We start from the raw sequence: 44934 nt of genomic DNA on the forward strand, positions 1-44934 counted from the left end.
GCCGCTGCCGGGCCTGCTGGCGCACAAATATGGCTGTCGCCAGATATGAAGCTTGTGCGAAGCTCTTTCATGCGCCAGCAGGCCCGGCAGCGGCCGACCGCCTTTAGGGCTGGGGCCAAGGGCAAAAAACTACTTAAAATACGCTTTTAGTTTCTCAACAGCCTCGCGGGTGGCGGGATTTTCGTTGATGAGGTCGTTTATGGCCTGGATGGCGTGAATGACCGTACTGTGGTCACGGCCGCCGAAATGATAGCCGATGGACTTTAGCGGCAGGCCCGTCTTCTCCTTGGCCAGGAACATACCGACCTGACGCGGGTAAACCAGCTCACGCTTGCGGCTCTTCGATTTCAGGTCTGCCACGGTTACGCCAAAGAAGTCAGCCGTTACCTCCTGCACCGTATCGATGTTGATCTCTTTATCGGAATCAACCACAATGTTTCGGAGGGTCAACTTGGCCAGTTCCAGATCAATTTCCCGCCGATTCAGGGATGCCTGCGCCATGAGCGAGACGATAACGCCTTCCAGTTCCCTTACGTTTGTGTTGATGCTATGGGCCAGGTATTCGATCACGTTATCGTCAATGTAGACGCCTTCGGCCTGGAGTTTTTTCTGGATAATGGCAATGCGGGTTTCCAGATCCGGCTGCTGCAAATCAGTAGTAAGTCCCCATTTAAAACGAGACAGCAGACGGTCCTCCAGACCACCCAGTTCTCTGGGCGAGCGATCGGAGGTCATGATGATCTGCTTACCCGACTGGTGCAGGTGGTTGAAGATGTGGAAGAAGATTTCCTGGGTTTTCTCCTTCTTCTGCAGAAACTGCACATCGTCAATAACGAGCACATCTACCTGCATATAGAACTGCGTAAAGTCGCGCAGCGAGTCGGTTTTGATCGCGTTCAGGAACTGATTCGTAAACTTCTCCGACGTCACGTACAGCACAAACTTATCCAGGTTATTATTCTTGATGTAGTTGCCAATGGCCTGTACCAGGTGCGTTTTACCCAGCCCTACCCCACCGTAAATCATCAGCGGGTTGAAGGAGGTCACCCCCGGTCGGGTCGCTACGGCGTAGCCGGCGTTGCGGGCCAGGCGGTTACAGTCGCCTTCTACGTAATTATCAAAGGTATAGGTCGGATTCAGGTAGGAGTCGAGCGTCAGTGAATCCAGATCCTTCAGCTCAAAGGGGCTGCGCAGCAGGTCGGGGCTTACGTTGTCGGGCTTGGATGTCTGCGGTGATTTGGTGGTTGGCACATTGACCGTCAGCGGGCGGTTTTGTTCGTTGCCCTTGTCTACAATGATGGAGTACTCCAGCATACCGTCCCGGCCGATGGCCTGGTCGAGCGCCTTCCGCAGGATATGCACAAAGTTATCTTCCAGCCACTCAAAGAAGAATTGGCTGGGCACCTGGATCGTAAGCACCTTACCGTTCAGCCGCAGGGGAACGATGGGTTCAAACCAGGTTTTGTAACTTTGCTCGGGAATACTCTCCCGGATGACGTGCAGACAATGATTCCACACCGTCCGAACTTCACGCTGCATTACGGTTTGTGCGGGTACATTCACGGTAAAACTCGCTTATGCGATTTCGCAAAAGGGAGACAAAAGTAGTCAAAAATCCTGCACCGCAAGCAGTGCCTTCTTCTCCCTATGGTTAAAAGTAGGTGTAAATTCTGAACCAGTCAACGCACTTTAGCAATCCCTTAAAATAATCCAAGGTCCTTTATCGAACGGCAGAAACAGGCCCCGGTTGGAAGCGGAAAAGAGAAAGCGTAATTTTACCTGCCAGATTAGCACCGCGACGTATGAGCCAACTTTTTGCCGATATATTTCCACCCGCTGATAAGGCCCAATGGCTGGCGCAGGTACAGAAAGACCTGAAGGACCCCACCCGCTCCGCCGAAGCCGTGTATGAAAGTCTGCGCTGGCAAACCCCTGAAGGCTTCAGCGTGGAACCATACTATACGGCCGAAGACCTGGAGCATCTGCCGCTGGAAACGTTGCAGGCCGCCCAGAAAAAGCAGCCCGGCTGGCTGACTACGCCGGAGCTTCGCGTTCAGGACCCTAAAGAAGATAATGCTACCTTACGGGACTGGCTTAGCCGGGGTGCCGATGCGCTGCTGCTGGATGGAACCAATACCGCAGGGACTGAAGCAGACCTGACCCGACTGCTGAACGGTATCAAACTTAGCGAAACCCCGGTCTTTTTCCGCTTCACCGGCCCCGCTACCGAATGGCTGACGACTCTGCAGCGCGTTGCTCCGTACCAGCTCAAAGGTGGTTTTCTGAACGATCAGCTTGCCCGGTGGACTACCGCCGGTGACCCGTATACCGCCGGTTTGGCTTCCGTAGCCGAAGCCACCCGGTTGTCGGCCAGTTCTCCGCAGTTCCGCACCATTACCGTCAGCAGCCACGCCGTTCATAACGCCGGAGCCAATGCTACGCAGGAGCTGGCGTTTCTGCTGGCCTCCCTCACCGACATCTACGACCACCTGACCAATGCCGGTCTGGCGGTTGACCAGCTGGCCCCCAAAACTGTGCTGTCGGTATCCGTCGGCACCAGTTACTTTATGGAGATTGCCAAGCTGTGGGCGCTACGTATCCTGTACCAGCGTCTTCTGGCCGCCTACTCGCCCCATGCCTCACACCCCATGCCGGAACGCCGGAACGCCCACGGCCCATGCTATATTCATGCCCAGACCTCTACCTTTTACGACGCCACGGCTACCCCATACACCAACCTGCTCCGGGCCACTACCGAAGCCATGGCGGCTGTGATTGGCGGTTGCGATGCCCTGACGGTGCATCCGTACGATACGACGTTCCGCCAGCCTGACGAGTTCTCGCACCGAATTGCCCGCAACCTGTCTATCCTGCTGAAGGAAGAATCGCACCTGGACAAAGTAGCCGACCCGGCTGCCGGTACGTATTACCTCGAAAACCTGACAAATCAACTCGTCGAGGCCGCCTGGCAGTTGTTCCTGGCGGTAGAAGAACGGGGGGGCTTCACCAAAGCCTTTGAACAGGGTTTTATTCAGGAGCAGATTCAGCAGGCGTACCAGGCCAAAGTTGATGCGGTACAAAACGGCCGGGTGCTGGTGGGTGTGACCAAATTTCGCTTTGATGAAGAGTCCGTTGCCAAACCGGACCAGCCACTGCGTCCCCTTCAGGCAAATGGCATCCCGCTCCTCCCCGACCGCCGACTAGCCACTGCGTTTGAATAGCGCCAACCATCGGGCGCCCCCGCTGAAACCTGAAACAAAATGCGACCTGACTTCATCCATATACAAACTAACCGAACGACGCCGTCCGAAGCGCCGGCCCAGTTTACACCTTACCGCACAGCCGAGGGCATAAGGCTAAAGCCCCACTACGACGCGGCCGATCTGGCCGGCGCCGACCATCTGCGCTTTGCGGCCGGTATACCCCCGTACCTGCGGGGACCGTATGCGTCGATGTATGTCCGCCAGCCGTGGACCATCCGGCAATACGCGGGTTTTTCGACCGCCGAGGAATCAAACGCTTTTTACCGGCGCAATCTGGCCGCCGGGCAGAAAGGACTCTCGGTGGCCTTTGACCTGGCAACCCACCGGGGCTACGATTCCGACCACCCGCGTGTGGTGGGCGATGTGGGTAAAGCCGGAGTAGCTATTGATACGGTTGAAGACATGAAGCTGCTGTTCGACCAGATCCCGCTCGACCAAATGTCAGTATCGATGACCATGAACGGGGCCGTGATTCCCATTATGGCGTTTTACATTGTGGCGGCCGAGGAGCAGGGTGTACCGCCCGAAAAGCTCTCCGGCACCATCCAGAACGATATTCTGAAGGAGTTCATGGTGCGCAATACCTACATCTACCCACCCGAACCGTCTATGCGGATCGTTGGCGACATCTTTGCGTACACCAGCCGCTACATGCCGAAGTTCAACTCCATCAGCATCAGCGGGTACCACATGCACGAAGCGGGTGCCCCCGCCCATATCGAACTGGCATACACGCTGGCCGATGGCCTGGAGTACATCCGGACCGGGCTGCGGGCGGGTATGAGCATCGACGAGTTTGCGCCCCGGCTGTCGTTTTTCTGGGGTATCGGCATGAACCACTTTATGGAAATTGCCAAGATGAGGGCGGGCCGGTTGCTCTGGTCAAAGATTGTGAAGCAGTTTGAGCCGAAAAATAGTAAATCGCTGGCACTGCGGACCCACTCCCAGACCTCCGGCTACAGTCTGACCGAGCAGGACCCGTTCAACAACATCACCCGCACGTGCGTTGAAGCGCTGGCGGCCGCGCTGGGCCACACTCAGAGCCTGCATACCAACTCACTGGATGAAGCCATTGCCCTGCCCACCGACTTTTCGGCCCGCATCGCCCGCAATACGCAGTTGTACCTCCAGCACGAAACAGACATTACCAGGGTAGTCGATCCCTGGGGTGGTTCGTATTACGTAGAAGCGCTGACTAAAGAGCTAGTAGAAAAAGCGTGGGCCCTGATTGACGAAGTTGAGCAGCTGGGCGGCATGACCAAAGCCATTGAAACCGGTTTGCCCAAGCTGCGCATCGAAGAAGCAGCCGCCCGTAAGCAGGCGCGAATTGATGGCGGCAAAGACATCATTGTAGGCGTCAACCGCTACCGGCCCCTGTCGGAGCGAGCCATTGACCTGCTGGAAGTCGACAATCAGGCTGTTCGTGAAGCGCAGATCCGGCGGATTAAGGATGTGAAAGAGAAAAGAAGCCAGGAAAAAGTGGAGCAGGCATTAGCCGCCCTTACCGAAGCAGCTACCACTTCGACCTCAAATTTATTAGCCCTCGCCATTGAAGCAGCCCGTAGCCGCGCTACGCTGGGTGAAATTTCAGACGCTATGGAAAAGGCATTCGGCCGCCACAAGGCCATGATCCGCGCCGTGTCCGGCATCTACTCCGCCGAGGTATCCGACGACGAAAACTTCCGCGTTGCCCGCCAGCTAACCAACCGCTTTGCCGAACTGGAGGGCCGTCGCCCGCGCATGCTGGTCGCCAAAATGGGCCAGGATGGTCACGACCGGGGGGCCAAGGTCATTGCCACCAGTTTTGCCGATCTGGGATTTGATGTCGATATGGGGCCGCTGTTCCAGACGCCGGAAGAAGTAGCCCGGCAGGCGGCCGAAAACGACGTGCATATCGTCGGCGTCTCCAGCCTGGCGGCTGGTCACAAAACGCTGGTACCACAACTCATTGATGAACTCCGCAGGATTGGCCGCGACGATATTATGGTCATTGCCGGGGGTGTCATACCAGCGCAGGATTACCAGTACCTCTACGATGCTGGTGTCAAAGGTGTTTTTGGTCCAGGCACGGTGATCGCGGTGGCGGCTCAGAAGATTCTGAAGGAGCTGATGCCGGAACTGAACGAGGGAACGGCACTGGCTAGCCAGCCATGAGCAGGAATGAATTTGGACAGGGGGCGGCTTTTTTGTAGATTTAGTTTATTTGCCAATCATGACGAATTTCATTGGAAACCGGGTTGCTGATTTGCTTGATGCTCCCGACGCGAAGCTGGTAATCGAACGGGCACAGGCCATTCTGAACGACGAGGCACTCCGCCGTAAAGAATTTCGGGAGTGGCTGCGTGACGATGTGAAAGCCGAATTTATTAACGGTGAGGTAATTATGCATTCCCCGGCGAAAGAAAAGCATTTGGAGGCCACAGAGAATCTTTCTACTCTTCTTCGCATGTACGTCAACCTAAACAGTCTCGGCACTGTACATAGCGAGAAAGCGCTTGTTGCCTTGACCCGCAACGACTACGAACCGGACATTTGTTATTGGTCAGCCGACAAGGCGAATGATTTTTTTAGTGATCAGATGAAATATCCGGCCCCAGACCTGGTTGTCGAAGTATTGTCGAAAAGTACCGCTGAACGGGATAAAGGTGTCAAGTTTGAAGATTATGCTGCCCATGGCGTCTGCGAGTACTGGATTATTGACCCAACCCGACAAACAGTTGAGCAGTACCAGTTGGACGAAGAGTTTATGGCGTTCGAAACAGTCGCTACGCTGACCATTAAAGACACACTTAGCAGTAAGACCGTATCAGGCTTCCAGATACCGGTACGGTCCATTTTCGACAGAAAAGTAAACCTGACGGTGCTGCAGGAGATGCTGAAACAATAGCCTCTTTCATTTTCTATAAATGGCGGAGCGCCACCGGTGAAAACCGGTGGCGCTCCGCCATTTATAGAGTATGTTAATTCTTAGTCAGGACGCTATCCGGCAGCATTTTAACATCCAGACCAGTGGCCTGCTTCAAAGCAGCCCAGTTGTTGCGACCGTCGGCGTAGGCGGGATTTACCGCCATCGACTGGTTGTAATAGTACGAAGCCAGCTGGTACTTGCCCTCGCCCTGATAGATTACTCCCAGGTTGTTATAGGCCGGTGCGTAGTTATTGGCCGCCCGGATGGTCTGCTTATAGTAGTAAACGGCCGAATCACGGTTCGGCGTGATCTTCTGAAAAACATACGCCATGGAGAAATACGACTCCCCAAAGCTCGGGTAGATCCGGCACGACTCCTGCAGGTGGTTGAGGGCGAGCCGGGCGTATTTACCTGCATCCTTATCAAAAACGGTGTAAGCCGCCTGCGCTTTCTGAATCGAATCCTGCCTGGTCCGCGTCCGCAGCACCATAACCGTGGAGTCCGCTTTAGCGCGTGACTTTACCCCTTTATCAATCCACTCATTGGCTACGTGCCGCTGCACCTGGCAGCTATTCGGAGCGTTCTTCAGGTCGGTGTTGAACAGGGTAAAGTTATCCTTCCAGGCATTGTTACGGTCTACTGTCTTAAACGAGTACAGGCCAGACACCACCACAACCAGAGCAAGCATTGGCGCATACCGCACCAGCACCGGCCGGGGTGAGTCGGTTTGCGTATGCTGCCAGCGGTCAAACAGCTTATTCAGACCCCAGACAAAAATAATGGCAAAGGCCAGGGCAGGCGCGTACAGAAAGCGCTCAGCCAGGATGCCGCCCCGCGAGAAGATAAAGCCCAGCGCCGGCACCATCGTGACAAAGAACCAGTACAGGCCGAAGCCCCATAGCGTGCGCCGACGGAAGCCGATCCAGGCCAGCCACACCAGGCCCAGAAAGACCAGAAAGCCCGCAAGCACCATTCCTCCCGTTTTTTCGGGGGGAATCACGTTATAAGAGTAGTCGTATACCAGCGGGTGAGGTAATACCAGCAGGCGGATGTAATACAACAGGAACTTAAAGGTGGTAGGCACCTGCGTTTTGGTCATGGCGTACGGATAGTTCGCCCAGTCCATGGGTGGATTTCCGCTAAGCGTGCCAATCATCATTTTTTTCTGAAAAAAGAATACAGCCGCCACCAGCAGGAACGGCCATAAGCTCAGCAGCGACCGCCAGACACTCCGTTTGGCAAAATAATACTGCATGGCGGGCAGCAGGGCCAGGCTTACAATGGAGGTTTCTTTGGAAAGGAACGCCAGGTACAACGTAGCCGAAGCAGCCGTAATCCAGATGGGTTTATCCGTCTCCAGATACCGCCAGTACATCAGCAGCATAGAGATGATAAACAGGAAACTCATAATCTCGTCGCGGCTCTTGATGTTGGCTACCACCTCGGTATGAATCGGATGGGCGATGAACAGCAAACCAATCAGGAATGCCATAATGACCTTACCCGGCAACCATTTCTGCAGTAGAACGCCCAAAACCAGCCCCGTCAACCCATACAGTAAAGCATTGACCATGTGGCTGACCGAAGGGTCATTTTTAAAATACTCCTGTTCAATGGCAAACGTAATCAGCGAGAGGGGGCGGTAATACCCAAGGGAGATATTGCTGAAGTGCCAGAACTCCACCTTCAGAAGTTGAGGTATGCCTTTAAGACCCTCCTGCACAAACAGGTTTTGACTGATAGCGGCAATATCGTCCAACACATAGCCGTGACCGAACGTATTGATGTATAAAGCAAAGGCAACGACAGCCAGAATGGCCGAAGGCCACCAGGTTACCGGCCGGGTTTCTATGGGCAGATCAGGCTCGGTGGAGGTAGCAGCCGTTTTAGTGGTGACCGGCTGCGGCCGTACCGGAACAGCACGAACGGGGCCGGGCCGGGAGGCCGCCGGCGCACCTGTGGGGTATACGTTGGGAGCTGGTTTTGCCGGTTTGGAGGGTTGCTTCTTCTTAGACATAAAAAACAGTACGGTACGTTATTTCTGTAAGATTTGTGAACCCTTCAGCATAATCCGAGTTCAGAAGTTTATCGTTCTGTTAAATTTTTGACTATGGTAACGAGAGCCATCAACAAATTTACACATTCTTACGCAATTGTCAGCGTACTTGTGCTTTCCGGCTGGTTATATAGCTGCCTGCCTGGCCCACCCAGCCGCCCCTCCGGTACCGGCACGGGCACTTCTTCGACCCAGCCAACCCGCGATGACAACCTGGCCCTGGGGAACCCAAGCCGGGCATCCACCAGTGATCCCGACAATTACCTGATGGTGAAGCCGGGGTATGTGGTCTCGTATAGCCGCAGCCGGGGTATTGCCAATTGGGTAAGCTGGCACCTGAGCGAGGCCTGGAAAGGTACAGGTACCCGCAGCAACGACTTTCGTGCCGACCCCGCCATCCCCTCGGGCTGGTTTGCCGCTAAAACATCGGATTATACCAACACCGGCTTCGACCGGGGTCACCTCTGCCCTTCTGATGACCGCGATGGCTCTCAGGAAGACAACAGCGCTACCTTTCTGATGACGAATATTGTGCCACAGGCCCCCCGGCACAACCGTGAAGTCTGGAAAAACCTGGAGGACTATACGCGAACCTTGCTGTCCGGCAATAATGAGGTATATGTATTGGCCGGAACCATAGGCGCAGGCGGAACCGGGTCTAACGGCCAGCAAACAGCTATTGCCAGCGGAAAAATAACCGTACCGGCTTCGCTCTGGAAGATCATTATTGTTTTACCCACCGGGTCTGACGATGCCCAGCGGGTCTCAACCAATACCCGCATCATCGCCGTGAACATCCCCAATACCCAATCGGCCGCCGACAAACCCTGGCGCAGCTACCTGGTCAGCATTGATGAACTGGAGCGGCTAACCAGCTACGATTTCCTGGCCAACGTACCCGTGGAGGTGCAGCGGATTATCGAAGCGAGAGTGGATAGTAATAGTTAAAACAGAAGCGGGATGCCAGATGGCATCCCGCTTCTGTTTTAACCTACAACTGTGGTATCCGCAGGACCTGACCGGGATAGATCAGGTCAGGATTTTTTAGCATCGGTTTGTTGGCTTCAAAGATGACGCCGTACTTCATGGGGTCCCCGTAGTATTTCTTGGAAATCTTCGACAAGGTATCACCACTCTCTACCGTGTGCATTTGAGCCTGAGGTTGCTGCGGCTCGGCCACCGTCATTCGGTTATCTACCGTTTCTACGCCTTCGACATTACCAACGGCCAGGGCAATTTTTTCGGCATCTTCGTGAGATTGAACCTCTCCTTCCAGGACCACCGTATCACCGGCCGTTTTCACGGTCAGCTTATTATAGCGCAGTCCTAATTGTTTTACGTGACTGAGTAAAGCACCAGCCCGCAGTGGTTCTACCTCCGCGCTTTTGGCCGGGTCATTGGCAGGCGCCTGCTGCTCTTTGTTCATTACTTTCTCACCAACACCTTTTAGAAACTTAAGAAGACCCATAACAAATTTGGTTTAGAGATACATGAAGAAACTGGATAGCAATCTGGATGCTACAACTGACAGATACAACTTACAAGTCTCCGTATTGTTAGATGACCTTATCTGGTAAGCGGTATCAGTACGTAGTCTTCGTCCATTTTCTGAAGCCGGTAGCGGAAGGTTTGGCTGCCTCCGGTAGGTTCAGCATTGCTGTCGCCGGGGCGGTATAGGGGAAATTTGCGGCAGATAAATGGTTTTTGGACCCAGATGCTGTCGTGCCCCATGTATCCGTCGACCGCGATGCTCTCCCAGTTGACAGGGAAGATATCACCTTTATTACTGGCCAGAAACTGCCAGCCGTACACGCTGCCGAAGGAGCCGCTGCCATAACTGGTGGCGTATACGTATAGCTCAGGAAAGCGGTTATTGTCCAGATCGGCCACCTCGGCATCGACAACAATGCCGTTGGTTTCGATCCAGATGTTGGTGAGCAACACACTGCCCCGGTAAGCTCTGACGTTCAGGTCACGGATAGGCCCGGTGCCACCTGCGGTTACAATAAAGCGATAGGTACTGAAGCGTAACGTATCCTGATAATCAATCGGCCGGTAGGTAAACCCAGTTTGTTCCTGGTTAGGACCCAGGAGCCATATAAGAAATACCACCCCACCTAAATACGCTGTTAGCGGCATTGCATCGCTTATAATGGTTTGCCAAATATATGAATATGAAACAAATACCGGACGGACAAGGAAAATTTATATCCATCCGGGCTAAAGGCTTTGTTTAACTTTGCGGCCTGAACCTGACTGATATGGCGAAAACCCTGCTGGTTGTTGCCGGCCCCACGGCCGTGGGTAAAACAGCCCTGTGCGTCCGTCTGGCAAAAGCCTTACAGACCGATGTAGTCTCGGCCGATTCCCGGCAATTTTATCGTGAATTAACCATCGGCACGGCTAAGCCCACGCCAGCCGAGATGGCGGGTGTGGTACACCATTTCATTAACTCACATACCATTACGGAGCAGGTCAGCGCCGGGCAGTACGAGCGGGAAGCCCTACTGTTGCTGGAACAGCTTTTTGCCGAAAAAGATCTGGTGATTTTATCAGGTGGTACGGGATTGTACATCCAGGCCCTGTGCTTTGGTCTGGACGATATCCCACCAATAGAACCAGCGTTCCGCGAGTCCTTGGAGCAACGGGTAGCAACCGAAGGATTGGCACCGCTTCAGAAAGAATTGCGCCGGCTCGACCCCGTTTATGTTCAAACTGCCGACCTGCAGAACACGCAGCGTGTCATTCGTGCCCTTGAAGTGTGTCTGGCAACAGGCCAGCCGTACTCATCCTTCCGGCGGCAGCAAACCACTCCGCGGCCGTTCCAATGCCGCCTGATAGCCCTGGACCGCCCCCGCGCCGAGCTATATGCCCGCATTGATCAGCGCATGGATGCCATGCTGGAGGCCGGTCTCGTCGACGAAGCCCGCACCCTCCTGCCCTACCGCCACCACAATACGCTGCAAACGGTAGGCTATAAAGAAGTTTTTGGCTATCTCGACGGCGAATACAACTACGAGGAAATGGTTCGCCTGCTCAAACGCAACTCCCGGCGCTACGCCAAACGCCAGCTTACCTGGTTTCGCCACCAGGCCAATTACCAGTGGTTCAGCGCAGAGGATTTTGAAGGAGTATTGCAGTTCTCAGTGGGCAGATTACAGTAGGCTGTACCTAGTTGGCAATACTCAGTTGGCAGAAAAAAGAGCGCCCAGCCGACATCGTAAGTCTAAGTACTGAGAACAGAAATCTGCCCACTAAATTACAACTTCCGGTACGCCAGGATGCCGCCAACGAGGTTGCGAACGTTGTTGAAGCCGTTTTCTTCGAGAATCCGCTGGGCCGTAGCACTCCGGGCCCCCGAACGGCACTGTACAATGATTTCTTCGTCCTGAAGGCCATCCAGCTCATCCATACGGTGCTGAATTTCACCCAACGGAATGAGTTGACCACCCAGATTATCCTCCGTGTATTCGTACGGCTCGCGCACGTCGATCAGGTTTACTTTTTCGCCCTTGTCGAGCCGCTCTTTCAACTCCTGTACGGTAATATCCATTGTTTTAAGTTATTTCTGAATAACTAATTTCTGCACTACAGTTCGTTTGCCGTCCGAAAGCCGGAGCAGGTAGAAGCCGCTCGTGAGGTGACTCAAATCTGCGGTCCGGCGGCCGGAAACGCCCGGGAGGCTGTAGAGCAGACGACCACTCAGATCCAGTACCTCCATCCTGCTAATGGCTTCGTTATCCCAGCGAATGTCGCCCGCCGTTGGGTTCGGGTATACCTGCATGGGCAGCAACGGCTCTTCGCGACCGGTAACTACCAAACTGGCGGTTCCGCCCATGACCGGCCGGATCATTGGAACACCCCGAATGTCTGTATAGGCTTCCCAGCGATTACTCAGGTTCACCAGCAACTGATTACTAAAGGGGCTGTTTCGATCAAAGCCAATCGGAATGGGCGTCTCATTGACCTGCGTAAAGGTAATGTAGAACGTGTCTTTAACGGCTACCGGATTATCAAATTTAAACTCCACAAAGCCGTTCCGAACAGACGGATAGCGCACTGTAAAAGACTTCTGGTACAATGCCCGGCTACCGGGTACCCCTCGCTCATTTGCATAAACGCTGAGGGCAAAAAGCTGCCCCGTCTGGTTGGTCTGGTAAGGCAGGAAGCAAATCCGGACGCCCGTTACCGCATCCGGTTCATTGGCAATAAACCGCATAGCCGCCCTTGACTGCCGCTGGTTGATCTGGATGCCGATTTCGGCCGATCCGTCATCGTAGGCGTAGTAGTCGTCAAGCACGGTATGGCCGGAAATGGTATCGTTCCGGCGTAAGTTAATGGTTGGAATCGAGGGATTCTGATCGTCGGTCGTTAACACATCAAAGGTATACCGCAGCACGGCCCGACCGGCCGGCGAAACCCCGGTTAGTGGCGTTGGGCGAATCCGCTTTCCCTGCGAACTCAGCGACGGAATCAGCACCGACAGCGTTTGCTGTTCGTCCTGAATGGTGCGGCCGCTGACCAGTTCCTGCACCCGGAAGCTGAAGGTTGTAAAGTTGAAGTTGTTGAACAGGTTATTAACATCCGTGGTGACAGAATCGGCGGTTTCGGCATCCGGATTGGCCAGGTACTGCCGCAGCGGCATTGCGGTGTAGCGTTTTAGGTAGGGGCTCACCGCCTGCCGGGTTGCCACATCCTTAATAACCCGGTCGAACTGCGACCGGCCCCTGTTCATATACACGTAATCGAGATGCCAGGAATCAAAGGCCCCCGCCTGCCGGTCGAATGATTGAATCCGGAATTGAAAACCCGCGTGCAGAAAGCGCGGATCGGTAACGGCCACAAAGGACTGGGTAAAGTTGTTGTTCAGGATACCCCCGGCCTCTTTCCACACTGTCCGCCACTGTCCGTCGTTACCCAGAAACTGTAGCCGGAGCGAATCTTCGACGTCGGGTAGTTCGCCCAGGCCTTTGCGCTGCCAGTAAAAACTTAGGTATACCGAGTCGGCCGGGTTGTAACCAGCCAGATTAATGGGCTGGGAAGTCAGCGTATCGGTTGGGCCGTTGATAGCCGTTTGTACCCCGTTGAAATTATACGGCCGGCCGCTGGCGTTGAGTCCATCGAAGGTAGCTACGTTGACCGACGGGTGGTTGATCGGCATGCTATTGTTGATGTACACGCCACTGCCGGGTACCCACCGCGCCGGATCAAGCCGGCCGGGCGAAAGAGAAAAATCGTCAAAAAATGGCAGACTCAGCGGCTGCTGGCCTAATGCCGGATGGACCAGCAGGGTAGCTGTCAGCAATACAATCGGAAGACTCCAAATAAAGAAACCTTGCCGGACAAAACGCCCGGCAAGGTTTTTACTATATTGACACAACGTAAAAAGTAAAAACATATGTGACGGTGGCCTGCTTATTGTTAGTTATCAAGTGGCCCGACAACCCAGAGATCAACGGTCTCGCCCACCCGGATACGTTCACCCGGGCGGGGCTCCGGCTTCTGCCGAACCACCGTACCTACTTCTTTCTCAGGGTCTTCTACGGAGATGACCGTACCTACCTGAAGATTAGATCCCTTAATAATCAGTCTCGCTTCATCGAGCGGTTTACCTATAACGTCCGGCACATCGAAGGTAGTATTCCCGAGACCATCGCCAAGCACCAGGTCAATCTTGGCACCTTTCGGCACCGGCATTCCGGCTTTAACCTCCTGTCCGTTATATAATTGCTGTAAAACTGAGTTTTTAGCAAGGTCGGGTTTATAGCTGATAGTGCCCAGATCGAGACCATTCGAGCGCAGTGTCAGTTCCGCGCTGCGTTTGGTCAGATCAACCAGTTTGGGCATCGGTACCATCGGCGCCGTCAGCTTGGTAATGGTGACGTAGATCTTCCGGCCTTCTTTCACTTTCGCCCCGGGACGGGGGTATTGGATATACACCGTCAGGGGTTCCACACCAGCTACATAGGTACAGTCACTGACTTCGTACCGCAGATCACGGTCGTTTAGCAGCGTCTTCAATTCATCCGTACTCAGGCCCGACAGTTCCGGAACCGTAATGGACTGCCCATGGTTGGTCGTGAACGGGAGATAAACAAAGAAAAACCCTAAGAAAAGTACGGCCAGCAGTGCCAGAACGATACCCACATGGATCAGCAGGTCGGTAGCTCTGCGGGTGCTAATTTTCGCCATTCAAAAGAAACGTCTCCGGTTAAACCTGTAATATTAACGCATTCAGCCGTCTTAGCGGTATTGCTCCAGCATTTTTTTGATGTACTTGCCTACGATGTCAAACTCAAGATTGACCACCTGGCCGGCCCGCAGATCGCGGAATGTCGTGTGCTCATAGGTGTAGGGAATGATGGTAACGCGGAAGCCCATCGGCCGGGAGTCAAACACCGTCAGGCTCACTCCGTTGATGCAGATGGACCCTTTCTCGACGGTAATATTGCCTACCTGCGGATCGTACTCAAAATCAAACAGCCAGCTCCCGTGCTGATCCTGAACATGAGTGCAAATACCCGTCTGATCAACATGCCCCTGCACAATATGGCCATCAAAACGGCCGTTGGCGGGCATACAACGCTCCAGGTTAACGCGGCTGCCGGTTTGTAACTGTCCCAGATTGGTTTTCTTCAACGTCTCGTCTACCGCCGTTACGGTATAGGTATCGCCGTCCACGGACGTAACGGTTAGACAAACTCCATTGTGGCTGACACTCTGATCAATTTTCAGCTCGTGCGTAATGGGCGACGCAAGATGAAACGTCAGATTGGTACCTGCTGCCTCTATTTTCTGCACCACACCCGTGGCTTCAACAATTCCTGTAAACATAGTTGTACTGATTGGGGGTAAAGGCCCGGCCTTTTCAAAACAACAGTAGACCCTCTCCTACCGTTCAGACGGTTTATCGAAGATTGTCTACTGCCTACTGAGGGCTGCCTACTGAGGACTGCCTGACCACTTCATGTTTCACCACATACGGTGGCAATCCGCTTTGCTGCATAAACAGTTTACCGAGGTACTCGCTGACCACCCCTAGAAAGAGAAGTTGCAGACCGGCCAGCAAAAATACAGCCCAGGTGACAATATACCAGCCCTGCACCGGAAACCAGTCCGCCAGCCCACCAATCAGCAAGCCCATTCCCACCAGTGCGCTAACCAGAAACAAACCAACTCCCACCAGGGTAAAAACCCGCAAGGGCCAGACCGAATAGCCGATCAGGACATTCAGAAACAGGGAGACTAGTTTTTTGAGCGTATAGTTGGATTGCCCCTCCTGCCGGGGATGATGTGGTACCTCTACGCTGCCAACGTGGCGGGTAGCCCGGAAAATAAGGCCGTCGATGTACGGATAAGGCCCTTTGTAACGGATAATCTCCTGCACCACCTCGTACCGGATCAATTTGAAACTGGACAGGTAGAGCTCCTCCGGCTTGTCGATCAGGTAGGTAGCCAGTTTGTTGAGCAGCCGGCTGCCGGCATTCCTGAACCAGGCGTGCTGCTTGCGGGCGTAGCGGCTGTACACCACATCATACCCTTCGGCATCGGCTGCGTTTACCAGTGTCAGAATAGCCTCGGGCGGGTTCTGAAAGTCATCGTCAATGATTACAGCATACTGGCCGCGTACGTAGTTCAACCCGCACAGCACGGCGTTGAACTCGCCAAAATTCCGGCGCAGACCAATAAACTGGACATTGGCGTATTGTTCGGTCAGGGCAAAACATACGGCTTCGGAGCGATCACGGCTGCCGTCATTGACCAGCACAATCTCGAAGTCGTGCCCATCCAGACACGCCTGCAACCGGGCAACCAGCGGGGCCAGTGTCTTTTCGCTATTGTACACCGGAATGACAATGCTTAGTTTCATAGCCTTAGCCGGGGTAACCGTTGATGGTGTCGACTATATACTGAATCTGAGTATCGGTTAAAGCGCTATTGAGCGGCAAACTAACAATCTCCCGGTGCAACTGCTCCGCAACTGGTAACGATAGATGACCATACTCTGCGTAGGCCGGCTGCTGGTGTGGGGGTATCGGGTAATGCACATCGGTACCAATGCCCCGCTCGCGCAGGTAATTTCTGACCCCATCGCGCTGCGGATGCCGGACCACAAACAAATGCCAGCTATCATCGCTTACCCGATCAGAGGGCGGTAAGGTAATGTCGGAATGGGTAATCCCTGCCAGGTACTGGCCGGCCAGTTGTCGCCGTCGGGCGTTCTCTTCATCCAGCAGGGGGAGTTTTTCGGTCAAAATAGCGGCCTGAATTTCATCGAGCCGGCTATTGTAGCCGGTATAATCATTTCGGTATTTATGGCCCGATCCGTAGTTACGAAGGTAGCGGAGCCGGTCGGCCAACACACTATCGTTGGTGGTAATGGCTCCGGCATCGCCCAGAGCCCCTAAATTTTTGCTGGGGTAAAAGCTGAACCCGGCGGCATCGCCCAGGTTTCCAGCCTGGCGGCCCTGATAAACGGCACCGTGCGCCTGAGCGGCATCTTCCAGTACCTTTAATCCGTATTGCCTGGACAGGGCGTTGATGGCCTCCATGTCGCAACACCGACCGTAGAGATGCACCGGTAAAATGGCCTTTGTCCGGGAAGTAATGGCGGCTTCAAGTTTAGTAGGGTCAAGCAGATAAGAGGTCAGATCCGGCTCTGCAAAAACGGGGACCAGACCGGCATGGGTGACCGCCAGCACAGTAGCGATGTAGGTATTTGACGGAACGATTACTTCACTGCCAGCCGGAAAATCCCAGGCTTTCAGCACCAGCGTCAAGGCCTCCAGCCCATTGGCCACCCCGATGCAGTGGCGGGTGCCACAGTATTCCGCAAAAGCGGCTTCAAAGGAAGTTACCTCATTTCCCAGAATATACCATCCCGACCGGATAACCCGTTGCACGGCCCGGCTGATTCGTTCGGCATGAGGTGCATTGACGGCTCCCAGATCCAGAAAGGGGATCATACGGAAGCGGCTAGTTGCGTATTCGGATAAGGCTCGTAGATGTAATCGGCCTTATCGTAACGTTCGTTGGAGAGAACCAGCAGGATAGCGTCTTCGGTAAAATTATCCATTACATGCCAGTCTTTGGGCTCCAGAACCAGGCAGGTACTGGGACTGTCCAGCACGTAGGTTTGCTCCGTTTCGCCGTCGTTGGAATAAACCCGGCAACTGCCGGCCACACACATCAGCGCATTCCAGGCCTTCAGATGACGGTGCCCGGCGCGGGGTGCCTGACCAGCCCCGTAAATGTAAAATGCCCGTTGTATATTACCCGGAATAGTGTTTTCAAATACAGTTAACGACCCGGTTTCAGACGAGAATGTTTTTAATTCGAGCAGTCGAGCCATACAAAATTAGTAAAGGAAGTCTCAAAGGTTAGGTTAATTAGGTGAACATTTGTCACCCTTCTATTATTATTGAACTGCTAATCACAGGACAGACAAACAAAAAAAAGGATTTTTTCGCAAAGGTTCTGTCTCATTATAAGTTTTTTACCAGGACCTTTAAGAATCTACGAGCCATATTACCCAGTATACCCTATGTTTCGCAACCGATTTTTACAATTTGGTTTACTAATAACCGTATTAGGCGTACTCTACTTCATCTTTTTTGACAACGACTCAGCCTCATCCGCGGGTGCGTCGGAGAACATTCCGCCTGAGACATACCGCCGGCAGGTCGGTGATGAACGGCAGAAAAAAGACGACTTTTTCCGGACGAGCTCAGACTCCCCCGTTTCCGATAAAACGGCGTTCCGGGGGCTCCTGTATTTTCCGCCCGATCTTACCTATCGGGTGTCGGCGCGGGTAGAGCCATTCGCCGACAAATCACAAAAGCTGATTGTCCGGATGTCGGATGGCAGCGAAGAGGTGTATACCAAGTATGCCCACGCAGCCTTTAGTCTGGAGGGGCAGGTTCACCGGCTGCTGATGCTGCAACACGATGGCAACCTCTCGATCCTGTTCCGCGATGCTACCTCCGGCAAGGAAACCTACGGTGGGGGGCGCTATATAGATATTGAAGCCGATGCGATAGAAAATAACCGGGTGGTGCTGGATTTCAATGCAGCCTATAATCCTTACTGCGCCTATAACCCGGAATATGCCTGCCCGCTTCCACCTGCCGAGAATACCTTACCGGTGGCGATCCGGGCCGGAGAGAAATATGTGGATAGTCATTAGTGGGTAATCGGCTAACGACTTATTACCTTTGCATTTTATTTGCTTTGCCGCCGTATGGAAATTTCTTATAAATGGCTTTCTCAGTTTATTGAATTACCCGAATCACCGGACGAAGTAGGCAAACGACTGACGGCAACGGGTCTGGAAGTAGAAGGAATTGAAAAAATAGAATCAGTACCGGGTGGTTTGGAAGGTGTCGTCATTGGTGAGGTGCTCACCTGCGAGCGCCATCCTGACGCCGATAAGCTCAGTCTGACTACCGTTGATGCCGGCACTAGCCAGCCCCTCAGCATCGTCTGCGGAGCACCTAATGTGGCCGCCGGTCAGAAAGTAGTGGTGGCGCTGGTAGGTGCTACGCTGCACCCGACCCATGGCGAACCGTTTGTCATTAAAAAGGCCAAAATTCGCGGAGCCGCGTCGGAAGGTATGATCTGCGCCGAAGACGAAATTGGGCTGGGGACCTCCCACGCGGGCGTGATGGTGCTGACGACCGACCTGCCCAACGGAACCCCGGCTGCCCGCTACTTCAACCTCGAACCCGATTACCGGATCACCATTGGACTCACGCCCAACCGGGCCGATGCGGCCTCGCACCTGGGTGTAGCCCGCGACCTGAAAGCTGCCCTGAACCGGCCCCTCACCTGGCCGTCTGTCGATGCCTTTCAGGTGCAGAACGCCGATCTGACGCTGGATGTCCGGGTAGAGGCCCCCGAAGCCTGCCCCCGGTACTGCGGCCTCACCATCACTGGCCTGTCCGTTGGCGAATCGCCCGACTGGCTGAAACAGCGGCTGCTGGCTATTGGCCTGACGCCGATCAACAATGTAGTGGATGTGACCAACTATGTCAACCATGAACTGGGCCAGCCGCTGCACGCCTTTGATGCGGACCAGATTAAGGGAGGAGCCGTAATTGTGAAGACACTGCCGGCCAGCACCACTTTTGTTACCCTGGACGGGGTTGAGCGGAAGCTGTCGGAAACCGACCTGATGATCTGCCATGCCGACGGACCGATGTGCATCGCCGGCGTATTTGGCGGACAGCAATCGGGCGTTACCGATACCACAACGAAGATCTTCCTGGAGTCGGCGTATTTCTCGCCGGCTTCGGTTCGGAAGACCTCGCAGTTTCATGGCCTGAAGACCGATGCGTCATTCCGGTTTGAGCGGGGTACCGATCCCAACATGCCACCCTTTGCGCTAAGACGGGCTGCGCTGCTGATTCAGGAGGTAGCTGGTGGCGTAATCAGTTCCGACATTGTCGATCTATACCCCCAGCCAATCTCAGATTTTACCATTCCGGTGCGCTACCGAAACGTCGACCGGTTGATCGGTATTCGCATCGACCGGGCCGAGATACATCGGATTCTGGCATCGCTGGACATCCGGCTCAGTGAGCTTACCGAAGAAGGCTTTACGGCGCTGGTACCTCCCTACCGGGTAGATGTTACCCGCGAGGCCGATGTGATTGAAGAAATCCTGCGGATTTACGGGGTAGATAATGTGCCACTATCTGCGCACCTGGGTGCCGATTCCCTGTCGGAGTTTCCGGAGACGGACTCCGATCAGTTGCAGTTCCGCATCGGGCAGTTGCTGGCGGCTAATGGCTTCTACGAAACCATTACGAATTCCATGACCCGACCGGCGTATCACGAAGCGATCCGAAGCGGACTACCGGGTGAGGATGTGGTGCTGCTCAACCCGCTGAGTGAGGAACTGTCGGTGATGCGGCAAACCCTGCTGTTCTCCACCCTGGAGACGCTGGTCTACAACCTGAACCGCCGGCAGAAAGACCTGAAAATTTTTGAGTTTGGCAAAGTGTATCACAAGCGGGAAGGTAAGTACATCGAACAAATGCGCTTTAGTCTGGCCCTTACCGGCAATGCTCAGGCCGAAAGCTGGCAGCAGCAAGGCATGGCCGTAACCTACCACGACCTGGCTGCCGCCGTGCAGCGGGTGCTGCGTACCCTCCGTATCCGTACCTACGACACGCAGCCGGCCGATACCACGCTGTTCCAGTACGGGCTGACCTACCTGGTTAATAAAAAGCCGGTTGTCAGTCTGGGTTTGGTGCATCCAAAGCTCACAAAACTGGTCGACCTGAAGCAACCCGTGTTCTACGCCGACTTTGACTGGAAGGCGCTGGTGCGGATGTATAGCAGTAAGGCCGTTTTTGAAGAGGTACCGCGCTTCCCGGAAGTGCGCCGTGACCTGTCGCTGGTGCTCGACAAAGCCGTTACGTTTGAGCAGATCAGTCGGCTGGCTAATCAGACGGAGCGAAAACTCCTGCGGTCGGTCAATATCTTCGACGTGTACGAAGGCGAAAACCTGGGCGCGGAAAAGAAATCCTATTCCGTCAGCTTCATCCTGCAGGACCCGGCGCAGACGCTCAACGACACCGTCATCGACAAAACCATGCAGCGATTGATGACCGCTTTTGAGCGGGATTTAGGCGCGGTCATTCGGAAATAGGTTTACTTGTTTCATGTTCCATGTTTCAGTGGGGCAGCCCGGCGGTTGCAATGGAAATACCCGGCGGTTGCTTCTCCGATGTTTCAACCTGAAACTTGAAACAAGTAAAACCTGAAACAGAATTAAAGTTCTCCTTCACCTGCCGTTAATTATGCTTAGTGAGTTTCAGTTGTTTGCGTTAATGGACGACCTGGAGCGGAAGGTCAACCTGCTGGCGGGTATTAACGCCGACGCCCGGCGACGTATTGAGCAACTGGAACTGGAGAAGTCAGCCCTGGAGGAGAAGATTCAGGAGCAACAAACGCAACTTAGACAGTTACAAAAAAAAGCAGTAGAATCACCACAAATCTTTTTAAAACCAAAAGATTTTGGTAAGATTGTACAAAACAATCTGACTGATACAGTCAACAGTACCGAGATTAAACGAAAGCTCGACGAGTATATACGGGAGATAGACCGGTGTATTGCTCATTTGAGTAGCTTGTCATAAACCAAATAAGGCTCCGTGACAATTGTCAGCGAAGCCGGCTGAAGCGATGGAGAAACTTTCTATCCGCATCAAAGTTGCCGACAGAGAGTACGGAATAAAGACGCTTCCCGACGAAGAGATTTTTCTGCGGGAAGCCGGTAAGCTCATTCGGGAGCAGATACAGAAATATCGGGATCTGGGCGTTAAAGATACCCAGGATATTCTGGCTATGATTGCTCTCGACTGTCTGGTGGCCCGGCTTAAAGGAGACGAACAAACACGACGATTACAAAAAATGGTGTTTGACAAAATGACTCAACTGGACCAAACGATAACACCTACCCTATCGGCCTAACCCGCATCTGCCACGAGCGCCGGCTCTCGAGCCGCGCATTCATCTTTTTCGTCCCGGTTCTTCTCACACACGCTGTATCGGCAGGTTGTACAAGGTTTATTGTTCAACCCAAACGATATATGTTACATGGACAACACATTCTGGCTGATGCTGCTAACGGACCTTCTGGCCCTGGGCGTCGGCATTTACGTAGGCAGAAAATTACTATATAAAGCGTTTGGCAAACGCGAGAGGGAAGCCGAAGAGAAAGCGGCCACCATCCTTAAAAACGCTGAAATACAGGCAGAATCGATTAAGAAAGATCGGATTCTGGAAGCTAAGGAAAAGTATCTGCACCTGAAAAGTGAATTTGAAAAAGACTCGAATCAGAAGAAAAATATACTCCTCCAGAACGAAAACAAACTGAAACAGCGCGAACAGCAGCTGAATCAGATGCTGGAGCAGAACAAGCGCCGGGAGACTGAACTGGAGCAGCAGCGCAACACCCTGAATCAGCAGATTGAAGCGGCCAACAAACGCAAAGAGGAAGCCGACAAACGGCGTGAAGAAGCCGAACGGATGCGCACTCAACAGGTTGAACAGCTGGAAAAAATAGCCAACCTGACCGCCGAACAGGCCCGCGAACAACTTATCGACGCGCTGAAAGCGGAAGCGGAATCCAGAGCGTCTTCGTACGTAAAGAACATCGTCGAAGAAGCTAAACTGACCGCTACCAAAGAAGCCAAGAAAGTCGTAATCGAGACCATTCAGCGAACGGCTACCGAACACGCCATTGAAAACTGCGTGTCGGTCTTTAACATCGAATCCGACGATATCAAAGGCAAAGTAATTGGTCGCGAAGGCCGCAACATCCGGGCACTGGAAGCCGCAACCGGCGTTGAAATCATTGTAGACGATACCCCCGAAGCCATCATTATTTCCGGATTTGATCCGGTGCGCCGGGAAATAGCCCGGTTGTCGCTGCACCGGTTGGTGCAGGACGGCCGTATTCATCCCGCCCGCATTGAGGAGGTGGTCGCTAAAACCCGCAAGAATATCGAAGACGAGATTGTCGAGATTGGCGAGCGGACGGTGATTGACCTCGGTATCCACGGTCTCCACCCTGAACTGATCAAGATGGTAGGCCGGATGCGTTTCCGGTCATCGTATGGTCAGAACCTGCTCCAGCACTCCCGCGAAGTGGCCAAACTCTGCGCGACCATGGCCGCCGAATTGGGACTAAACGCCAAACTCGCCAAGCGGGCCGGTCTGCTGCACGATATTGGTAAAGTATGGCATGAAGAGGCCGAACTCCCCCACGCGATTCTGGGTATGGAGATGGCCAAAAAATACAAGGAGCATCCGGAAGTCTGTAACGCCATCGGTGCCCACCACGACGAGATCGAAATGACCACCATGATTTCCCCCATCGTTCAGGTATGCGACGCCATTTCAGGCTCACGGCCGGGCGCCCGTCGGGAAATGATGGAATCGTACATCAAGCGGTTGAAGGAACTGGAAGAACTGGCCATGAACTTCAACGGCGTCACCAAGTGCTACGCCATTCAGGCCGGTCGCGAACTGCGCGTCATGGTTGATGCCGATCATGTAACGGATGATCGCGCCAATGCGTTGTCGTTTGAAATTTCGCAGAAAATTGAGAAGGAAATGCAGTACCCCGGCCAGATCAAAGTAACGGTGATCCGGGAGATGCGATCTGTCGCCTACGCGAAATAAGTTGTTTCAAGTGCCAGGTTCCAGGTTTCATGCTGGGCTAGTCGTTTTCAACATGAAACCTGGAACCTGACACCTGAAACAACATTTCACAATTCTAACAATTCCCGCAGGTTGTCATGAAAGGTATTACCGGTGATGATCTGGGCGCTTTTTCTGTCCCGCAGCACAATCAGGTACTTGCCACCCATGTACCGCTGAATCTCTTTAATACAACGGGTATTCAGGACAACGGACCGGCTCACGCGCACAAAGGTATCGGGTAACTTCTCCTCCAGCGATGTAATGGTATAGTTCGTCAGGTACTGCTGGCTGTCAACGGTATTTAACAACACATACTTACCCTCCGCTTCAAAATAGCTGACATCTGTCAGCGCAATCAGTAGAATACGTTCTCCGCTTTTGACCGAGATCGAATGCAATTCTTTTTTGGGCTTGAGCAGGTCAAGCATGTACCGCAAATCGGGAGCGGTGGCCGTAGGAGACTGTTGCGCGTTTCGAATTCGCTGGACGGTTTTTTCCAGCCGCTCGGGTTCAACCGGTTTGAGCAGATAATCGATGGAGTTTTCCTCAAAGGCCCGAACGGCGTATTCATCAAAGGCTGTAGCAAACACGACCTGCGGCATGTGGCTTAACCGCGCCAGCATCTCGAAACCATTCAGGCCCGGCATCTCAATGTCCAGGAAAACAAGATCCGGGCGCAGTTCCTCAACCGCCCTAAGTCCTTCAGCCCCATTGGCTGCGTCCCCCACAATGTCAAATGTTTCAGCGTAGGCTTTTAGCAGGCGCCGGAGCCGGTTGATAGCCAGCGGCTCATCGTCAACCAGCAAGGTACGTAACGGGAAAGTCGGCATGGCTAAGATAGGTTTGGTAATTGAACCGTATCGGTTTTTAGGTCTGGAACCGGGTTACCGGCCGAAGCCAGATCTGCCAGTCCAACCGATGTCAGGCGGTCTGTTTTTAATTGAATTATTATCTCCTTCAAGGGTTGGTTATGAACCAGCATATGGCCGTCGTTGCCGTATAACAGGCGCAGTTTGTCCTGAACACTCTGCAAGCCATAGCCTGACACCAACTGCTCGGGAAACGGCGGCCCGGTGTCGTGAATGCGCAGGGTAAGCCACCCATCTTCGGCATGGATCCGGATGATGATGCCGCCCGGCCCGGCCACCTTTGCGATCCCGTGCTTAATGGCATTCTCGACCAGCGGCTGCAGCAGAAACTGCGGGATGGGTAGTTCGGTCAGGGACTGATCGGCTATGTCAATGCGGTAAGAGAGCCGGTCACCGAAACGCACCTGCTCCACTTCCAGGTACGTCCGTACCATCTCCAGTTCATTCGCGATGGAGCTGAAATACTTATCCTTCAGACCGGTCGTATACCGGAAAAGTTTGGACAGCAGAAGCACCATCCGCTCGGCGCGGTCGGGATCGTCATGAACCAGGCTGGCGATGGAGTTAAGCGCGTTGTAGAGAAAATGCGGGTTAATCTTGGCCTGAAGGGCTTCCAGCTCTGCCCTAATTTTCAGTTTTTCGAGGTGCAGCAACTGGTATTCCTGTTCCGATATTTTACGGGTAAACGTCTGCGCCTGCCGCTGAAAATAATAAAAGATATTGGCTACCAGCAGCGGGGCCAGCATATAGGCCCATGAACCGTTTGTACTGACCTCAACCCGGCCGGTATTGGTACGGATCAGATCCGATAGCCAGAGAGGCCACAGAAAACCATTCACAACGAAGACAGCCACAGCCACAATCAGCGTGAGGTATACATGACGTACCCAGGGAACGTTGATTTTGGGCGAGACCCACCCGTAAAAAAAGCAACATACGATTACAACCAGTGCATTCGCAAAGTTACTGATCAGTACAGCCAAAAAAGTATTGCTGAATGGGTTTGCCGTATCGGTCATCCGCAGGGTAAAATAGATGATGCCGCTTACGCCGTACACCATCATCATGCAGACCAGAACAGACAGCAGCCAGCCCTCCCACCCACGCCTGAATAACTTTCGAATCAAGGTCATACGCTTTGTTTCTCTGTCTACATACTTTTTAAACCAAACTTAAGATTACCAAGTAAGCAGCGCTTTACCCATTAAAGCTACCTTACTTATCCGGCAAAATGAAAGAATTTCCGACAAAGGGTGTTTTTGCCAGGGTGAACACGAGGTTTGGCCGGCATGAGTTTAGCCCTTTTGGTCCTGACCGAGTGCAAACTACTGAGACCTCTAACTGTCACCCGGACACCACCACTTCCAGTTCCGGCCACCCTTCCTGTAAAATTCCAGCCAGCGCCCGCAGCCCCCAGGCTTCGCTCCGGCCATGTCCCACAGCAATGACGCTCATTCCCGTCTCGGCAACTGCCCGGCCGGCCGAGGGACGGTATTGCCCCGTCAGATAAAGCTGTACCCCCTGGTCGGCGGCTTCGCGGATCAAGGCCTCGTTCATGGCTCCCACCACCGCTACCCGGCTAATCAGCGAATGACTACCTTCACTGATGGAGTCAAACCCACCAAACTCGTTAGTTATCAGGCTGATCCAATGCTGTAATGAAGATTCAACAGCCCGCCCGATCATGCCAATAGGCCGGGCCGGTAAGCTGGGAGCCTGTTTGTAACCAATCTCCTCCAAACTGTCCAATTGAAAAGCTTTAGCTATTGGGCGACTGAATCCCATCGTCAGGTGTTCGTCAAACGGCAGATGGTGATACAGGATGCTCAGACCGACAGGCAAAGCGGACAGGTCGAGTTTCCAGGGGCGGTGAATCCAAAGCGCATCGGGCTGGTGGCGTATAAGCCAGTCGTTCAGTCCCGGCCAGGGCTCAACGGCCAGCCCGATGCGCCCAACCGGCCGGTCTGAAGGCCGGAAAACACCGCCCTGTTCGTCGGCCGGGTACCTACCCACATTGAAATAGCCGGCTAAAAAATGCACAAGCAAATCCAGTTTTACCGTTTGCATAATTTCGGACAAAAAACAGGCCAAATGATTAGGTAAACTACTATCTTTCAACTACTTTACTACTCTTTTGACGTTAGAATCGCATATATCTACACCGGTATGGATATTCACAGGCAGAGCAGACGCTATCTGAAGGCTTCGGTTTTCCTTCTGCTTTTGTTTACCATTAGCTGCGAAAAGTGGAGCCCTCCCCGCGCTCAGTTTCCGCTGATCGCCTACTACCCGTTTCCAGGCACCAGTGAAGACCATAGCGGCAATAAATTGCATGGGCAACTCATCAATGGAGCCAAACTTGGCCAGGACCCGCTCGGCAGAAATAACAACGCCCTGGAACTTGATGGGGTGGATGATTATTTTGAGATAGCCGATAGCCCGCTCCTTCGTCCGGAGTCAATTTCCATCAGCCTCTGGATCAAATTTAAAAGCATTACCTCAACCAGTCATATTTTTAACAAATCAACCTTTTCCGACAACACCAATCAACAATACAGCGCCTTTATCAGACCGCCAAGAGCACCCCAGGCATCCAGCGATCCGGGATTTCAGCTCCTTGTGGATGCCAACCAGGATCGGGCCTGTACCAGAGAACAGCCCATCACTGACTTTGTCTATCTTTACGAGCCTACGTTGCGGTTAAATCAATGGTATCATTTTGTCAGTACCATTAACCGGCGAGTTGGAAAATTGTATATCAACGGTGTAGAGAAAGCCGTAAATATGAATCTTCCTGACCTGCCCATTGACAACTGTTCGGCTGGTAGTCTGCGATTTGGCGTACAATCGGCGGCTGATTCAGATTACAACTACCTGGATGGTTCGATGGACGATATTCGTATTTATAATCGGGCGCTGACCGAAGCAGAAATTTTGTCACTTTACCAAAATTACAAGTGAACGCGCTTACCTCCTATCTGCTCTTTAGTTTGTTCCTGATCGCTCTCACGCCGAAGGCTGCCCACGGACAGCGTGCCAGGGTATCGAACGTCCGGGTTGAACTGGATGCGACAAGAGCCAAAATTTTGTATGATGTGGCTGATAACCTCCCGACTGATTCTATATTTATAAACGTGGAGAGCAGCGGCCGTGGCCGGTTGAACGCCAGAACCGTTACCGGTGATGCCGGGAAGGGAGTAACACCCGGCCATAACAAAACCATCTATTGGGATTACCGGCTCGATGGTATAACGATTACCGATAAAGAACAGATCCGGATAACGGTGTCTGTCGACCGCGTTCGGGCGGGCGGAGGACCGGCCAATGCGCTCGTGTCCGTTCTGCTGCCGGGGGTGGGCAATATCCTGGTGCAGCCGAACCGACAAATTGGGTTGCGTCCGTTGATAACGGTGGGTTACGCCGGTTTACTGACGTATGGATTGATCCAGCGGGGCCGTTCCAACCGGCAGTATGAGCGCTATACCGCCCAGCTCTCGGCCCTGGAAGCTGAGCCGTTCTATCAGGAGTCGGCTCGGCTGCGTCGCCATTATTTGGTTAGTACGCGGGCGGCTGCGGCTGTTCTGGTAGCCGATGTCGTATATACCTTTCTGAAAGGCAGGCGTAACCGGCAACCGCGCGAGAAACCGCAGGTAGTTTTAAATTATCTCGGTCACACTGCGGTTGCCGGCGTTCAGTTCACGTTCTGAGGGCTATCTTATGAAAACACTTTTTCTTTTACTCACAGGTCTGCTGCTGACAGGCACGGTAGCTGGTCAGCGCACCGCAACCGTTAGCTCCGCCCAAAGCAACTGGGTGTCTATCAGCAAAACACCACCGGTGATCGCCTGGAAGGCACCCGAAGCGATTCGTACTACCGTCACCCAGGCGGCTGTTACGGTAAAAGCCTGTATTCAGTCCGCCGATACAGTGCTGACCTATCAGGTTTTGCATAATGGCAGACCGGCTGGTGGCCTGCAGCGTGGCTACAAACGGGTGGTGTGCGGCCAGGAGATTACCGCCGACCTCCAGTTAGCTCCGGGCACCAATGAACTGCTCATCAAGGCCACGAACAGCGTCGGCACCACCACATCCGAGTTGCGTATTATCACCTTCCTGGTCGAAAAATCGCCGACGGCACTCCAGCCGGCCGCGCAAAAAAGGCTGGCTTTGGTCCTGGCCAACAGCACTTATAAACGACAGGCGCTGAAGAACCCAGTTAACGATGGCCGGCTGATGAAAACCCAGTTGGAGAACCTTGGGTTTACGGTCACCTACAAAGAGAACCTACCCCTCCAGGAGCTGGAAAATACGATTAGCGACTTTTTAGGTTCCCTGAGCGGTAACAACATCGGGCTGGTTTACTACGCCGGCCACGGCCTGATGGTAAACGGAGACAATTACCTGCAACCGGTCGATGCTGATCCGGCCAGAGAATCGGATGTCCGCTTTAAATGCTATTCCATGCACCAGCTCATCGCCGGAATGGAAGATGCCAACCGCAACGGTACCAACCTGATCTTTTGGGATGCCTGCCGGAACAACCCGTACCGGTCGTGGCGGAGGGGTCCCGACGATCGGGTATACGCGCCCATGCATCCGGCCACTGGCACCTATATTATGTACGCAACCAGACCCGGACAAACAGCAGACGATGGCGACGAACAAAACGGCCTGTTTACCAGTGAACTGGTCAAGCACATAAACAAGCCGAACGTAGACCTGTATGACCTACCTGATCTGATCGATCAGGGACTACAGGAGCGGGGATATTACCAGCGGCCCTACCACGAGGGTGACCTGCGGGGAAGATTTTATTTTTTGAGAGCGAATTAGGATCTGGGAACCCTGAAGGAAAAAGCAGGGCAGAATTAGCAATGACCTACGTGCTATACCGATGAGAGGTAACAGAGATTGGCGCTATATGAAGGGAATACTGCCCATGTTGCTGGGACTACTCCTGCCGGGTGGCTCCGGCGCGCGGGCGCAAACCTTTCATGCCATAATTGTTGCCGATACGCTGGACGCAGACCTGACAAAGGCCTGCCGCCGGGATATCGCTACTATGCGCCAGCAATTTACCCGTATAGCCTCTTCCATAAAGTATTCGATAAAGGAACAGCTTATAGCCGGTCCTTCTTTCGGCCGCAAACAGGTTGATGAAGTACTCCGGCAACTGACCATCTCTCCCAACGATATAGTGTTTCTGTATTATACCGGGCACGGTTATAACACCCCTGGCCGCAGCGACCGTTTTCCGTACCTCATGCTGGAGAAGCAACAGCTCGAACATAATCCGGACCTCTCTGCCATTCACGAGACTATCAAAAGCAAGCGTCCACACTTATGCGTTACCCTGGGTGATTGCTGCAACCGGTATCTTTACAGGGGCACGGTAAAAAAACGCCCCGGCCCAGTGCTGCCGACTCCAGATTCTCTGACCCTGATCTACCAAAGCTTATTTCTGAACGTCAGGGGCGACGTGCTGATCGCGAGCAGCCAGCCCCCTCAGGTAGCGTGTGCGCATCCGGACTCAGGCAGTTTTTATACGCGGGCGTTCGATGAAGCGCTGTTAAATGTCGGCCGGGCCAACAAACCCATTACCTGGGACAACCTGCTGGGCGAAGCGCAGACCGCACTCGGTCAATGGCTGAGCCACTACAAAGTTCCGCGGCACAGGCACCATGTGTCAACGTATGCCGTAAACGTGCAGCCAGTTTCGATTCCGGAAGGTTCACCGGCCACAGCTCCCCTGACGGTGGAACTCCGGACCAGTCGCGGGCGTACGGGCGTCGAGTTCCTGCAGGGCAATACATTTTATATTGAAGCCAAAGTCAACCGACCCTGCCACCTGAGGCTTGTTTATATCCTCGCCGACAGCACCAAGACCGTGATGGAAAATGATTTTGAAATTCGGCCTGGTCAGGAGAATCAGTTTATCCGTATCGCTCCCAACGCCCCGATCGTCTGTGCAGAACCGTTCGGTACTGAGTACCTGCTGGCGTATGCCGCCAGCGAGCCCTTCTGCCCCATACCCACTACGCCCAACCGGACCCTATACATGCGAAAAGAACCCGATAATGATGTGCTGGTCGGCCGTATCGAGGAGGTAATTAAAGCGGCCAGATGCACCCAGAGCGGGCGTTCGGTAGCCGAAGACCAGATTCAGATTACGACCCGGCCGGTTACGCAGAAGAATTAAAGTTCGCTGATGGCAAACCCATAGCGGGTAAAGCGGACCATATCGCGGTAAATGATCCAGCAGAAGCCCTTATCGCCCCAGCCTGTGCCAAAGCTGTTGATTACCCGAAACGCGCCACCGTAGCGTGTATCGTCATACCCTACAACGCACAGGGCATGACCCGGCAGGCGCTTATCGGCCGGGTTGTCGCCCGGAGCGGGCTCCCATCGTTTACCGGCCGACAGAAATGACTCTGGTATGACCATGCCCACCACCACCGGGCTGCCTTCCGCCAACGTAGTTTTGATCCGTTGAATCTTTTTCTGCTCCTCATCCCCGACACTGAACAACCGCTCGTAGTCCCTGATTCGGAAGCGGGCGGCCGCTGCGTCGGCAGTTACGGTCTCCTGCCCACATGCCGGGTACGGAAAGCTGTTAAACGGCACTACTCCTACGCCTTTCAGCACATCGAATGCCTTAGACAGGTAAACGCCTTCGGTGCAGGCGTAATCGCGCTCCGATTTGGCTTTTTCGTAGAGGTAGCTCGGGGAGAAGGCAAGCTGGTTGATGCGAACCTTGTCGGTAATCTGTTTGTGTTTAGCTTCCAGAATGGTACGCAGGTAATAGCCGCAGGCAAAGCCGACGCAGGTACTGTATGATCCCTGCTTCTGGACAGACGGGCAGTAGGATTCAAAGGAAATCCGGGGTGGAAGGGGCACCTTGGTAACAATCTCCTGGTAAGGTATCTGCTCATACGCTTCATCGTCCAGCAGCATACCGGGTTTAGTGGTATGCTGCGCTACCGATGGCCGGACCAGCAGGCAGCCAACCAGTAAGGGGATCATAAAGCCGGTGGCCCTCACGCTATTCATGGTGCGCCGACTCGTTTAACTGCCTGATAACGGCTTTAGCCTCCTGCTGGTACGGATGGCCGTTCATGGCAGCAATCTGGTTCAGTGCCTGTTCTGCTTCGCTGCGCTGGTTGTTACGCAGGTACGCCAGGGCCAGATACCACCGGGCGCTGGCGCTCCAGTGCCCCGGTGTCGACTGCGCAAGCGGTGTAAGCCGCTCAATTGCGGCCTGCGTCCGGCCCTGCTGAAGCGCCGTTACAGCCTCCTGCAACCGGACTGAATCCTGCGTAACGGACGGGCCGCTATCGGGAGCCCCCAACCGGTCCGGATCAGCGGACGTAGCGGGAGCCGCTTTGAGACTGGTCGAGAAATTGGAGTCGAAAATCTGCTCGTTACGCGCCAATTGCGGCTGGCCGCCCGATTGGCCCCGGAAAAATACCCAGCCAAGGCCCACCAGGAACACCACCGAAGCAGCCGCTGCCCAATAGCGCCAATTGGCCTGAAACAGGGTTCGCCGGGCCGGGAACGGTACCACCTTCGGTGTCCCGGCCGCATCAAAAGGGGCCGACGCTCCGGAACTGTCGGTCCTGTCGAGCAGCCCTCGTTTTTGCAGGTCGGTATGCATCTGCGAAAACCGTTGTTTCTGCGCCATCATGGCCAGACCCTGCTTAATCTCCCGCTGCGTGGCCACCTCCTCCCGGAGATCGGTATCCTGCCGGATGCGATCCTCGAACTGCTCCTTTTCCACGGCTGTCATCTGACCCGACAGGTAGGCATTTATTTGCTCCAGGAGTTCATCCGATAATTGCATGATCGTTTGAGGTTAGAGAGTTGAACCAAACGGTCCAGCCCGTTTGCGTTAGTCACGTTTATATTGGGTGTAGAGGGCTTTCATACGCTGAGCGCACCGAAATCGCTTTACCTTGGCGGAATTCTCCTGTAAGCCGATCCGGGCACCACACTCACCCAGGGATTTTTCTTCCACATAGAAGCAGTGCAGCATGGTCCGGCAATCATCGCCAACTTCCGCAAATGCCCGGTTAACAGCCTCCCAGTCCACTTCGGTATCTTCCCAGATAGCATCCCGACCACCTGGCTCACCGGCCGGCTCATCCTCGTCCGGATCGTCGTCCCGGCCGAAGACCGACACCGGGTGCGGCTGATCATGTCCGGGTTGTGTATCGTCGTCATCGGCGGCCGTCTCCACATAGGTCTCTCCCTTTAGCATAGTATGTTTCTTCATAAAGCTCACCCATCGGTTGCGGCATACTGTGAAGACATACGCGGTTACGGGCTTTCCCTGATAGAGGTACTTTCCGTTTTTCAGCTTAATGGCAAACTCCGCCAGCCCTTCCTGGAGAATGTCCAGCGCGTCGTCTTCCGAAATCCGGCTGCGTTGTCTCGCATACGGAATAAAACTCCGGTATGCTTTGATATACAGGCACTCCCAGGCCGGCTGGTGGCCGCTGACAAGTGCCTGGTAAAACTCCTGATTTTCCTGTTCGAAGTTAGAACAAGGGTTATCAGCATCGGTTGCCATACAAACCGGCTTTAGTTGTTACCGGTAAAGCATAGGTAACTATTTATACGGCAAAAATCAACTAAACAGGCCTGCACAACGGATAAGCAGCCTATGTATGCGGCAACTCAGGACCATTCGGTTATTTATCCGTTTTCTCTGCTTCAGGTTATCAGTTGCCGCCACCCTTTTTTCTACCGGCCGTTCCCGGACTGCACTACTTTTTCAAAATTTCTGCCATTCCTGTTAACCTCCTCTGGTTCCGCAGATATACAGGCTGCATACGTATGGCTAAATTTTTTTGTCACATCAATTCCTTAAATCATGAAAAAATTACTGGTATTTATCCTGGCGGCAGGGTCCATTCACGCTGTCCGCGCTCAGTCGAACACAGTATCGCTCAGCCAGACCGGCAACAGCAACCAGTCTCAGATTTCCCAATTGGGATCGAGTAACCAGCTATCGGTGAGCCAGTCGGGTAATTACAACGACCTGGACCAACCGCCAATGACCCAGAAGGGTAACGGCAACACCGGGTCGGTTATGGTTACCGGCAACGACAACTCGACGTATTTTGTCCAGGAAGGAAACAGCAACCAGGCTACCGTCTCCACAACGGGCAATGAGAACTATGTAGCGGTGGGTGTTTCCGGTTGGGGCAATCAGAACGAAGCTATTGTTGAGCAGGTGGGTAATCACAACATTGGTGTAGCGGGTGGCAGTGAGGGGAGCAACAACGTCACCACGGTGAAGCAAACCGGTGACTGGAACTACGGGGAAGCCTTGTTTTTCTACGGCAACAGTAACTCCGCTATCATCACCCAAACCGGAGACGGCAACCAAAGCTCGGCCACGGCTAACGAAGGCAGCTACAATCAGCTGAGTGTTTCGCAAACCGGTAATGCCAATACCGGAAATGTTTTTGCCAACTACAGCAGCCACAATCAATTGAGCATCGTGCAATCAGGAAACAGCAATTACGGCAGCATTCAGTCGCAGGGATATGGTGGCAACAACATGGCCAGTCTGACCCAAACGGGTAATTTCAACCAGAGCAGCATCTACCAGTATGGCAGTTACAACATGGCTTCGGTGACACAGAGCCAACTGCCCTAATCCAATTTGTTTCAACCACTATTTCTTAAACAGTCAATTAGTATGAAAAAGGTAATTCTTTCACTCCTGGCGGCTGGAAGTATGTCTGTTGTATACGCCCAGTCAAACACGTTTTCGATAAACCAGGCCGGTAACAACAATCAGGCTCCGGTCATTCAGCAGGGAAGCGCTAACACGGGCTCACTTTCTGTAATGGGTGATAACAATATTTCCTCAGTCAACCAGTATGGTAATACTAACAAAGGCAACCTCTCGATAACCGGCAATGGGAATCAGAGTGAAATTATGTTGTACGGGTCTTTAAACGATGCTACTGTCACGCAGACCGGCAATGGCAACACGGGTCAGGCATCATCCATTAGTGGCGATGCAAACCAGATTAGTGTTAGCCAGTTAGGAGACAATAACGCCGGCTATGCGTTCTCCTCCTACGGCAGTAACAACAAGGCAAACGTTAGCCAGACCGGAAGTAACAACTATGGCGCTGCCTATTCATTCTATAGCACAAACAGTGAGGCCGTGGTTACCCAGATGGGTAGTAATAACTCGGGGGCCGCTTCATCAGAGTCGGCTTATGGCGATAAGGTCAGTCTTATGCAAACGGGTAACCGCAACCAGGGGCTGTCTTACTCCTCAAATACCAGCTACAATGTAGTCACGCACATACAGACTGGAGACGATAACCGTGGATATGTCGATGCGTATTACGGTTCTAACAACCAACTCAGTCTGACGCAGACCGGAAACAGCAACACTGGAGAAGTCTTATCGTATTCGGGTAGTAACAATCAGATAAGCGTCAGCCAAACGGGCAATCAGAACATTGCCAGTGCCTATCATTACTATGGCGATAATAGCCAGATCAGCATCACACAGCAGGGTAATACTAACGAAGCCAGACTTTGGCAGGAAGAAGGGTCGTCTAACATAGCTACTGTATCACAGACCGGAACCAGCAACACATTATGGGGCCTTGAGTCATCGGCTAATCCATATTTTGCCACTCAGAAGGGAGACGGCAACGTGATGACGGTGTCTCAAACCGGAGATGGCAATTTGCTGCGGATTGGTCAGACCGGCAACAACAACATCGCTACCGTAACGCAGGGTTCTTTGAACTAAACCGGTGCGTCAGTCCCTGTCGGCACAGGGACTGACGCTTTTTCCGGAGCAACAAATAACCGCAAAGACTATGATACGTGCTTTTCTCCTCCTGTTTGGTCTCCTGCCGCTAATAGCCTCAGCCCAGACCGAGATCTTCTTCAACCAGCCAGGTATGCAGCGAAATGGGACCACCCCGACGACCAGCGAGGTTATCCTGTTACAAAGCGGTCAGCTTAATCAAATCCGGTATAGCGATTCCGGCACCGGTAACAAGGTCAGTCTGCAACAGCAGGGTGCCAGCAACGTGCTGGACCTGGACTTATCCGGCTCTGACAACCAATACTCCTTTGCGCAGCAGGGCGACAACAATCGGGCCCAGTGGTGGTCGGGGCAAAACAATAGCGTGTTAGACGTGCTGCAGCGGGGCAATAATAACCTGCTGGTTCAGGATGGCGGCTCACCGGCCAGTGGTGTGCCCATGCGCATTGAGCAGACAGGAGGTATGCAACTTGTCATCAAAAACGGCTTCATACCATGAAAGCGATTCTGGCTCTACTCCTGACGGCAATGCCTTTTCTGGCTGTTTGCCAGAACTCCAGCGCGGAAGGCGATCCGGATGTAGCCCGGATGCTCGCAGAGTTCGCCCTCAGGGAACCTACGGGTACTACATTGATTCTGGACAACTCCCGCACTAAAGCAGGACGGGACTTTTACGATCTGTTCTACAGGCATTGGGCTGCTCCATCTGCCCTGCCCGACACAACCCAGGCAATGTCCTTATCGGCAACACTGGTTGATGGCGAATGGGTTATTATCACCATTGAAGAGATTCCCGCCCCCGGCACTGCCAGTCAGATTCTGATCCGTCTGGATGATCAGCCCGTCTGGCAGCAATTTGTGCAGGCCCGCTACGAAATACTGGAAGAGGCAACTCTCCAGGCGGTAGAAGTTATCCGCGAAGCGCTGTTCAGTTCCCAGAAACTCCGTCAGCAGCTAAACAGAGGGGTTGACAAGTAAGCGTGCAGACGGGTCCGCTCAGGTATAAAGAATTACTGGTCACTGACCGTTCTTTATCACCCAGCGGACCCGTCTGCACGCGTATTTTTTCTCTTCCCTGTTAACCTCCTGCCGCAGCGGCAGATATACAGTCGGAACAACACTCAATACCAACTGTATATGAAAAAGCTATTCATCCTTCTCCTTCTTTCGCTGGGCACCTACACGGCTCAGGCCCAGGGTCTCACCTACCGGCCCATGAACCCGGCCTTTGGCGGCAACACCTTTAACTATAACTGGTTAATGAGCTCAGCCCAGGCACAGGATACGTTTAAAGATCCTAATGCCGCCAGGAACCCGACGGGGCTGGGTTCTACGAAGCGATCACTCGTTGAGGAGATGACGGAGTCATTGCAACGACAACTGATGAGCCGCATCACCCGCGACCTGATCGATAAACAGTTCAGCGAAGAGGGGCTGAAGGAAGGCACCTATCAGTTCGGTGATATGCAGGTGGTAATTTCCAACTCGGCCGAAGGCATTCTGATCCGGGTTACCGACGGCAAAGGTGGTGAAAGCACCATCACAGTTCCTTACTTCTGATCTTCCACCTCAGCATCACAGACGCATTAAACCCGATTAGCCATGTTACGTCTATCAGCCATGCAGGGGGTTCTCCTGCTTACGTCTTTATCGTTGCTGACCGGATGCAGCGCCTATTTTAATCAACCAACGCGCACTCAGTCGGCCCGCTTAGGGGAAGAAACCACCATCACTCCGGAACTTCGCAAACTGCCCGCTCCAAAGGAAAAAATCGTAACCGCCGTATACAAGTTCCGGGACCAGACCGGCCAGTACAAACCCTCCGAAACCGGCGGTAACTGGTCGACAGCCGTCTCTCAGGGAACTACCAATATCCTGTTGAAGGCATTGGAAGAAAGCGGCTGGTTTGTGCCTATCGAACGCGAGAACGTCAGTAACCTGATGAATGAACGCCTGATTATTCAACGCAGCATGGCGCAGTATCAGCAAAAAGGAGAAAACTTACCGCCCCTGCTGTTCGCCGGCGTTATTCTGGAAGGGGGTATCGTCTCGTACGATGTTAATACCATCACGGGCGGGGCAGGGCTGCGCTTTTTCGGTACCGGCGGCTCCAGTCAATACCGCCAGGACCGGGTGACGGTGTACCTACGGGCCGTAGCCACCAAATCCGGTAAAATCCTGAAGACAGTGTACACCTCCAAAACGCTGCTGTCGCAGGCTGTCGATGCCGGTATCTTCCGCTACGTGCGTTTCAAACGACTTCTGGAAGCAGAGACCGGTTACGCCACCAATGAGCCTTCGCAGATGGCCGTCACGGAAGCCATCGAAAAGGCGGTGCAGGCTCTGGTGCTGGAGGGGATTCAGGATGGCCTCTGGGGTATTGACGAAAAAGCGGCAGATCAGGCGCAGCAAGCATTGGCAGCGTATACCCGCGAAAAGCAGGAAATGAGCGAGACCGACGTATACGGTGCCCGTAACACGGTAGAGCCCTCCCGGCTGACCATACACCCATACGTAGCGGCTTGGCGCTACCACGGTGATTACGCAACGCAGGGTATCCGCACCGGCTACGGGCTGGCTGCCGATGTGTACCTCACCAGACACGTTGGGCTCCAGGTAAACGCCGGCACCGGCACGCTCGGCAGCGATCAGGTATTTAGCTGTCCGGTCAGCAGCCTCCAGGGGAACCTTGTGTATCGCTCCTTACCGTTCCGACGCATTACCCCCATTCTATACGCTGGTATAGGCCTGATCGCGTGCCGGGCAGGCACCCTACCGGTAGAGGTAAAAGGGCAGCGTCACCTGCTGCTGAACGGCGGCATGGGCACGGAGATTGCACTTACCAATAAAATCGGCCTGCGTACCATGCTGGAATACCAGCAACCGCTGACCGATGCCCTGGACGATATGGTTTATGGGCGCTACTACGACTACTACCTGCGCGGCTCCGTCGGCCTGTCGTTTTACCTCGGCCGCTCGGCCCACTACCCGCTCCCTATCCGAAAATAAGCCACTTACCTTTTTACCAATCAACCAGCAACAGCCATGAAACCAGTTGCCAGCTTCCTCCTGACCACACTCCTGCTGACCCTGATCTGGGGTTGTAACGAAGATTTTACCGTTGAACCTGTAGGCCATGGTATGGTAACCGGGCAGGTGATCGACAAAAAAACCGGCCGGCCGGTCAGCAAAGCGGTCGTTCGCCTGAGTCCGCTGGGCCGCATCGCCAGGACGGATACCACTGGTCATTTTCGAATGGATACCATTGCGGCCGGGAAATACACCGTTCAGGCTACCAAGGAAGGCTATCAGGACCGGTCAGAAACAGTAGAAATCATCAAACGTATGGCCGCCACCACGCTGCTTTACCTGTCTTACAACGACCGCCCGCCAACCGAGCCAACCGCCATGAATCCAACCGGCGAAGCCTCTACTGCCCCAACGACGGTAACGCTGAAGTGGCAATCGACCGACCCGGACAAGGACCCGCTGTCTTATGACATCACCCTCATTCGGGAAGGCAGTCCGGATGCCCCCCAGGTATTTACCGCCGTCAAAGCCGATTCGCTGGTCGTAAAAGGGCTCCGCTACGGCAGCACGTATACGTGGCAAGTGAAGGTATCGGACGGCAGCAACGAGGTATACAGCAAAATCTGGCGGTTTTGCACGATGGCGTTTCCTGATCTGGCTTATGTATACGCAAAGAAGGTAAACGACCGCTACCAGATTTTTACGGCCAATGACACCGGCGTAGAAATTCAATTGACGCACAAAGGCAGCAACTGGCGACCAGTGGCCAGCCCGGACCGGAAGCGGATCGCTTTTATTTCCAACAGTCAGACCGACCTGCACATATTTCTGATGAACCGCGACGGTAGTGACCTGCACCGGGTAACGTCTACCCCCATTGCCGGTCTGATGCCGCTGGATCTGTCGTTCTGCTGGTCGCCGGACGGTACCCAGCTACTGTACCCCAGCAACAACAGGCTCTTTGCCGTAAATACCGACGGCAACGGACTACGGCAGGTTGCTGAACTCTCAACCGGCGCTTTCTTTGCCGGCTGCGACTGGACATCACAGGGCAACCGCATTGCCGCCCGACTGACCGGTTACAGCGTATACAACAGCCGTATTATGCTGATGTCGCCGGGTGGAAACGATACCACCACCGTGTTTGTCCGCAACAGCAACCGAATCAGCAATCCGGTATTCTCGGTCGACGGAACCAAACTGCTCTTTGCTACTGACTTTGCTGCGCTTCAGGACTGGCAGGGTCGTCAGCTCGATTCGCAGATTCTGTTGTACGACATCGCGAAAAAGACAACAACAAATCTCTCCGCCAGTAAGACCAGTTCAACCAGCTACAAGGAAGAGGGTACCAATGACCTGGACCCCCGCTTTTCACCTAACGGCGCTAAAATCATTTTCACCAACGCTGACAATCATGACGCCAATAAGTGCGCGATCATGACCATGGATGCCGACGGCAAAAACCGCAAAGCCCTCGTCCAGCAGGCCGAAATGCCCTGCTGGAAGTGAATAAGGAGTGATTAAGCAAACGTTGGGGCGCTTGCTTAGTCACTCCTTACACTAGACTTGCACCGTTTTCCAGCGGCCGCGCCGGAATACCAGTACGGCAATAACGGCCAGGAGGGATTCGCTGATGGCCACAGACCAGAATACGCCCGGTGGTCCCCAGCCGGCCGTGTTAGCCAGAAAGTACGCCAGCGGTATCTCGACTACCCAGAAGCAGAAGATGTTGATGAGCGTCGGCGTCCGGGTATCACCGGCTCCGTTCAGAGACTGGCTGATCACCATACCGTAGGCGAAAAACACATAGCCCAGGCAGAAGATTTGCAAACACTGCACGGCAATGCCGATCACCCGGGCGTCGCGGTTGAAAAGCCCAACAATCTCGGTAGCGCTGGTAAAGAACACAATCCCCACCATCACCAGAAACAGCATGTTATAAAAGGCCGCCCGCCAGGCCGACGTCTCTGCCCGGCCCGGCTCGCCCGCGCCCAGATTCTGCCCCACCAGCGTAGCGGCCGCATTGGCCATGCCCCACGACGGCAGAATGGTAAAGATAATAATCCGGATGGCGATGGTATACCCGGCCACAATATCACTGCCGAACGTGGATAGGATCCGCGTCAGGAAGATCCAGCTGGCCGATCCCACCAGAAACTGCGCCGTACCGCCGGCCGCCAGACTGAGCAGATTCCGGATAATGTCCATATCCGGTACCAGCCGACTCAGATTCACCCGCACCGACCGGTGGTTGCGCGTGAGGGCATAAAGCTGGTACAGCACCCCCACAGAACGACCGGTGGTGGTGGCCATAGCCGAGCCGATGACCCCATAAGCCGGTACAGGTCCAAAGCCGAAGATCAGAAGCGGACACAGGATGATATTTACGCCATTCGCAATCCACAGCGCCCGCATGGCTATAGAAGCCTCACCGGCCCCGCGTAAAGCTCCGCTGAGCGTATACAGCAGAATAATGGCCGGAGAACTGGCAAAGATCAGCCGGGTAAAACCGGAGCCGTTAGCGACCAGCCGCGGGTCACCGCCCATCAGTTGCAGTATATCTTCGGCAAAAATCACACCGGGCAGCCCCATCAGCACGGCCAGTGCCAGGGATACCAGGATTACCTGCACCACCGACTTACCGGCTTCTTCGGGTTGCCCCTCACCCACCCGGCGGGCTACCAGCGCCGTGGCCGCCGTACTTATCCCGATGGCAATGGAATAGATCAGGGTCAACACAGACTCGGTCAGGCCAACGGTGGCCACGGCTTCGGTGCCGATGCGGGCGACGAAGAATACGTCGACAACCGCAAACAAGGACTCCATGACCATCTCCAGGATCATGGGCACCGACAACAGAAAGATAGCGCGGTTGATACTGCCGGATGTAAAATTGCTTTCGCTGCCGCGCAGGGCGGACAGGAATAACTGTACGAACTCTTTCATTGATGAAAAGACTGATTGGGCGGCATCACAGCCGGAAAATAGAAATGAGGAAACCGTCGGCGCAGGGCCGGACGGGAGACAGAGGTGGGGTCCGGAACCGGACCTTAGCGGGAGATGGTAAACATCAGTCGTATAGCGTTATCCGTACAAAGGTAAAAATTTGTTTGTGAACTCAGCCCGGCGATTGAGTAAACGGTCGATACCCGTACATCGGATTACCAATCCACTTGCCTAAATTACATGAGCGGCTTGCCAATCCGCTGTACATTAATCCGAAACTTTTTGTAAAATACGGCCGTTATCTTTCTTCCGATACTTATTATATCAGTACATGATCGACACCCATAAACCGCCCGAAACCGCCGTGCTGGTCGCCCTGACAACGCAGAAGCAGTCAGCCGAAAAAACCCAGGAATACCTCGATGAACTTGCTTTCCTGGCGGAGACCTCCGGCATTGTTACGGTCAAATCCTTTGTTCAGCGACTGGAACGACCCGACACCCGCACGTTTGTCGGCAAAGGCAAACTCGAAGAGATTCAAACCTTTATTATCGATAACCCGGTCGATTGCATTATTTTCGACGATGACCTGACCCCTTCGCAGGTACGCAACCTCGAACAGGCTTTCCAGGAAATTAAAGTACTGGACCGAAGCCTGCTGATCTTGAACATTTTCTCGCAACGGGCGCAGACGGCCCAGGCCAAGCTGCAGGTAGAGCTGGCGCAGTATCAGTACATGTACCCGCGTCTGACCCGGATGTGGACCCACCTGAGCCGCCAAAAAGGGGGCGTGGGGATGCGTGGTCCGGGGGAAAAGGAACTCGAGACCGACCGCCGGATTGTGCAGGATCGCATTGCGTTTCTGAAAGAAAAGCTGGAGAAGATCGACAAGCAAAGCATCACTCGTCGGAAAGAGCGCGACCGGCTCGTGCGCGTGGCGCTGGTGGGCTACACCAACGTGGGAAAATCGACGCTGATGCGCACGATGGCCAAAGCCGATGTCTTTGCCGAAAACAAGCTGTTTGCCACCGTAGACTCTACTGTACGGAAAGTAGTGCTGGGTAACATCCCGTTCCTGCTGACCGATACCGTTGGTTTCATCCGCAAACTGCCCACTACGCTGATCGAATCGTTTAAATCGACGCTGGACGAAGTACGCGAAGCCGATATTCTGCTACATGTGGTGGATGTATCGCATCCGTCGTTTGAGGAGCAGATCGAGGTTGTCAGCGATACGCTCACCGAGATCGGCGCGGGTGACAAGCCGACGATTCTGGTCTTTAACAAAATGGATCAGTTTGAGCCGAAAGAAGAATGGATGGCGCAGCACGAGCACTGGGAGGAAAGCAACTTTCCCGACGAAGCCGTACCGGTGGCCGTGCGGAAGCAAACCGCGCTGGAATACCTGAAGAAAACATACCTGACCCGGAAAGCGGAACACGTCGTCTTTATCTCCGCCGAGAAGCGCGAGAACATCGACGAGCTACGCGAGCTGCTGTTCCGGATTGTGAGGGAGAAGCACTATACCATCTACCCCAACTGGCTGGACATTCCCCTCTCCCAATTTTCGGAGGACAAGGATACGGCCGACGGTTTGGGCATATGACGAATTTTTTAGTATTTTGCGTCTGAGAACCTGCAAGGTGCTTACACTTGCAGGTTTTTTATGGTCTCGTAGTTCAACGGATAGAATAGAAGTTTCCTAAACTTTAGATCTGGGTTCGATTCCCGGCGGGACCACTTTAACGCCCAGCACTGAGACGTCGGACCGTCCTGCTGGGCATTTTCGTTTACTTTATAACCCAGTAGTAATTCGTAGGATGTAGTATTTTACATCTTAAAGTTTTACTCCCTTTTGAGCGAACGGTAGGCTGCTATATTGCTTTTCATCTGTTTATGTGCCTTTTTGTGGCTAATTTTGCAGTCTCTGCCAACCGTAACGTTTCTTTTGAAAAATTTTTACGCTTCTCCAACGGATTTGGGCCTGCACCAACCTGCCTTTGCCGATTGGTTATTAAAACATAGCCCCTATCCAGCTATCCGGCACTGCGCTTTTCCTGCAAGTCACCGAACTTTCTCTCAACACAAGCCTAACTAACTACGCTCATACCGTAACGAGTATCTGAAAATTTCTGACAATCTGTATGTCCCGCTCTCTACTTATTTTATCGGCATGGTTACTGTGTATCACCACGACGCTGGCTCAGGTAACCATTTCCCGTCCGCTTAATCGCATCGTTTACCAGCGTAGTACCGGCAACACGGCCACCATCCCCATCAGCGGTCAGGTCGATGGTACGGTTACTTCCATCAGCGCCCGACTGGTTTCGCGTCAGACGGGCGGCCAGGTTGGGTCAACCAGCCTGCCTATCAGCAACGGCAGCTTTTCGGGGGCGCTGACCAATGTACCCGGTGGCTGGTATGAACTCATCCTGGAAACCAACCGGGGTACGTTCCGGGTCGACCGGGTTGGCGTTGGAGAAGTCTTCATCATAGCCGGTCACTCGGTGGCGCATGGCGACCAAAGCTATTCCATTCCTTATTCTAACGAGGACCGTGCCAGCGCCGTACCAATGCCACCCGACAATCCGCTGTATCAGGTTATATCGGACCCCAGCCAGCTTCTGAATACGTTTGCGCAGTACGGCAATGTTGTTCCCTCAACAAACGGGGTACAGCCTTATTTCTGGTCCCGCTTTGCCGAGATTCTGACCCAGCGCTACAATGTACCCGTAGCGATCTATCAGACAGCCTACGGGGGAACCAACATTGATATGTGGTACAAATCGTCCCAGAACATTTATTTCGACCACTATTTTGTCGATGCCTCCGTTCAGATGCCCTACAGAAACCTGAAAAATACGCTGGAGAAGTACGTACCGCAAACGGGCGTTCGGGCGGTGCTGGTGGATCATGGTCAGAACGACTACCCATTCACGAACGTGGACGAAGTCACGGGCTGGTACAACGGCTTTCTGAATAAAGCTCGTCAGGAGCTGGGATTCTCCCTGAAAGCGGTTATCAACCGGCATACCCCCTATCTGTACACGAATCCGCAGCACCACATTCGGCAGGTGCAGGATCGGGTGGCCCAAAGCAGCAACAACCTGGCTGGTCCGGATTATGACACTGGGCTGACGCCTTCAGACCGCTACGACGATGTTCATCTTAACAGCGGTGGCCAAACCAAGGCGGCTCAATTGTGGGCAGACGTTATTACCGAATCTTTTCTGGCGACAGTCACACCCTATCAGCCTGCCTTTCAGACGAACGGCAATCAGGCCCCAGTGGCAGCCGGCAGTATTCCAAACCAAAGTGCGGTTCCGGGTGGTAGCTTTACGTATACGATCCCCTTCAATACATTCACCGACCCCAACAGCGACCAGCTAACCTACCAGATTACCAACTTACCGGCCGGCCTCTCAGCAAAAGGACTGACGATTTCGGGGACACCTACTACGGGTGGTACCAGTACCGTAACAGTCCGTGCAATTGATCCGGCTGGCCTCTCAGCCACCGTAACGTTTACGATCACGGTAGCTACGGGCGGCTCAGGTCTGACGGGAAATTATTACAACAATACGTCACTATCAGGCACGCCGGTGCTTTCCCGGCTGGACCCGACTATCAATTTCTTCTGGAATACGGATTCGCCCCAGCCCGGTGTGGTCAATGCCGATGAGTTCTCCGTCCGATGGACCGGTCAGGTAGAGGCCCCGGTGAGTGGTAGCTATAGCTTCCGCACCAACAATGATGACGGCACCCGCGTGTGGGTCAACAACCAGCTCATCATCGACAACTGGACTCCCCAGGGGCCGACGCCCAAGGAAGGCTCCATC

Annotated in this window: 41 protein-coding genes and 1 tRNA gene; 24 read left to right on the top strand and 18 right to left on the bottom strand. The window is 53.8% G+C overall.

Going from position 1 to position 44934, the window contains the following annotated elements:
* Positions 1–129: 129 nt before the first annotated feature.
* Positions 130–1539: a chromosomal replication initiator protein DnaA gene (gene dnaA, locus ABD949_RS19160; RefSeq protein WP_345245951.1), complete on the bottom strand. Its 1410-nt coding sequence runs from the start codon at positions 1537–1539 to the stop codon at positions 130–132.
* A 263-nt stretch (positions 1540–1802) separates the two neighbouring features.
* Between dnaA and ABD949_RS19165 the strand changes: the two genes are divergently transcribed.
* Genes ABD949_RS19165 through ABD949_RS19175 form a run of 3 tightly spaced genes read left to right on the top strand, consistent with a single transcriptional unit; the run spans position 1803 to position 6150 of the window.
* A complete protein-coding gene (locus ABD949_RS19165; RefSeq protein ID WP_345245953.1) occupies positions 1803–3221 on the top strand; it encodes a methylmalonyl-CoA mutase family protein in 1419 nt (472 codons plus the stop codon).
* Positions 3222–3260: 39 nt separating this feature from the next.
* Positions 3261–5417: a methylmalonyl-CoA mutase gene (gene scpA, locus ABD949_RS19170; RefSeq protein WP_345245955.1), complete on the top strand. Its 2157-nt coding sequence runs from the start codon at positions 3261–3263 to the stop codon at positions 5415–5417.
* A gap of 58 nt (positions 5418–5475) precedes the next feature.
* Positions 5476–6150, top strand: coding sequence for a Uma2 family endonuclease (locus ABD949_RS19175; protein WP_345245957.1), 675 nt, complete (start codon positions 5476–5478; stop codon positions 6148–6150).
* A 73-nt stretch (positions 6151–6223) separates the two neighbouring features.
* On the opposite strand, the gene ABD949_RS19180 is transcribed toward ABD949_RS19175, so the two are convergent.
* Positions 6224–8188 carry a tetratricopeptide repeat protein gene (locus tag ABD949_RS19180; protein ID WP_345245959.1) on the bottom strand — a complete coding sequence of 655 codons (1965 nt, stop codon included), beginning with the start codon at positions 8186–8188 and terminating at the stop codon, positions 6224–6226.
* Between the two features lie 93 nt (positions 8189–8281).
* Here ABD949_RS19180 and ABD949_RS19185 point away from each other — a divergent pair, with 93 nt between their 5' ends.
* Complete coding sequence (locus ABD949_RS19185) at positions 8282–9175, top strand: DNA/RNA non-specific endonuclease (RefSeq protein ID WP_345245961.1); 894 nt, start codon at positions 8282–8284, stop codon at positions 9173–9175.
* 43 nt (positions 9176–9218) lie between these two features.
* On the opposite strand, the gene lysM is transcribed toward ABD949_RS19185, so the two are convergent.
* Together lysM and ABD949_RS19195 are read right to left on the bottom strand one after the other, a co-directional pair.
* On the bottom strand, positions 9219–9695 hold the full coding sequence (lysM, locus tag ABD949_RS19190; protein ID WP_345245963.1) for a peptidoglycan-binding protein LysM: 477 nt from the start codon (positions 9693–9695) through the stop codon (positions 9219–9221).
* A 98-nt stretch (positions 9696–9793) separates the two neighbouring features.
* Complete coding sequence (locus tag ABD949_RS19195) at positions 9794–10366, bottom strand: hypothetical protein (protein WP_345245965.1); 573 nt, start codon at positions 10364–10366, stop codon at positions 9794–9796.
* Between the two features lie 122 nt (positions 10367–10488).
* On the opposite strand from ABD949_RS19195, the gene miaA reads away from it, so the two are divergent.
* On the top strand, positions 10489–11391 hold the full coding sequence (gene miaA / locus ABD949_RS19200) for a tRNA (adenosine(37)-N6)-dimethylallyltransferase MiaA (RefSeq protein ID WP_345245967.1): 903 nt from the start codon (positions 10489–10491) through the stop codon (positions 11389–11391).
* Between the two features lie 95 nt (positions 11392–11486).
* Here miaA and ABD949_RS19205 read toward each other — a convergent pair whose 3' ends face one another.
* The 7 genes from ABD949_RS19205 to ABD949_RS19235 form a co-directional block, all read right to left on the bottom strand.
* Complete coding sequence (locus tag ABD949_RS19205) at positions 11487–11780, bottom strand: rhodanese-like domain-containing protein (protein WP_345245969.1); 294 nt, start codon at positions 11778–11780, stop codon at positions 11487–11489.
* A 9-nt stretch (positions 11781–11789) separates the two neighbouring features.
* The gene (locus ABD949_RS19210) at positions 11790–13532 is read right to left on the bottom strand and encodes a T9SS type A sorting domain-containing protein (protein ID WP_345245971.1); all 1743 of its coding nucleotides are present in this window, start codon (positions 13530–13532) and stop codon (positions 11790–11792) included.
* Positions 13533–13648: 116 nt separating this feature from the next.
* Positions 13649–14419 carry a PASTA domain-containing protein gene (locus ABD949_RS19215; protein ID WP_345245973.1) on the bottom strand — a complete coding sequence of 257 codons (771 nt, stop codon included), beginning with the start codon at positions 14417–14419 and terminating at the stop codon, positions 13649–13651.
* Between the two features lie 51 nt (positions 14420–14470).
* Entirely contained in the window at positions 14471–15061 is a 591-nt protein-coding gene (locus ABD949_RS19220) for a riboflavin synthase (protein WP_345245975.1), read from the bottom strand.
* A 94-nt stretch (positions 15062–15155) separates the two neighbouring features.
* Positions 15156–16097, bottom strand: a complete 942-nt coding sequence (locus tag ABD949_RS19225) for a glycosyltransferase family 2 protein (RefSeq protein ID WP_345245977.1) — start codon at positions 16095–16097, stop codon at positions 15156–15158.
* A gap of 4 nt (positions 16098–16101) precedes the next feature.
* Positions 16102–17193 (bottom strand): DegT/DnrJ/EryC1/StrS family aminotransferase, encoded by a 1092-nt coding sequence (locus ABD949_RS19230; RefSeq protein WP_345245979.1) that lies wholly within the window; start codon positions 17191–17193, stop codon positions 16102–16104.
* Positions 17190–17579, bottom strand: coding sequence for a sugar 3,4-ketoisomerase (locus ABD949_RS19235; protein WP_345245981.1), 390 nt, complete (start codon positions 17577–17579; stop codon positions 17190–17192). Before ABD949_RS19235 ends, ABD949_RS19230 begins: the two co-directional genes overlap by 4 nt.
* Before the next feature lie 192 nt (positions 17580–17771).
* On the opposite strand from ABD949_RS19235, the gene ABD949_RS19240 reads away from it, so the two are divergent.
* The 5 genes from ABD949_RS19240 (at position 17772) to rny (ending at position 23422) form a co-directional block, all read left to right on the top strand.
* Positions 17772–18413: a DUF1684 domain-containing protein gene (locus ABD949_RS19240; RefSeq protein WP_345245983.1), complete on the top strand. Its 642-nt coding sequence runs from the start codon at positions 17772–17774 to the stop codon at positions 18411–18413.
* A gap of 54 nt (positions 18414–18467) precedes the next feature.
* A complete protein-coding gene (pheT, locus tag ABD949_RS19245) occupies positions 18468–20882 on the top strand; it encodes a phenylalanine--tRNA ligase subunit beta (RefSeq protein WP_345245985.1) in 2415 nt (804 codons plus the stop codon).
* 151 nt (positions 20883–21033) lie between these two features.
* Positions 21034–21372 (top strand): hypothetical protein, encoded by a 339-nt coding sequence (locus tag ABD949_RS19250; protein WP_345245987.1) that lies wholly within the window; start codon positions 21034–21036, stop codon positions 21370–21372.
* Positions 21373–21418: 46 nt separating this feature from the next.
* Positions 21419–21706, top strand: a complete 288-nt coding sequence (locus ABD949_RS19255) for a cell division protein ZapA (protein WP_345245991.1) — start codon at positions 21419–21421, stop codon at positions 21704–21706.
* 126 nt (positions 21707–21832) lie between these two features.
* Positions 21833–23422, top strand: coding sequence for a ribonuclease Y (gene rny / locus ABD949_RS19260; protein WP_345245993.1), 1590 nt, complete (start codon positions 21833–21835; stop codon positions 23420–23422).
* 86 nt (positions 23423–23508) lie between these two features.
* Here the strand turns inward: rny and ABD949_RS19265 are convergent, their stop codons facing one another.
* The 3 genes from ABD949_RS19265 to ABD949_RS19275 all read right to left on the bottom strand — a co-directional run bounded on the left by ABD949_RS19265 (position 23509) and on the right by ABD949_RS19275 (position 26379).
* Positions 23509–24273: a LytR/AlgR family response regulator transcription factor gene (locus tag ABD949_RS19265; protein ID WP_345245995.1), complete on the bottom strand. Its 765-nt coding sequence runs from the start codon at positions 24271–24273 to the stop codon at positions 23509–23511.
* Positions 24274–24275: 2 nt separating this feature from the next.
* Positions 24276–25445, bottom strand: coding sequence for a sensor histidine kinase (locus tag ABD949_RS19270; protein WP_345245997.1), 1170 nt, complete (start codon positions 25443–25445; stop codon positions 24276–24278).
* A 211-nt stretch (positions 25446–25656) separates the two neighbouring features.
* Positions 25657–26379 (bottom strand): Nif3-like dinuclear metal center hexameric protein, encoded by a 723-nt coding sequence (locus ABD949_RS19275; RefSeq protein ID WP_345245999.1) that lies wholly within the window; start codon positions 26377–26379, stop codon positions 25657–25659.
* A 99-nt stretch (positions 26380–26478) separates the two neighbouring features.
* Between ABD949_RS19275 and ABD949_RS19280 the strand changes: the two genes are divergently transcribed.
* The 4 genes from ABD949_RS19280 (at position 26479) to ABD949_RS19295 (ending at position 30511) form a co-directional block, all read left to right on the top strand.
* A complete protein-coding gene (locus tag ABD949_RS19280) occupies positions 26479–27273 on the top strand; it encodes a LamG domain-containing protein (protein WP_345246001.1) in 795 nt (264 codons plus the stop codon).
* Positions 27270–28019, top strand: coding sequence for a hypothetical protein (locus ABD949_RS19285; protein ID WP_345246003.1), 750 nt, complete (start codon positions 27270–27272; stop codon positions 28017–28019). Before ABD949_RS19280 ends, ABD949_RS19285 begins: the two co-directional genes overlap by 4 nt.
* Positions 28020–28029: 10 nt before the next feature.
* On the top strand, positions 28030–29145 hold the full coding sequence (locus ABD949_RS19290; protein WP_345246005.1) for a caspase family protein: 1116 nt from the start codon (positions 28030–28032) through the stop codon (positions 29143–29145).
* Between the two features lie 88 nt (positions 29146–29233).
* On the top strand, positions 29234–30511 hold the full coding sequence (locus tag ABD949_RS19295; RefSeq protein ID WP_345246007.1) for a caspase family protein: 1278 nt from the start codon (positions 29234–29236) through the stop codon (positions 30509–30511).
* Here the strand turns inward: ABD949_RS19295 and ABD949_RS19300 are convergent.
* Genes ABD949_RS19300 through ABD949_RS19310 form a run of 3 tightly spaced genes read right to left on the bottom strand, consistent with a single transcriptional unit; the run spans position 30508 to position 32881 of the window.
* Positions 30508–31362 (bottom strand): C1 family peptidase, encoded by an 855-nt coding sequence (locus ABD949_RS19300; RefSeq protein WP_345246009.1) that lies wholly within the window; start codon positions 31360–31362, stop codon positions 30508–30510. The two genes, ABD949_RS19295 and ABD949_RS19300, sit on opposite strands and share 4 nt — an antisense overlap.
* Positions 31355–32152 (bottom strand): tetratricopeptide repeat protein, encoded by a 798-nt coding sequence (locus ABD949_RS19305; protein WP_345246011.1) that lies wholly within the window; start codon positions 32150–32152, stop codon positions 31355–31357. The genes ABD949_RS19300 and ABD949_RS19305 overlap by 8 nt, the downstream gene beginning before the upstream one ends.
* A 48-nt stretch (positions 32153–32200) precedes the next feature.
* Positions 32201–32881 carry an RNA polymerase sigma factor gene (locus ABD949_RS19310; RefSeq protein WP_345246013.1) on the bottom strand — a complete coding sequence of 227 codons (681 nt, stop codon included), beginning with the start codon at positions 32879–32881 and terminating at the stop codon, positions 32201–32203.
* A 303-nt stretch (positions 32882–33184) separates the two neighbouring features.
* Between ABD949_RS19310 and ABD949_RS19315 the strand changes: the two genes are divergently transcribed.
* The 7 genes from ABD949_RS19315 to ABD949_RS19345 all read left to right on the top strand — a co-directional run bounded on the left by ABD949_RS19315 (position 33185) and on the right by ABD949_RS19345 (position 39658).
* Complete coding sequence (locus ABD949_RS19315; protein ID WP_345246014.1) at positions 33185–33976, top strand: hypothetical protein; 792 nt, start codon at positions 33185–33187, stop codon at positions 33974–33976.
* Positions 33977–34018: 42 nt separating this feature from the next.
* Positions 34019–35098, top strand: coding sequence for a hypothetical protein (locus ABD949_RS19320; protein WP_345246016.1), 1080 nt, complete (start codon positions 34019–34021; stop codon positions 35096–35098).
* Between the two features lie 70 nt (positions 35099–35168).
* Positions 35169–35618, top strand: coding sequence for a hypothetical protein (locus ABD949_RS19325; protein WP_345246018.1), 450 nt, complete (start codon positions 35169–35171; stop codon positions 35616–35618).
* Entirely contained in the window at positions 35615–36097 is a 483-nt protein-coding gene (locus ABD949_RS19330; protein ID WP_345246020.1) for a CsgE family curli-type amyloid fiber assembly protein, read from the top strand. The genes ABD949_RS19325 and ABD949_RS19330 overlap by 4 nt, the downstream gene beginning before the upstream one ends.
* 159 nt (positions 36098–36256) lie before the next feature.
* On the top strand, positions 36257–36679 hold the full coding sequence (locus ABD949_RS19335) for a curli production assembly/transport component CsgF (protein ID WP_345246022.1): 423 nt from the start codon (positions 36257–36259) through the stop codon (positions 36677–36679).
* A gap of 42 nt (positions 36680–36721) precedes the next feature.
* A complete protein-coding gene (locus tag ABD949_RS19340) occupies positions 36722–38128 on the top strand; it encodes a CsgG/HfaB family protein (RefSeq protein ID WP_345246024.1) in 1407 nt (468 codons plus the stop codon).
* Between the two features lie 36 nt (positions 38129–38164).
* Positions 38165–39658 (top strand): carboxypeptidase regulatory-like domain-containing protein, encoded by a 1494-nt coding sequence (locus tag ABD949_RS19345; RefSeq protein WP_345246026.1) that lies wholly within the window; start codon positions 38165–38167, stop codon positions 39656–39658.
* 51 nt (positions 39659–39709) lie between these two features.
* Here ABD949_RS19345 and ABD949_RS19350 read toward each other — a convergent pair whose 3' ends face one another.
* Positions 39710–41095 carry an MATE family efflux transporter gene (locus ABD949_RS19350; RefSeq protein WP_345246028.1) on the bottom strand — a complete coding sequence of 462 codons (1386 nt, stop codon included), beginning with the start codon at positions 41093–41095 and terminating at the stop codon, positions 39710–39712.
* 331 nt (positions 41096–41426) lie between these two features.
* Here ABD949_RS19350 and hflX point away from each other — a divergent pair, with 331 nt between their 5' ends.
* The 3 genes from hflX to ABD949_RS19365 all read left to right on the top strand — a co-directional run.
* Positions 41427–42701: a GTPase HflX gene (gene hflX, locus ABD949_RS19355; RefSeq protein ID WP_345246030.1), complete on the top strand. Its 1275-nt coding sequence runs from the start codon at positions 41427–41429 to the stop codon at positions 42699–42701.
* A 62-nt stretch (positions 42702–42763) separates the two neighbouring features.
* Positions 42764–42835: transfer RNA gene (locus tag ABD949_RS19360), tRNA-Arg, on the top strand.
* Positions 42836–43239: 404 nt separating this feature from the next.
* On the top strand, positions 43240–44934 hold a 1695-nt coding region (locus tag ABD949_RS19365), incomplete at its 3' end, for a PA14 domain-containing protein (RefSeq protein WP_345246032.1).

The sequence above is a fragment of the Nibrella saemangeumensis genome (genome assembly GCF_039541915.1).
Lineage (GTDB): Bacteria > Bacteroidota > Bacteroidia > Cytophagales > Spirosomataceae > Nibrella > Nibrella saemangeumensis.

What these genes read in the sequence shown, in the direction of transcription:
- pheT (WP_345245985.1), top strand. Translation starts at nt 18,468, where the DNA reads ATGGAAATTTCTTATAAATGGCTTTCTCAGTTTATTGAATTACCCGAA.
- ABD949_RS19240 (WP_345245983.1), top strand. Translation starts at nt 17,772, where the DNA reads ATGTTTCGCAACCGATTTTTACAATTTGGTTTACTAATAACCGTATTA.
- ABD949_RS19345 (WP_345246026.1), top strand. Translation starts at nt 38,165, where the DNA reads ATGAAACCAGTTGCCAGCTTCCTCCTGACCACACTCCTGCTGACCCTG.
- ABD949_RS19205 (WP_345245969.1), bottom strand. Translation starts at nt 11,780, where the DNA reads ATGGATATTACCGTACAGGAGTTGAAAGAGCGGCTCGACAAGGGCGAA.
- ABD949_RS19335 (WP_345246022.1), top strand. Translation starts at nt 36,257, where the DNA reads ATGAAAAAGCTATTCATCCTTCTCCTTCTTTCGCTGGGCACCTACACG.
- miaA (WP_345245967.1), top strand. Translation starts at nt 10,489, where the DNA reads ATGGCGAAAACCCTGCTGGTTGTTGCCGGCCCCACGGCCGTGGGTAAA.
- ABD949_RS19235 (WP_345245981.1), bottom strand. Translation starts at nt 17,579, where the DNA reads ATGGCTCGACTGCTCGAATTAAAAACATTCTCGTCTGAAACCGGGTCG.
- ABD949_RS19300 (WP_345246009.1), bottom strand. Translation starts at nt 31,362, where the DNA reads ATGAATAGCGTGAGGGCCACCGGCTTTATGATCCCCTTACTGGTTGGC.
- ABD949_RS19165 (WP_345245953.1), top strand. Translation starts at nt 1,803, where the DNA reads ATGAGCCAACTTTTTGCCGATATATTTCCACCCGCTGATAAGGCCCAA.
- ABD949_RS19195 (WP_345245965.1), bottom strand. Translation starts at nt 10,366, where the DNA reads ATGCCGCTAACAGCGTATTTAGGTGGGGTGGTATTTCTTATATGGCTC.
- scpA (WP_345245955.1), top strand. Translation starts at nt 3,261, where the DNA reads ATGCGACCTGACTTCATCCATATACAAACTAACCGAACGACGCCGTCC.
- ABD949_RS19305 (WP_345246011.1), bottom strand. Translation starts at nt 32,152, where the DNA reads ATGCAATTATCGGATGAACTCCTGGAGCAAATAAATGCCTACCTGTCG.
- ABD949_RS19265 (WP_345245995.1), bottom strand. Translation starts at nt 24,273, where the DNA reads ATGCCGACTTTCCCGTTACGTACCTTGCTGGTTGACGATGAGCCGCTG.
- ABD949_RS19330 (WP_345246020.1), top strand. Translation starts at nt 35,615, where the DNA reads ATGAAAGCGATTCTGGCTCTACTCCTGACGGCAATGCCTTTTCTGGCT.
- ABD949_RS19175 (WP_345245957.1), top strand. Translation starts at nt 5,476, where the DNA reads ATGACGAATTTCATTGGAAACCGGGTTGCTGATTTGCTTGATGCTCCC.
- dnaA (WP_345245951.1), bottom strand. Translation starts at nt 1,539, where the DNA reads ATGCAGCGTGAAGTTCGGACGGTGTGGAATCATTGTCTGCACGTCATC.
- ABD949_RS19280 (WP_345246001.1), top strand. Translation starts at nt 26,479, where the DNA reads ATGGATATTCACAGGCAGAGCAGACGCTATCTGAAGGCTTCGGTTTTC.
- ABD949_RS19230 (WP_345245979.1), bottom strand. Translation starts at nt 17,193, where the DNA reads ATGATCCCCTTTCTGGATCTGGGAGCCGTCAATGCACCTCATGCCGAA.
- hflX (WP_345246030.1), top strand. Translation starts at nt 41,427, where the DNA reads ATGATCGACACCCATAAACCGCCCGAAACCGCCGTGCTGGTCGCCCTG.
- ABD949_RS19295 (WP_345246007.1), top strand. Translation starts at nt 29,234, where the DNA reads ATGAAGGGAATACTGCCCATGTTGCTGGGACTACTCCTGCCGGGTGGC.
- ABD949_RS19325 (WP_345246018.1), top strand. Translation starts at nt 35,169, where the DNA reads ATGATACGTGCTTTTCTCCTCCTGTTTGGTCTCCTGCCGCTAATAGCC.
- ABD949_RS19350 (WP_345246028.1), bottom strand. Translation starts at nt 41,095, where the DNA reads ATGAAAGAGTTCGTACAGTTATTCCTGTCCGCCCTGCGCGGCAGCGAA.
- ABD949_RS19250 (WP_345245987.1), top strand. Translation starts at nt 21,034, where the DNA reads ATGCTTAGTGAGTTTCAGTTGTTTGCGTTAATGGACGACCTGGAGCGG.
- ABD949_RS19185 (WP_345245961.1), top strand. Translation starts at nt 8,282, where the DNA reads ATGGTAACGAGAGCCATCAACAAATTTACACATTCTTACGCAATTGTC.
- ABD949_RS19275 (WP_345245999.1), bottom strand. Translation starts at nt 26,379, where the DNA reads ATGCAAACGGTAAAACTGGATTTGCTTGTGCATTTTTTAGCCGGCTAT.
- ABD949_RS19225 (WP_345245977.1), bottom strand. Translation starts at nt 16,097, where the DNA reads ATGAAACTAAGCATTGTCATTCCGGTGTACAATAGCGAAAAGACACTG.
- ABD949_RS19320 (WP_345246016.1), top strand. Translation starts at nt 34,019, where the DNA reads ATGAAAAAGGTAATTCTTTCACTCCTGGCGGCTGGAAGTATGTCTGTT.
- ABD949_RS19220 (WP_345245975.1), bottom strand. Translation starts at nt 15,061, where the DNA reads ATGTTTACAGGAATTGTTGAAGCCACGGGTGTGGTGCAGAAAATAGAG.
- ABD949_RS19270 (WP_345245997.1), bottom strand. Translation starts at nt 25,445, where the DNA reads ATGACCTTGATTCGAAAGTTATTCAGGCGTGGGTGGGAGGGCTGGCTG.
- ABD949_RS19290 (WP_345246005.1), top strand. Translation starts at nt 28,030, where the DNA reads ATGAAAACACTTTTTCTTTTACTCACAGGTCTGCTGCTGACAGGCACG.
- ABD949_RS19215 (WP_345245973.1), bottom strand. Translation starts at nt 14,419, where the DNA reads ATGGCGAAAATTAGCACCCGCAGAGCTACCGACCTGCTGATCCATGTG.
- ABD949_RS19180 (WP_345245959.1), bottom strand. Translation starts at nt 8,188, where the DNA reads ATGTCTAAGAAGAAGCAACCCTCCAAACCGGCAAAACCAGCTCCCAAC.
- ABD949_RS19340 (WP_345246024.1), top strand. Translation starts at nt 36,722, where the DNA reads ATGTTACGTCTATCAGCCATGCAGGGGGTTCTCCTGCTTACGTCTTTA.
- ABD949_RS19255 (WP_345245991.1), top strand. Translation starts at nt 21,419, where the DNA reads ATGGAGAAACTTTCTATCCGCATCAAAGTTGCCGACAGAGAGTACGGA.
- rny (WP_345245993.1), top strand. Translation starts at nt 21,833, where the DNA reads ATGGACAACACATTCTGGCTGATGCTGCTAACGGACCTTCTGGCCCTG.
- lysM (WP_345245963.1), bottom strand. Translation starts at nt 9,695, where the DNA reads ATGGGTCTTCTTAAGTTTCTAAAAGGTGTTGGTGAGAAAGTAATGAAC.
- ABD949_RS19310 (WP_345246013.1), bottom strand. Translation starts at nt 32,881, where the DNA reads ATGGCAACCGATGCTGATAACCCTTGTTCTAACTTCGAACAGGAAAAT.
- ABD949_RS19315 (WP_345246014.1), top strand. Translation starts at nt 33,185, where the DNA reads ATGAAAAAATTACTGGTATTTATCCTGGCGGCAGGGTCCATTCACGCT.